The organism is Candidatus Uhrbacteria bacterium (genome assembly GCA_016187485.1).
In the GTDB taxonomy this organism is placed as follows: Bacteria; Patescibacteriota; Patescibacteriia; order UBA9934; family UBA10169; genus JACPJO01.
In genome coordinates this window covers 1-57,671 of sequence record JACPJO010000003.1, presented here as the reverse complement: position 1 = coordinate 57,671, position 57,671 = coordinate 1, and the positions used below count along the sequence as shown (strand labels likewise).

48 protein-coding genes and 4 tRNA genes (1 of these 52 running past the window's edge) are annotated in these 57,671 nt (G+C 57.1%); 7 read left to right on the top strand and 45 right to left on the bottom strand.

Annotated features, from left to right (window positions below):
• From HYW18_01165 to HYW18_01075, 19 genes are all read right to left on the bottom strand, one after another.
• Positions 1 to 525 carry the 5' portion of an ABC transporter ATP-binding protein gene (locus HYW18_01165; protein MBI2484743.1) on the bottom strand. 204 nt of this gene lie to the left of the window's left edge, so the window shows 525 of its 729 coding nt (coding positions 1-525); it begins with the start codon at positions 523 to 525; its stop codon lies off the left edge, out of view.
• Positions 522 to 1,253, bottom strand: coding sequence for an ABC transporter ATP-binding protein (locus HYW18_01160; protein MBI2484742.1), 732 nt, complete (start codon positions 1,251 to 1,253; stop codon positions 522 to 524). The genes HYW18_01165 and HYW18_01160 overlap by 4 nt, the downstream gene beginning before the upstream one ends.
• A 1-nt stretch (position 1,254) precedes the next feature.
• Entirely contained in the window at positions 1,255 to 2,100 is an 846-nt protein-coding gene (locus HYW18_01155) for a branched-chain amino acid ABC transporter permease (GenBank protein MBI2484741.1), read from the bottom strand.
• A 1-nt stretch (position 2,101) separates the two neighbouring features.
• Entirely contained in the window at positions 2,102 to 2,977 is an 876-nt protein-coding gene (locus tag HYW18_01150; GenBank protein MBI2484740.1) for a branched-chain amino acid ABC transporter permease, read from the bottom strand.
• Between the two features lie 51 nt (positions 2,978 to 3,028).
• Positions 3,029 to 4,192 carry an ABC transporter substrate-binding protein gene (locus tag HYW18_01145; GenBank protein ID MBI2484739.1) on the bottom strand — a complete coding sequence of 388 codons (1,164 nt, stop codon included), beginning with the start codon at positions 4,190 to 4,192 and terminating at the stop codon, positions 3,029 to 3,031.
• A 420-nt stretch (positions 4,193 to 4,612) separates the two neighbouring features.
• Positions 4,613 to 5,152 (bottom strand): non-canonical purine NTP pyrophosphatase, encoded by a 540-nt coding sequence (locus tag HYW18_01140; protein MBI2484738.1) that lies wholly within the window; start codon positions 5,150 to 5,152, stop codon positions 4,613 to 4,615.
• 58 nt (positions 5,153 to 5,210) lie between these two features.
• Positions 5,211 to 5,298: transfer RNA gene (locus HYW18_01135), tRNA-Ser, on the bottom strand.
• A 205-nt stretch (positions 5,299 to 5,503) separates the two neighbouring features.
• Positions 5,504 to 5,596 (bottom strand) — tRNA-Ser (locus HYW18_01130).
• On the bottom strand, positions 5,558 to 5,851 hold the full coding sequence (locus tag HYW18_01125) for a GIY-YIG nuclease family protein (protein MBI2484737.1): 294 nt from the start codon (positions 5,849 to 5,851) through the stop codon (positions 5,558 to 5,560). The genes HYW18_01130 and HYW18_01125 overlap by 39 nt, the downstream gene beginning before the upstream one ends.
• Before the next feature lie 110 nt (positions 5,852 to 5,961).
• The gene (locus HYW18_01120; GenBank protein ID MBI2484736.1) at positions 5,962 to 6,633 is read right to left on the bottom strand and encodes a ComF family protein; all 672 of its coding nucleotides are present in this window, start codon (positions 6,631 to 6,633) and stop codon (positions 5,962 to 5,964) included.
• Positions 6,634 to 6,639: 6 nt separating this feature from the next.
• Entirely contained in the window at positions 6,640 to 7,194 is a 555-nt protein-coding gene (locus tag HYW18_01115) for a hypothetical protein (GenBank protein MBI2484735.1), read from the bottom strand.
• Complete coding sequence (locus tag HYW18_01110; GenBank protein MBI2484734.1) at positions 7,191 to 9,167, bottom strand: DUF87 domain-containing protein; 1,977 nt, start codon at positions 9,165 to 9,167, stop codon at positions 7,191 to 7,193. The genes HYW18_01115 and HYW18_01110 overlap by 4 nt, the downstream gene beginning before the upstream one ends.
• Positions 9,168 to 9,169: 2 nt before the next feature.
• Positions 9,170 to 9,868: a hypothetical protein gene (locus tag HYW18_01105; protein ID MBI2484733.1), complete on the bottom strand. Its 699-nt coding sequence runs from the start codon at positions 9,866 to 9,868 to the stop codon at positions 9,170 to 9,172.
• On the bottom strand, positions 9,852 to 10,307 hold the full coding sequence (locus HYW18_01100; protein MBI2484732.1) for a PrgI family protein: 456 nt from the start codon (positions 10,305 to 10,307) through the stop codon (positions 9,852 to 9,854). Before HYW18_01100 ends, HYW18_01105 begins: the two co-directional genes overlap by 17 nt.
• 12 nt (positions 10,308 to 10,319) lie before the next feature.
• Complete coding sequence (locus tag HYW18_01095; GenBank protein MBI2484731.1) at positions 10,320 to 11,834, bottom strand: hypothetical protein; 1,515 nt, start codon at positions 11,832 to 11,834, stop codon at positions 10,320 to 10,322.
• 1 nt (position 11,835) lies between these two features.
• Entirely contained in the window at positions 11,836 to 14,607 is a 2,772-nt protein-coding gene (locus HYW18_01090) for a hypothetical protein (protein ID MBI2484730.1), read from the bottom strand.
• Between the two features lie 136 nt (positions 14,608 to 14,743).
• Positions 14,744 to 17,035, bottom strand: coding sequence for a peptidoglycan DD-metalloendopeptidase family protein (locus tag HYW18_01085; protein ID MBI2484729.1), 2,292 nt, complete (start codon positions 17,033 to 17,035; stop codon positions 14,744 to 14,746).
• 106 nt (positions 17,036 to 17,141) lie between these two features.
• On the bottom strand, positions 17,142 to 17,747 hold the full coding sequence (locus HYW18_01080; GenBank protein ID MBI2484728.1) for a hypothetical protein: 606 nt from the start codon (positions 17,745 to 17,747) through the stop codon (positions 17,142 to 17,144).
• Positions 17,748 to 18,122: 375 nt separating this feature from the next.
• On the bottom strand, positions 18,123 to 19,064 hold the full coding sequence (locus HYW18_01075; GenBank protein MBI2484727.1) for a hypothetical protein: 942 nt from the start codon (positions 19,062 to 19,064) through the stop codon (positions 18,123 to 18,125).
• 149 nt (positions 19,065 to 19,213) lie between these two features.
• Between HYW18_01075 and HYW18_01070 the strand changes: the two genes are divergently transcribed.
• A complete protein-coding gene (locus HYW18_01070) occupies positions 19,214 to 19,657 on the top strand; it encodes a hypothetical protein (protein ID MBI2484726.1) in 444 nt (147 codons plus the stop codon).
• Between the two features lie 109 nt (positions 19,658 to 19,766).
• Here the strand turns inward: HYW18_01070 and HYW18_01065 are convergent, their stop codons facing one another.
• The 4 genes from HYW18_01065 to HYW18_01050 are packed head-to-tail and all read right to left on the bottom strand — an operon-like array spanning position 19,767 to position 23,528.
• Positions 19,767 to 20,738 carry a succinylglutamate desuccinylase/aspartoacylase family protein gene (locus HYW18_01065; GenBank protein ID MBI2484725.1) on the bottom strand — a complete coding sequence of 324 codons (972 nt, stop codon included), beginning with the start codon at positions 20,736 to 20,738 and terminating at the stop codon, positions 19,767 to 19,769.
• 23 nt (positions 20,739 to 20,761) lie between these two features.
• Positions 20,762 to 21,289, bottom strand: a complete 528-nt coding sequence (locus HYW18_01060; GenBank protein ID MBI2484724.1) for a hypothetical protein — start codon at positions 21,287 to 21,289, stop codon at positions 20,762 to 20,764.
• A 15-nt stretch (positions 21,290 to 21,304) separates the two neighbouring features.
• Positions 21,305 to 22,120, bottom strand: coding sequence for a BtpA/SgcQ family protein (locus tag HYW18_01055; protein ID MBI2484723.1), 816 nt, complete (start codon positions 22,118 to 22,120; stop codon positions 21,305 to 21,307).
• Positions 22,121 to 22,166: 46 nt separating this feature from the next.
• Positions 22,167 to 23,528 (bottom strand): hypothetical protein, encoded by a 1,362-nt coding sequence (locus tag HYW18_01050; protein MBI2484722.1) that lies wholly within the window; start codon positions 23,526 to 23,528, stop codon positions 22,167 to 22,169.
• Positions 23,529 to 23,977: 449 nt separating this feature from the next.
• Here HYW18_01050 and trpS point away from each other — a divergent pair, with 449 nt between their 5' ends.
• From trpS to HYW18_01030, 4 genes are all read left to right on the top strand, one after another.
• Positions 23,978 to 25,021, top strand: coding sequence for a tryptophan--tRNA ligase (gene trpS, locus HYW18_01045; GenBank protein ID MBI2484721.1), 1,044 nt, complete (start codon positions 23,978 to 23,980; stop codon positions 25,019 to 25,021).
• Positions 25,021 to 25,950: a hypothetical protein gene (locus HYW18_01040; GenBank protein ID MBI2484720.1), complete on the top strand. Its 930-nt coding sequence runs from the start codon at positions 25,021 to 25,023 to the stop codon at positions 25,948 to 25,950. The genes trpS and HYW18_01040 overlap by 1 nt, the downstream gene beginning before the upstream one ends.
• Positions 25,951 to 26,129: 179 nt before the next feature.
• Positions 26,130 to 27,527 carry an aspartate aminotransferase family protein gene (locus tag HYW18_01035; GenBank protein MBI2484719.1) on the top strand — a complete coding sequence of 466 codons (1,398 nt, stop codon included), beginning with the start codon at positions 26,130 to 26,132 and terminating at the stop codon, positions 27,525 to 27,527.
• Between the two features lie 100 nt (positions 27,528 to 27,627).
• Positions 27,628 to 29,505: a S9 family peptidase gene (locus HYW18_01030; GenBank protein ID MBI2484718.1), complete on the top strand. Its 1,878-nt coding sequence runs from the start codon at positions 27,628 to 27,630 to the stop codon at positions 29,503 to 29,505.
• A gap of 106 nt (positions 29,506 to 29,611) precedes the next feature.
• Here the strand turns inward: HYW18_01030 and HYW18_01025 are convergent, their stop codons facing one another.
• Both HYW18_01025 and HYW18_01020 read right to left on the bottom strand, forming a co-directional pair.
• On the bottom strand, positions 29,612 to 30,508 hold the full coding sequence (locus HYW18_01025) for a hypothetical protein (protein MBI2484717.1): 897 nt from the start codon (positions 30,506 to 30,508) through the stop codon (positions 29,612 to 29,614).
• Positions 30,509 to 30,696: 188 nt separating this feature from the next.
• Positions 30,697 to 30,772 (bottom strand) — tRNA-Trp (locus HYW18_01020).
• 111 nt (positions 30,773 to 30,883) lie between these two features.
• On the opposite strand from HYW18_01020, the gene HYW18_01015 reads away from it, so the two are divergent.
• Both HYW18_01015 and HYW18_01010 read left to right on the top strand, forming a co-directional pair.
• On the top strand, positions 30,884 to 31,381 hold the full coding sequence (locus HYW18_01015) for a hypothetical protein (GenBank protein ID MBI2484716.1): 498 nt from the start codon (positions 30,884 to 30,886) through the stop codon (positions 31,379 to 31,381).
• 324 nt (positions 31,382 to 31,705) lie between these two features.
• Positions 31,706 to 32,347, top strand: a complete 642-nt coding sequence (locus tag HYW18_01010) for a hypothetical protein (GenBank protein MBI2484715.1) — start codon at positions 31,706 to 31,708, stop codon at positions 32,345 to 32,347.
• 110 nt (positions 32,348 to 32,457) lie between these two features.
• On the opposite strand, the gene HYW18_01005 is transcribed toward HYW18_01010, so the two are convergent.
• The 20 genes from HYW18_01005 to HYW18_00910 all read right to left on the bottom strand — a co-directional run bounded on the left by HYW18_01005 (position 32,458) and on the right by HYW18_00910 (position 57,578).
• Positions 32,458 to 42,066 carry a hypothetical protein gene (locus HYW18_01005; GenBank protein ID MBI2484714.1) on the bottom strand — a complete coding sequence of 3,203 codons (9,609 nt, stop codon included), beginning with the start codon at positions 42,064 to 42,066 and terminating at the stop codon, positions 32,458 to 32,460.
• A gap of 3 nt (positions 42,067 to 42,069) precedes the next feature.
• A complete protein-coding gene (locus HYW18_01000; GenBank protein ID MBI2484713.1) occupies positions 42,070 to 42,762 on the bottom strand; it encodes a hypothetical protein in 693 nt (230 codons plus the stop codon).
• Between the two features lie 12 nt (positions 42,763 to 42,774).
• Positions 42,775 to 43,530 (bottom strand): ribosomal RNA small subunit methyltransferase A, encoded by a 756-nt coding sequence (rsmA, locus tag HYW18_00995; GenBank protein MBI2484712.1) that lies wholly within the window; start codon positions 43,528 to 43,530, stop codon positions 42,775 to 42,777.
• Positions 43,527 to 44,138: a threonylcarbamoyl-AMP synthase gene (locus HYW18_00990; GenBank protein ID MBI2484711.1), complete on the bottom strand. Its 612-nt coding sequence runs from the start codon at positions 44,136 to 44,138 to the stop codon at positions 43,527 to 43,529. The genes rsmA and HYW18_00990 overlap by 4 nt, the downstream gene beginning before the upstream one ends.
• Entirely contained in the window at positions 44,135 to 45,085 is a 951-nt protein-coding gene (locus tag HYW18_00985) for an NAD-dependent epimerase/dehydratase family protein (protein ID MBI2484710.1), read from the bottom strand. Before HYW18_00985 ends, HYW18_00990 begins: the two co-directional genes overlap by 4 nt.
• A 7-nt stretch (positions 45,086 to 45,092) precedes the next feature.
• Positions 45,093 to 46,182, bottom strand: a protein-coding gene (gene prfB / locus HYW18_00980; protein ID MBI2484709.1) for a peptide chain release factor 2 whose coding sequence is annotated in 2 segments (ribosomal slippage) — positions 45,093 to 46,130 and positions 46,132 to 46,182 — 1,089 coding nt in all. Because the reading frame shifts where the segments join, the coding sequence is not laid out codon by codon here.
• 3 nt (positions 46,183 to 46,185) lie between these two features.
• Positions 46,186 to 46,512, bottom strand: a complete 327-nt coding sequence (locus HYW18_00975) for a DUF4870 domain-containing protein (protein MBI2484708.1) — start codon at positions 46,510 to 46,512, stop codon at positions 46,186 to 46,188.
• A gap of 72 nt (positions 46,513 to 46,584) precedes the next feature.
• Positions 46,585 to 48,225 (bottom strand): chaperonin GroEL, encoded by a 1,641-nt coding sequence (gene groL, locus HYW18_00970; GenBank protein MBI2484707.1) that lies wholly within the window; start codon positions 48,223 to 48,225, stop codon positions 46,585 to 46,587.
• 8 nt (positions 48,226 to 48,233) lie between these two features.
• Positions 48,234 to 48,524, bottom strand: a complete 291-nt coding sequence (locus HYW18_00965) for a co-chaperone GroES (protein ID MBI2484706.1) — start codon at positions 48,522 to 48,524, stop codon at positions 48,234 to 48,236.
• Positions 48,525 to 48,683: 159 nt separating this feature from the next.
• On the bottom strand, positions 48,684 to 50,147 hold the full coding sequence (locus HYW18_00960) for a hypothetical protein (GenBank protein ID MBI2484705.1): 1,464 nt from the start codon (positions 50,145 to 50,147) through the stop codon (positions 48,684 to 48,686).
• 164 nt (positions 50,148 to 50,311) lie between these two features.
• Complete coding sequence (locus HYW18_00955; GenBank protein MBI2484704.1) at positions 50,312 to 51,007, bottom strand: transposase; 696 nt, start codon at positions 51,005 to 51,007, stop codon at positions 50,312 to 50,314.
• 41 nt (positions 51,008 to 51,048) lie between these two features.
• Positions 51,049 to 52,350 (bottom strand): O-antigen ligase family protein, encoded by a 1,302-nt coding sequence (locus HYW18_00950; GenBank protein MBI2484703.1) that lies wholly within the window; start codon positions 52,348 to 52,350, stop codon positions 51,049 to 51,051.
• Entirely contained in the window at positions 52,337 to 53,197 is an 861-nt protein-coding gene (locus HYW18_00945) for a hypothetical protein (GenBank protein MBI2484702.1), read from the bottom strand. The genes HYW18_00950 and HYW18_00945 overlap by 14 nt, the downstream gene beginning before the upstream one ends.
• 2 nt (positions 53,198 to 53,199) lie before the next feature.
• Complete coding sequence (locus tag HYW18_00940; GenBank protein ID MBI2484701.1) at positions 53,200 to 53,937, bottom strand: membrane protein insertase YidC; 738 nt, start codon at positions 53,935 to 53,937, stop codon at positions 53,200 to 53,202.
• A 3-nt stretch (positions 53,938 to 53,940) separates the two neighbouring features.
• A complete protein-coding gene (nusA, locus tag HYW18_00935) occupies positions 53,941 to 55,206 on the bottom strand; it encodes a transcription termination/antitermination protein NusA (GenBank protein MBI2484700.1) in 1,266 nt (421 codons plus the stop codon).
• A 152-nt stretch (positions 55,207 to 55,358) separates the two neighbouring features.
• A complete protein-coding gene (locus HYW18_00930) occupies positions 55,359 to 56,420 on the bottom strand; it encodes a hypothetical protein (protein ID MBI2484699.1) in 1,062 nt (353 codons plus the stop codon).
• A gap of 34 nt (positions 56,421 to 56,454) precedes the next feature.
• Complete coding sequence (locus HYW18_00925; protein MBI2484698.1) at positions 56,455 to 56,805, bottom strand: YraN family protein; 351 nt, start codon at positions 56,803 to 56,805, stop codon at positions 56,455 to 56,457.
• Position 56,806: 1 nt separating this feature from the next.
• Positions 56,807 to 57,226, bottom strand: a complete 420-nt coding sequence (locus HYW18_00920; protein ID MBI2484697.1) for a hypothetical protein — start codon at positions 57,224 to 57,226, stop codon at positions 56,807 to 56,809.
• A gap of 13 nt (positions 57,227 to 57,239) precedes the next feature.
• A complete protein-coding gene (locus HYW18_00915; GenBank protein ID MBI2484696.1) occupies positions 57,240 to 57,485 on the bottom strand; it encodes a hypothetical protein in 246 nt (81 codons plus the stop codon).
• A gap of 6 nt (positions 57,486 to 57,491) precedes the next feature.
• A tRNA-Leu gene (locus HYW18_00910) sits at positions 57,492 to 57,578 on the bottom strand.
• Positions 57,579 to 57,671 lie beyond the last annotated feature (93 nt).

Here is a 57,671-nt window from a genome sequence, read left to right as displayed (position 1 = left end):
CTCGCGCACAATTTTTGGCGCAAGCCCCAGTGACGGTTCATCGAGCAGCAGAATTTTGGGGTCGGTCATAAGACCGCGCGCAATCGCCAGCATCTGCTGCTGCCCGCCAGAAAGCGTCCCCGCCACGGCACGCCGTTTTGCACGAAGAGCCGGAAACGTCTGCATGACCTCCTCGCTCCGCCGCTCGCGCTCCGTTTTGTCCGTCACAATCCATGCCCCAATATCCAAATTCTCCTCTACCGAGAGGTGGGCGAAAACCCGCCGTCCCTGCGGCACGAACGCAATCCCTTTGTGCACAACCTCGTGTGGGATGGGCCGAAGGGTGCTTCCCTGCCAGAGCATTCGGCCAGAGGACATCTGCACAAGGCCAAACATAGCTTTGAGCACCGTGGATTTCCCCGCGCCGTTTGGTCCAAGAAGCGCCACGGTTTCCCCCTCATCCACCTTAAGCGAGACATCATGAAGCGCACGCACACCCCCATAGTACACCGAGATTTTTTCCAATTGGAGAGTAGATCCGTTCATACGCCAAGATACGCTTCGCGTACATCCTTGCGGGCAAGGACCTCCGCCGGTTTCCCGCATGCAAGAAGTTTTCCGGCATCCATCACGAAAACTTCGTCGGAGAGCTCACGGATGATTTTCATGTTGTGTTCGATCAACACAACAGAACACCCTGACCCACGCATCTCCCTCATAACGTCACAGAGCATCTCGACCATTCCGGGAAAGAGTCCGGCAAAGGGTTCATCGAAAAGAATAATGCGAGCTCGTGCGCCAAGCACGCGGGCCACTTCCAAAAGTTTGCGCTGCCCATACGAAAGCTCTCCAGCTGGCGCATCGCGTTTTTCCCACAGACCGACGCGCAAAAGAAGTTCTTTCGCTCTGTCCTGCAGCCCACTCCCCTTTTGCTCAAAGATAGAGGCAAGAACGGTGCGTTTTGCCAAAACAAGAGTCAAATTTTCGTAGACGCTCATTTGTTCAAAGAGGCGAACGTGCTGGAAGGTACGCGCCACACCGAGTTCGCGCCCCGCGTGGGGCGCCAAGCGCTTGAGTTCTTTTCCACCAAAGATCACCGTACCTTCATCCCACGGCAAGACCCCAGAAAGAAGGTGCGTGAGCGTGGTCTTCCCTGACCCATTGGGCCCTACAATACTCGTGATCGCCCCCTTCCCTACTGAAACCGAAAGACGATCAACTGCATACACGCCGCCGAAATGTTTTGAGAGATTTTTTGTTTCGATCGCAAACATACTAGAGCTTGTACGCACCCATAAATCCTCGGGGGCGATAGAGCATAAGAAGCGTGAGGACGAGTCCGTAAAGCGCCAAACGCACTTGTCCGATCACGGACGGAGGGAATCCGAAAAATCGCAGAAGCTCCGGCAGAAGATTCAGCACTACTGCGCCAAGCACCGCGCCGGGAAGACTGGCAAGCCCCCCCACGACGACCATCGCCAACAAGAGGATCGCCACAGCGGGATGAAAAGCGGCCGGATCAACATAGGTAAGATACGTGGCGTAGATAGCGCCACCGAGGGCCATAAACATGGCAGAGATAACGAAGATCGCTAATTTGAAGTAGGCCGTCTTGATGCCAAAAGTCGCCGTCACAAGTTCATCCTCCCGAATGGCGCGCAAGATTCTCCCAAACGACGAACGCATAAGCAGATGAAGAAGTCCCCACACCACCACGATCGCTCCAAGCGTCCACAAGGCTACTTCACCGATGTCGCCAACGCGCGGCACGCCGGCAAATCCAAGCGATCCATTCGTCACGGATCGCCAGTTCACAAACGTCCGGTGCGCAATAGACGCAAATCCAAGCGAAGCGAGCATGTAGTAATCTTCCTTCAGGCGAGAGAGCACAAGTCCGATCCCCGCAGCGGGTACGGCCGTGACGATCATCGCAAGAAGAAGCGCAAAGAAAAACGGGATGTGATAGTCCTTCAGAAAAATAGCCGCGGCATAGGCCCCGATACCGTAAAAGGCCGGTGAGGCAAGCGAGAGGAAACCGTTAAACCCAACCACCGCGTTGAGCGCAAGTGCCAAAATGACGGAGATGCCAGAAAATATGAAAAGATGAAGTGCGTACTCCATATCAACGTGAGAGAATCCCCTGCGGCCGGATCAGTAAAAAGAGAATCAAAATCCCAAACGAGATCGCCTCTTTCCATTCGTTCGGCACAAACCACACACCAAAACTTTCCGCGAGTCCGAGGACAAGCGCTCCCATGACGGTTCCCCCAAGCCGGTACATCCCGCCCACCACGGCCACAATGAGAGTCTCAAGCAAGAGAGTGAACCCCATGGTGGGCTCAAGTCCCAGGTCGCCCGCCTTGAAAAGACCAGCGAGTCCCGCGGTAAAAGCCGCGAAAAGAATGACCACGAAAACGACACGATCTGTGTTAATGCCGATGATCTTTGAAACCTCTTCATCGTCGCTTACGGCGCGCACAGCTTTTCCAAAGGCCGTATAGCGAAGAAAAAGCGCGGTCCCAACAATAAGGAGCACGAAAATCAACATGAAGGTGATCTGCCACAGAGTGACAGCCGCACCGGCAAGAGAGACGACGCGGGAAAAGAACAGCGGGATGTGGAGCAAATAGTATTCACTGCCAAAGGCGATGGCAAGCATCGGGGGAACAAACGTGAAAACGCCAAGCGTAGCGATAAGAAGGACAAGCGAAGAAGCCGACCGGCGCCGCAAAGGTAAAATAACAAGCGCATAACTCAGCGCGCCAGAGATAACGGCGGCGGTAAGCGAAAGGAGTACCGTCCACCCAAACGGCAAACCGAGACGGACGAACGCAAACGCCGTGTAGGCACCGATGACCGCAAAGGCTCCATGAGCCAAATTGAAAAACTTCCCCGTACGGATGACGAGTCCAAACCCAATGGCGGAAATGCCATAAAGCGCGGCGGCCACAAGACCGTTTGCAAGGAGTTGGAAAAAGACAGCCATGGGCGAAATCATAACAAAACGCGCCCAATAACAAAACAGCCCTGTGGGCTGTTTTGTTTTTCCCTATTCGCTTACCTCGACGGAACTTCCCCCCCTCACTTCGCGGATCGCATACGAGCCGCTCGTCAAATCTCCTTTTTCGTCGAAAGCAATCTGGCCGGAGACGCCGTAGTAATTCACTTTGCGCATTGCTTGCTCAATCTTATCTGGATCCGTACCAACGGCCTTCAGCACTTCCGTGGCAACTTTCACCGCATCATAAGCCTGCGGGGCGCAGATCGGCACTTGCTCGCCGCCCGTCTTTCCAAGCAACCGACTCTTGAAATCTTCAGGGAAGTTCGCCACAGGCACGACATAGCGATAGGATCCCTTTCCGCTCACTTCTGTGTGCAGCTTCGGGTCGTCCCATGCATCCCCGCCGAGGAACTGTGTAGTAATCCCAAGCTCGTTCGCTTGCTTCAAGGCCGCGATGCTGCCCTCCGGATAGCCGGCAAAGTAAATGACATCAGGCGCGGAGTTCTTAATCTTGGTGAGCACAGTGCGGTAGTCACGCGAATCTTGCGGCGCTCCGTCCACGCTTACGATTTTTCCGCCAAGTTCTTCAAAGCGCCCCTTGAACACGTCCCGAAGTCCTGTTCCCCACGCTGTGTCGTGGAACAAAACAGCAACGTTCTGGGCTTTGAGTTTTTCGAAGGCATACTCTGCCGCCACCTTTCCTTGTCCCAAGTCAGACGGATAGTCGCGGAAGAAATACTTTCCGAGATCCGACAGAGACGGCGCGGACGAGCAGTACGAAAGTACTACCGTCTTGTTCTGCATGGCTGCCGGGCCAAAGGCCGACGTCTCGCTGGAGCACAAGCCACCGATGATGAGTGGTACCTTGTCCACGTTCATGAGCTTCGCCGCCGCGTTGGTCCCCGCGGTTGGGTTGCATTGACCGTCTTCATAAATGACCTCCAAGCGGTGTCCGTTCACTCCTCCGTCCTGGTTGACGTCCTCCACCGCCAGCTCTACGGCCGCGCGCGAGGCGAGCCCCAGCGACGCCGCATCCCCAGTGAGAGGGCCAATAAAGCCGAGCGTAATCGGCTCGGAAGCCTCGATATCCGCCCGTTCCTCCCCACCCTCCTCGTCCAATGGAGCTGCATTGTTGCCGTAGGCCGCGAAGCCTGCCCAGCCCACAATGACCCCAAGGATGAAACTCAACAGTACCTTGGTTGCTGATGACATATGCTTTGATTAATTTTCAAAGGATGAGGCCATTATAGCCACTTTCACCTTGGGCGCAAGGGGGTGCTACACAGAGAGCACAACCCTCCGCTATAATAGACCTTCATGAAAAAGTCCGCCTTAAAATCCGATCGGTTTAAGAAGGCCCGCGGGGGGCACTCCCGTCTCCTCGACATCCGTTGCGCCGCATGCGGTGAACGCGTGTGCCTGTACCAAAAGGACGGCACAGGAAGCCTTAAACGCTTGTATATAGATAGAATGCAGGGGTGGACAAAGTCCACGCAGAATTTGACATGCGTGGGATGCGCAAAACGTTTGGGAATTCTTACTATATACAAAAAAGAGCATCGCTCTGTTTACCGTCTGCTCCAGGGAGCAGTGGCGAAACACGTTACCCATTAAATAAAGAGGGGCTGGGTCTTACCCCTCTAAAAGAAATTCCTTTACTTGTGCAAGGGGTTTAATTTTGAGATACGTTGTCTGATAGTCCGCGTCGTCCATCTGCGCACGGGTGATGGTGTAGCCGTCTGGAATAAAAATCTTGTCCCAGCCAAAACTGTTTGCGCCAGCAGGCACCTGTGCGATTGATCCACGCAAGGACGTTTCAAAAAGACGCAGTCCTGTCCCGTTGAAGTACCCCATAACTGTGCGTGCGGTTGCGCCACGGGATTGGCCATGTATCATTCCACAGATGACTTCAAGTGGGACGTGGTCTACAAAAAACTTGATAAACGGGCCCGGGAGTCCACCGAGGGCGTCGAATTCTACAGAGTTGTCCTCTACGATTACTGGTCGTTGTAGTTGTGTGTATGCTTGTCGCGCCTTGTGTTCGACAATTTTTTGTAAATCAAGTGATTGGATTTCTTCAAGCGTAAGTTTTGTATGTTCAAGCGGCATACCCAAGTACCGCGCAAGATAATCCGCTTTGTCCTGATTTCCCGTAACGAAAGTGATAGACACAGGTAGTCCTTAAGACACTACTAGTAACGGCTGTCGAGACCACTCTGAATGTAAAACTTGGCGGAGAGGGTGAGATTCGAACTCACGAGACCTTTCGGTCTGCCGGTTTTCAAGACCGGTGCCTTCAACCACTCGGCCACCTCTCCGTGTAATATTATCTTGACCTTTGACTCGCTTTGCACTCTCGTTGGTCGGAGACCATGACCCATCGACGAGCTCAGGGTCATACTGAGTTTACAGAAGTATGAGCGGCTTAATGGCACTAACTCACGGCTCTTCGACAGGCTCAGGGCATTCGACTCGCTTCATTTTTCGCTGGTCGAAGACCATGAGCGAGCGAAGCGAGTCGAATGGCGGAGAGGGAGGGATTCGAACCCTCGATACACTTTTTGAGCGTATAACAGTTTAGCAAACTGCTCCCTTCAGCCGCTCGGGCACCTCTCCGTGTTTTGGATCATTAAAGAACTCTCTCAATTTCTCACGACCCACACCAGATTTGAGAAACAATTCCTGCTTTCTTGCCTCACGGTACGTATCGTACATCTGCGTGAGTACAACACGCCAAGGCCTACCATGCTTTGTGGATTGAACAAGGCCAGTATTATGCCTCTTGAGACGACCGTCCACGTTATCGTCACGAGAAGACCCCGTATAATGCCTGCCTGTTTTATCGCTTAATAGGACGTAGACGATGGGCATATAACTGCTCCCTTTCCGCCAGAGGCGGACCCGCCTTTGGCGGGCAGCCGCTCGGGCACCTCTCCACGCGCGGGCACTCTATCAGGATTTCGATAATGGATCAACGCTACCTAACTCCGTGCAATGGCGACACCCCAGACGGATGTAGCGCCGGCCTGTTTGAGGGCCGAGGCAGCAGCTTCCATCGTGGCGCCAGAGGTGTAAACATCATCACAGAGAATCACCCGGCCGGTGACGGGTTGTGCGGCCTCAAATACGCCAGAGAGGTCCCCTCTCTTTTTTTGTTCAGCGGAGCGGCGTGCTTGTTGCGTTGTCGCACGCGTGCGCGCAAGCGCCTGAACCACGGGAAGCCGCAGACGCGTCCCCACCTGTCGTGCCACCCACTCTGCTTGATTGAACCCGCGCCAGCGTTTGCGTTTTGCGTGGAGCGGAATAGGAACCACTACCCAGTCGTCACCGGCCAGCGCTCGATCCAGTGGGGCACGCGAAAAAAGTTGTGCCAGAGATTCTTCAACGGTGCGCGCAAACGAAAACTTCCAGCGCTCAATAAGACCGCGCACCACAGGATCCGCGTAGGATGCACAAAATAAAAGCCCGTCGAGGGCCCCTTTGCACGAACCACACCGCGCACCAATCGAGGAGTATGTGTTGCACACGGGGCACGCCAACCGCGGCGCATTTTCAAAAACCGTAGCAAAGCACGTCGGGCATACATCGGCTCCCTCCTTGCCACAGCGCACGCACAGACGCGGAAACAACCCCTCAAGAAACCATTGCCACATAGGAGTCTATTTGAGCCACGCCGCCACGGACACCAACCACTCCCCTTCTTCTTGTATAAGCGTAAGGCGCAGCGTCTCGTAGCGGGTCTCGCGTACGCGTTCTTCTCCCTGTGTTATTTGTCGTTGTAGACCAACATCCACCACCGCCCGTGCTTCATCCATCTCCACTGTTGCAATGGTAACGACGGACGACGTGATGCCCAGATACGCGCCCTCTGTGCCTGCCGCATGTATACGCGCTTCTTCTTTTGCCAAAAGAGACGCGGTCATGAGCGGAAAGAGATCACGCACGTTGGCAAAATCGCTCTCAGACGAAAAGCTTGTATAACGTTCGGCAAACATGCGCGCCACCGCCACCGCTCCCGCTTCTTCTTCGCTAGCGCTTTCACGCACCACAAGCGGCGCGACGAGAGATGTCTTTGTTGGCGTGGCTTGCTCTTCTGCCGCTGGCTGGTTTTGTACCGGCGTCACTATCTCTTCCTTGCGACGCAAAAGCCACCACAAAAGAAGCGCAAGCAAAAGAACCAGTAAGAGGACAGTGATTTTTGTTCGTCTGCTCATACAAGATTTTCGGGCGCCTCAAGCGCCGCCGCCGCTTGCGTGCGAATATCCGGCCTTCCTCCAGTCTCCGTTGGAGCGTTCTCTGCCGCCGCCTTTGCCCGCTCTTCCTCTATACGCAGCAGTTGTTCGGGGTTCGTTGTAATAATACGATCTTCGTTATACGAGGCAACGACTTTAATCGCCGCATGCTTGCTTCCCGCGAAAAGAATCCCCTCTCCCACGCCAGCCTCCAGAAGAAGATATTTTTCGTTGTCCGTTAAGTGAAAAGTCTCTTTCACTAATTCTACCCCCGCCGGGGATTGCTTCATAAGAAGTTGGAGCGACGAGTTCGTCACGATCGCCTGTCCGTAGGGCGAGCGCAAAAAGTCATTCACATCCTGTGTGATCGTCGTGACGCCCAAATAGTATTTGCGCGCACGCTTCACAAGTGCGAAAATGAATTTCGCCGAATCATCATGTTGCATGAGCCACCAGGCTTCATCGATCACCAATAGGCGCTTTTTGCGTTCCGACCTCACCACGTTCCAAATGTGGTTCACGATGGTATACACCGCCGTGGGGCGCAGTTCATCCTCCAAATCACGCACGGAATAGACCACCAACTGGTTGTTCATTTCCACTGTGGTTGGAGAATTGAGGAGTCCTGAGAAGGTGCCCGTTGCGTACTTTTCCAGCCGCTCCACCAAATTCCCCGCCCCCTCCATGCCCGCAAGTATATCAATCAAGTCCTGCATGATGGGCATTTCAAGCCCCGTAAGGTCTCGCGTCTCTGCCGTAATGTCTTTCTTGGCGTACGTTTCAATGAGCGCTCGATCCAAAATAGAATCTTCCTGCGGGGTAAAGCCAATCACCGAGCTCCCCCCGATCGGTTGACCAATCATGATACGGAGCAATCCCTTAAGCGTAATGACCGCCGAACGGATAATGTCGTCAACATCGGCCTCCTCTCCTTTGGGACGCGGGAGGTCAAAAGGATTGACTTTCGCCTCTGACGAAAGCGAGATGTTTACATATGTTCCGCCCACCGCTTCGGAGAGCGTTTTGTATTCCATCTCCGGGTCAATCACAATCACTTCCGTGCCAAGCATCAGCGAGCGGATGATCTCCAGTTTAATGGCATAACTTTTCCCCGCACCCGACGTAGCAAAGACCACAGAGTTCGCGTTTTGCAGGCTGAACCGATCGAAGATAATCAAACTGTTGTTGTGCCGATTTACGCCATAGAGAATACCGTTGTCGGAAGTGAGATCGGCAGAAATGAACGGGAATGAACTCGCGATAGGCGAGGTGTTCATGTTAAACGTAATGAGGAGTTCGTCATTGCCAAGCGGGAGCGTAGAGTTGAATCCCTGCTCGGACTGATAAAAACCTTTTTTGCTGAAGATGAGCTTCCCGCCAAACTCAGACTCAATCTCCCCGCTTAGCCGGTCCAGATCGTCTTCGGTCTTGGCATAGATAGTCAGATAGAAAGCAAACTGGAAAAAGTGCTCAATACCTTGTGTGAGGTCGTCGCGCAATTGTTCAATGTCGCGAAGTGCCGTTTCCTTAATAGGATCGCGCGGCTTGCCTTTTTCGTGATCGCCCGCAATTCCCGCTTCAAGCACGCCGACTTTCTTCTGCAATTGCTTGAGAATAATGGAGGCCTTCACGGGATAGAAGAACATGCCGACGTCAAACGTCTTGTTCATGTTGATGATAGACGCCGACCACCCCACCGACACGTACCGCGGATAATTGACAATGAAGATCGTGCGCACATACACGCCTGAAAGCAGAAGAAAGCGCGGGTTCACTTCAAACGCCGCGGGCGCAATGAGGTCGCGCACCGCCGCCGTGCCGCGCGCATAAATGCGCTCCTCTTCAATAAGTTGTGTCGTCTCCTGTTCTTGGATTTCTTTATCCGAAAGCGTCGGCGCCGCCTGTGGCGCGCTCGAAGTCGCATCGCGTTTTAATTGTGAAACGTCAAAAGCCATAACTAAAAGTTTTCTTCCACGCGCAGTTTAGAAATATCCGTCATACGCTCTTGCTCAAACACGTCAGGGTTGTACGCAATGTAGTAGAGTTCTATGAGTCCCTGTGTGTCCAGACGCGCGCTACTAAGCGACATGCTCTGCAGTGCCCCCTGGATAATAGAGACACGGCGATTGAGTTGCTCCAACCGGTCTGCAAATTGCTTGGCTTTGAGACGAAGTACGGTGGAGGGAGAGAGCGATTCCTTCAAGCGGCGGAAAAATCCCTTTCCTTTGTCCGTGTGTGGGTCATAAGGGACGACGACGTAAAAACGCTTCTCCATGATCTCGCCAAGACTCACCAGCTCGCGCACAAAGGCACGGTAATCGGTGATTTGATTGCGTAGCGCATCGTTTTGCGTCGTGCGCTCAGCACTCGCAAGCGTCTTCAGATAACGATCAATATTCATCTTGCGCGACTGGATGACGACTTGAATGGGGTATTCAAGCGCGTTCAAAAATGCCATATAGCTCTGGATAATCGCGGTCTGCTCGTCCTCGCTTTTGAGCGCAAAGTTAATGCTCGAGACCATAAGCACGGCACGCATCGTTCCGTCTTTCAGCACCACACTGTCTTCCCGAACCTCCGCGATATCAAGATACCGCTGGGTCGGCAATCCCGGCTTAGCCTTCTTTTGTTTTTGCGGATCATTTTTGCGAGCCATACACCGTATCTTCGTCAGGGTTGTACACACCACCCGTGTTTACAATAAGCGACAGGTCCGCGATACGCGAGCTATTGAGCGGCGCTTTTCGCGGAGTTTCCGGTAACGCGACAACTACTTCTGCGTGCATGCGCTCTTTCAGTTGGGCGTCTGTAAGGGATTTATCCCATACGCGACGCGCCGGACGGCGAAACGTCTGAATAACGTTCAAGATGAAAAAATGCACCGGTACGCCGTTTACTTTCATGAACGCAAGAAGTCCCGAAAACATAAGAAGGGGTACCGCTATCAAGAGGAATAAGGAGAAATCAAAGAGGCGATAAAAGAGCGTGGCTAAGAGTCCCGCCACAAGCAGGATGACAAACTGCCGAACCGTGATCGGTCCGATAATTTTATCCTCGGCATCTATGAATTGTGGAACAGTAAATTGGGACTGCACAGGTCGAGTATATCAAATCTTCAGTCTTCCGTTGAGGAGAACCAGCGCTTGAAACTCCCCAAGCGAGAGGGTATCCTCCCCTACTTTACGATGAACCGCCAGAATGTCTGCCACGGACTTGTGGTCACGCAGAGCCTGCGTGAGGAGGGAAATGTATTGGGCGGTAAGTGGACTCTTACGCCAAGCCTGAAGTCCCGCTAGACGTTTCCCGTAGGACTCTTCGCCGAGAAGTTCCAACATCTGAACAATGCGGTCGGAGGATTCTCTTTCATTTGCGCCCAACCGGCGGAAATCGGCTAGCCCCATCGTGGCAAGCTCTTCCAGTGGTCCGGACAAACGCCGAGGCGGGGCAACATCTTGCACGCGCCCGCGCGAAGCATGTGGCGGAGGCGACGAGGGAACGGGTGCGGGTAGAGACGAAGAATCTGGTTCCGGTATTTCCGGCTTGAGGTGTTTTTCCTGACGCGCGCGGATGTACGCATCACGTTGCTGGCGCAGCGTCTCGTGTGCAGACTGTTCAAGCCGGCTGTAAGCCCCCTCAATAATTTCTAAGGCTTGCGAGAGGCGGGTGCCAGAAAGTCCGAGACCACCAAAGACCGGTTCATCTTCAAGCGCACGCCGCGTTGCGTAGGCATCCCGCACATCTTTCAAACGCGTATCCGCAATGTGCGAAAACTGACGTGCCTCTTTTTCGGACAAGGCAAGCGCCTTTGCAACTTTCACAACCTCTGCCATCGCTTCGTCTATGTTGTGCAGAGGGGGGTGAGTCGGGATACGTCCTTTGTGCGCTTCCACTTCCGATTGATCTTCGGGTTTTATCGTTTCTGCCTCGAATTTTTTTTGCGGGGCGACAGGAGCGGATGCGGGTTGAGGAAGCGGGGGAAGACGCACAGGAACTTCCGGCTTGAGTGGTTTGGCGATCACGGTATTTTTTGCCTCTTCTTCTAATCCGCGCAGGAGTTCTTCAGACGCTGCAGCATCAAGCTCCAGCCCTCCCACTTTTCGTGCCCGTGTGAGCATGTCCATTACCTCTGCGCGCGGCTTGGAGCCGGCGACAAAATTTGCAAGCAGTGTACGAAAGCGGTCCTGCACGCGAGGTTCCGGCAGCTCCAAGTGAAACTTCTCTAGTTCACGCTCCACAAACATCATGGGAGTAAGCGGGACGGGAAGGTCCGGCACGGGAGCAGGGACGATCGGGGAGACTCCCGTTTCATTCATGGCAGAAGAAATCGCAGGGATCCACGGTGCAAGAGAACGTAGAAGTTTTTGCAGGACGTCGTGAGCCAAGACGCGCGCCTGCTCCGGTGGAAGCTTCAGCCGTTCCTCAAAACGCGCCGAAAGATTTTTCGGTTCCAACTTCCCCTCTACCATCAGACGCTGAATTGGCGCAAGCACCTCATACGCTTTCTCTTCCAAATGATGGTCGCGCATGATAGCGCGAATCACATCGATAGAGCTCTCATCGGCTAAGATGTCGTAGACCTCCGTTGGATACGCGGCAGATTGGGCGGGAGACACGTCCTCCATGTTAGGTACTATTGGGGTTGAGGCGGCGGAAATTATCCATGTTGCGCTTGATAGCGGCTAACTCTTTTTCTGTTGCATGCAGAGCATCAATCGCCGCGCGCTCTCCGTCCGAGAGCGAAATTCCTGCAAGTTGATTCTGGATAGCTATCTTGCTCACCAGTGTACGATCCTCCACCGTGCGCTCAAGTTCCATCGTACGATCGTCAAGAAGATCGCCGAGATTTTCAAAGACCTTCGCGTAGTCGTCTTTCTGCGTCGCGTCGGCAGAACGGTATGCCTGGCTTAGCTGATTAATGTCGATGTTGGCCGCGATTGCTTTCCCAAACCCGTTTTTCACCGTGATATCCCCGCCAAATTTAATGGCAAGTTCGGGACGTGCTTTGAGCGCTGACTTGAGTGCCGCGGCTCCTTCTGTCGAAACAGTGTTTGTTGTTTGGTTGTAGCCAAACGATTCGTGCAGTTTGCTGCTGTCGCCCGCGCTCATGAGCATCGCCTCGCGCATTTGACCTTTCGTTTTGCCTGCGACCGCCGGATCCGCCAGTGCCTCGGCAAGACCCGCCTGGAATGCGGAGGACTGTTCGGGGTGCTGCGCTAAACGCGAGAGCGCTTGCGGGGTTGCTGCGGCAAGCGCTGCTGCCGCTTTGGGATCGTTCAACAGACCAACATCAAGGCGCTGAATCTGGAAATTAGGCGATTCCACCAGACTGGTGAGCTTCCCAAGTGGCCGCGCATCATTCTTGTCTTGTCTCGCCAGTTCTGCCAAGTTTGCTTCCGTCTGTTTGGATTCCGGAAGCGCACGGGTTCCATCGTCCGAAATCTTTGTGGCATCAAGTGTTTTCCCGGATTCGGCTTCCTCCAAAGCCTTCTGGAGAGATTTCTTCACGCCGCCACGACCGCCCTTGATGCGATCGTACATAGAGATTTCTTTATTGGCTCCGCGGTCGTACCACTTCATCTCCTTGAGGCGAGATTGCACAGCACCGTCTTTATACGCGTCGGCGTCGAGTCCCAAGATCTCTGTCTCATCCAGTTCGCCAATCACCTTTTCGCGTTTCGCCGGATCGCCAATCAAGTCCGGCCGCTTCTTCAACGCATCCTTGTACTTCTTCTCCATGTCGTGGTCGCCATGAAGCATTTCCTCGCCTCCGGCTTTTTCAAACTCGCCCACCATCTTCTGGAGATCTTCCTGGTCGTACTCTTTACGCAGTTTGTCGTCCGTAAGCACGCGATAGCGCATAGCCTGCTGACGCGCCACGCCGTCTGGTGTCAGTGCTTTCGACTTCAAGTTCGCGTCAATTTCATCCTTTGTGTATTCCTTAACGTCCTCGCCCTCTTTCTTCACGCGCTCCGCAAGAGCGGTACGGCGGTTCTCCTCAAGCTCGGTGCCCGTACGCGTTGCCTTGCGTCCAAGAGCACGAAGCCCCAACGCCGCACCAAGAGCACCCGTTCCCTGAAGCGCGCCTCCAAGCCCACGAGCCGCTCCCGCCACAGCGCTTTGAACCGCTTGACCTCCACCTGTTTTTGCCAGAAACCCAAAACCTGCACCCCCAACAGCTGCGGCGCCACGCGCACCAAGCGCGCCCGCCTTGAGCGCGCCGCGTCCGGCCAACAAAGCAGCGCCCGCCGTCGCTCCCGCCCCAATGCCAAGCGCGCCGCGCACGCCGCCCGATACCAATTTGGATGCGGCGCCCGGAAGCGCGCCGGCAAAACTCGTGGCTGCTTCAAAACCCGCATACATCATGCCAATGCCGATAATGAAGCTTAAAAGTCGTCCAGGTTCGCCGATGCGGATCAAAAATTGGTTGCCGTTTGGACCGCTTGCATCAAAATCTGTCCGTGCGGATGTGCCCACGGGGAACTCTTCCGACGCTGCAATATTACCGCTTCCCGCTACCGAAAGCGTGAGCCATAAGAAGAAAATGAGCACGGGACCGACGGCCACAGAGCCTGTGAACTTCGCCCACCAGTCTTCATAGGGTTTCACCTTGCTACCAAAAAGTCCTTTAGCGCCACCAAAGAAAAATGCGAGCGGCGAGAGAACAACCAAAATCCAAAGCATTACGATGCGGTAGATAAGAACGACGGTAAGAATAATCATGGTGCCAAGCACAACAAGCATCATGATGAGCGCCAAAAATGCCGAAGCGAAAAGCCCAAAGGGATCCACTCCCTGCCCGTTTGGATCCTTTTCCAAGAGTTTGGCGATTTTGTCGGTATCAAAGCTGACAATATCCGGCAAACCAAAGAGTTGGATAATATTCCCACCGGCGATGTCTTTGACGGCGTTGGCGAACGTGAGCATGAACACCTGCCCAATATCAATAAGCAGGCTGCAAATAAGACGGCTGAAGTTGATAAGGATAGCGAAAAGGAGAAGCCGCGGAATCTGCTGCTGCCACTTCACCGACCATGATCCTACTTGCCCGCCAAATATCGTCACCATGGCGATAATGAGCAGTGCCACGATGAACCCCATGTTCATGATGTCGCGCACCACTCCCCACCCAGCGCCGATCACCTTACTCGACGCAAACCCGTCGTACTGCATGATAGGAACAATCACGAGCTCCATGAGTGTAGAGATGAGTTTCCCCATCGCGTTCACCACGTGAAGCATGAGCCCGCCGATCACAAGCAAAAAAGATTCGATGCCGTCGGGAATTTCCGTATCCGCCGCAAACGCAAATGCGGGGACGAGCAAAAAAAACAAAACAAGCGGCAAGATTTTTTTCCTTCCCAAAACCGAAATGGCGTGTTTGATCCACGCGCGCATATTCTGGTGTTCATTATAGCACCGCTGGGGAAAAAGCTTTCCACAACGATAGAGGGAACGGTCCCCGAAGTAATAGTCCTCCTAAATTTCGAAAGCCCCGCGAATGGCGGGGCAAGAGTGGTTGCGTCCGTTCCCCTTACGGAATCATGACGAAGTCTTCGCAACCACCGAGAAAGTTGTCGATGAGGGCGATCGAGACGGGGTTGCCGTCCACGAAGGCCGAGAGCGTGCCCGCCGTTGCGTAGGGCGCGGGCGGCACGCAGGCCCAGTTGAGGTAGTTCATGGGCGCATCGTAGAACTCGATGGAGAAGCGGAAAGTGTCGCCGCTTGCGACGCCGGGCAGAAGGAAGTAGAGGCTTCCGGCGTTCACCATCGTCATGAGTCCTGACGTCCAGAGGAGGCCGTAGGAGCCGTCCGCCAGAATGTACTCGCCCGAAAGAGAGATCTCGGTGTAGGGCGAAAGGAACGGCGGCGGCGTGTAGAAGATCTCGAGAATCGAGGTCCCCTCGATCACCGGCGGATCGTCGGGCGTGGGCGGCGGCGTTGGGTCGTCCTCGAGTTCCTCGGGCGGATCCGTGCTGTCGTCATCACTGGACGGCGTCGGCTCTTCGGTTACGTCGTCGTCAGGCACGTCCTCCGTTGCGTCGTCGTCTGCGGGCGGATGCTCCGGCTCCTCGTCGTGCGAGTCGTCATCATCGGCTGGAGGCGTTTCGTCATCGTCGTCAGGCACGGCATCGTCGTCGCCCGGAGGCGGGCACTCGCCCACACTCGCGTCGAACATGTCGCAGTCCTCGCCGTTTGGCACGCTGTCGCCGTCGGCATCCGGATCGCACGAGTCGCCGACACCATCCGCGTCCACGTCGCCCTGATCGGCGTTGTCGTGAAGCGGGCAGTTGTCGTCACAGTCCACCACGCCATCTCCATCGGCATCCATGAGGCAAGCAGGGTCTTCGGGAGGATCGTCTCCGCCCGTCCCGCCGTCTTCCACCCAGTCGGTGGAAATGGAGCCGCCACACTGCAGCACGCGCGTCCAGTCCACACACCCTTGATAGGCATCGCAGTCGCCCGTCGCGAGCACGATGCTTTCGAGCGTTCCGTCTGGCACGACGATGACGGGGAGCCGGGAGAGGCCCAGGACTTCCCACACCGAGGGGTCGTCGAAAGGCATGGCGACGCTCTCGATGATGACGTAGAGCTGATCGCTCGACGTTTCTCGTACGATCGTGCCGTCACGCAGATACGCAGGGCCGACACCGACCGGGTAGGAGAGGAGCGTGGCCGCGAGCACGGAGCCGGAGGGCGCCACCGAGACAATCCCCCACGAGTCAAGCACGGCCTCCGCCGGCTGGAAAGGAACGGGACGCCGGAAACGACCGGGGTTGTCCGCGCACTCGTAGGCCATCCACGCCATCCCGTTCGAATCTACGGCGGCGCGGTAGCACTCGGGAACCATGAGGGTCTCCCCCACGTCCCAGCACGCGAACTCACGCGGCGAGATCTGGACGACGTTCGAGAATTTCCAGTTGTAGCTCGAGAACACTTCTTCGTCCTCGATGAGGTGGAGCGTGCCCTGGTCCACCACGTAGATGTCGGGGCTGCCCGGTACTTGCACGAGCACCCCGTCGGGGTGCCAGCGCGGCGCGCGCAGCTGCGACTCGTAGTGATGTCCCGTCGTGAGGCCGCAGACAAGGTCTTCGACCGGCAGGCTGTAGGCCATGACTTCATCCGTCGTTACGTCACGCGTCTGGTACGCGAAGGGAATCGAGAGGAGGTCGTCGGCGCTTGCCGAGGGGTCGCCCTCCATGAGCCCCATGTGGACGTGGTCGCCCGTGCAGTTGCCAGTGCATCCTTCGATGCCGATGATCTGTCCCGCCTGCACGTGAGTGCCGTCGGCGACGAAAATCGCGTCGAGGTGGGCCAGACAGACGGAGCGGTTGATCGCATCGTCAAGTTCCACGCACACGTGCCGGCCGAACCCGTTCGTGGGGTCGTCGTGCACGTGTACCACACCCGGCACCGGCGAGAACACCGGTTCGTCCACCGTGTTGCTCGTGTCCCAGTCCACCCCCCACTTGGTGGAGGGGAACTGGTGCGTCGGCAGGTCGTTGGCACCTTGCGTGCACAGACGTGCGTCGCCTTCCTCGAAGGGAAGCGAGAGGAGCGGGAGTGGGTTCCCCCACTCGTCGGTGGGTCCGCCCTCGCCGCCGTCGTCGTTGCCGCCGGGCAGCGGCGGGGACTCGTCGTCCTCACCGTGGCCCGTGTCCTCGCCGCCCGTGTTGGCACCGTCCGGATGTTCCGCGCGCAGGGCGGCGATGTCGTCCGCGCTCTTCAGGTTGCAGCCGTTCTCGCAGAACAGGAAGAACGCCATGACGATCCAGAACACGCGGGGCAGGAAGCGGATGGAAGGAAAGAAAGGAACACGAAACATGGCTCTCTCCAGTGACAGAATCACCGTGAGACCGCCCAAGCAGAATTACTTGGGAGACCTCCCCTGCTATCCTAGGCAGGAAGCAAGGGAGATCTGGGAGAAAAATTTAGAGAAGCTGAAAGCGACTAAGCATCTCGCGTAGAATCTGCTGTGAGACAAGACTTGGATTCAGAACCGAGAGTTCGATGCGGAATCCCTCGGTTGGCTGCTCATCGAGCGTCGCAACAGCAAGCCAAGACCCATCTGGCAGATTCCACTCACGCAGAGTCGCCGGTCGTCCACTTACCGCGACCGCCGTACTGGCTGACGGACGCGCCGGAAGACCGTAGTCGAATTCCCCGCGCGGATAGATTGTGAACGCCGCTTGCCCCTCGACTACGGTAATGCGTCGAGCCTCCGGATAGGTTGCATGAGCCGTCTCGGTTATTTCCCACCCACGCGGACGTTCGAGGAAAAACTTGTCCGTGCCGTCGGTGTAGGGAACCCACTCGATCGATGCAGGATCGAACGTGGAACGTTCCGACGAAGGTAGTGAAGCCAAGATCCGATCAAGTTCATCGCCAGGCGGAAGCGGGGTCTCCCCCTCTCTCGATTCCGCCTGCGACGACGGTTGTGTGTTCGTACGGGCCCGAAGCTCGAAGAGTCCGTACAAAACGGCGGCCGCGAGGGTGAGGCCTAGGAGTAGATATCCAATACGTTCAGGGGACATCATATAGATGAGATGCTTGTCCCATAAGGGACTGTCCAAAAAGTCGTGTGGCCACATGTACATCCATAAGCATTCCACACGGACGCACACGAGCTCTATAGATTGTAGCACCTCCATCCTCGCGATTACCGACCGCCGGCGGTCCTCGATATATTTGTGGGCATATCGAGCGTGTTAACAGTGTCATTACGCCAGAAAAATGCGGTTTTGTCAATGGTTTTTTGGCTAAACTAAGCAGTTTCTGTCATTAGTTTCCAACAAGGGTTACGAAAACAACTCATTCTTGCGCAAAAGTGTTGTCAGGAGTTTCCGACAAAACGGGGCGCCTGTGTGTATAAAGTCGAAAGCGACGCTTTTGGCGTCGCAAGAAAAGTCGTGTCAGACGTTCTCGAGGAGCGTCGATCCGAAAAAATGAACGGAGAGGAACTGGAGCGCGTCGCCCCACAGTCGCCAGTACTTGGGGTAGCGCTTGAGCGTCATCATGGCGTAGCGCCAGTTGCTCCAGTTGAGGTCGTGCGCACATGCCTCGCGCGAAGAGCCTGCGCAGACAGTGGCCGCGTGAAGCACTTCAAGCGCCAGGTCGTGCACCACCGGCGCGCGCTCGTCGTCCCCTTCCGGAGCCCAACAGGCCAAAGCCTTGCCCTCAAGGAGCGCGAGGGCATGATTCGCCTCTTCCGAGATGAAGGGGAACACGAGCGGCGACAATTGAAACGGCCAGGCGTAGGGGAACCCTTCCTCGACCTCGATGAACACGTTCACGAGGGTAAGGAGGTCCTGGTGGCGCATCTCGGTCCGAACGGACTCGGACAGGCGCCAGAAGAGCATGGTCTCGAGAAGAGACTGCCGCGACGAGACGAGCACTCCCAGGCGCTGGAGCGTCTCGGTAACCTCGGCGGCCGCGTACGCGTGCCCCACGATTTCACGCAGAGCCACTGCGACAGCATCCGTCGAAGGCGGGCCGGCCTGCTCGACTGCCGCGCGACCGAGCTCACCCAACCGCCTCCACGCTTCATCGATCCGCGCCCGGCGGCGACGTCGCATGTCCTTCACCTTCTCCCAGAGCTGCCGGATGATCTCCGGGTCAGTGCGGGGCGGAGGCGCGAGCATGTTGGCCGACGTATCAACCTCGACCGGCGCCGACCCCCCTTCCCCCGTTTCGAGGGGGAAGATCTGGTCCACGTTGTCGAGCGTCTGATGAGCAGACTCAACCTGACTCTGCAGAGGGCGGATGTCGCCGTGAGCGAGAATAATCCGACCGTCTCCATCGTCCCCGTGCATCTGGTTGGCCGCGACCGATGCAGCAATACCGAGATCCGTCATGGCTTGGCACCTCCTAGGACTCGAGTATTCAAAACAAGCACCTTTCGCGCAAACATTTTTGTGGATAACTTGCCCGGCACGGAACGCTGAAAGAGGAAGATTGCTTGGTATCCGCGCTTCCTGTATCTTAAACACGGATCGAGGTGCACATGATTAAACAGCAATTGTGCCGGCTCCTTGTCGGTCGCTGTTGCGTTCCGGCAGACCAGATTCTTTCCCTTGCCATGTCCCTCGTTGGTAATGCAAGGGAGGAGATTCTGGTAACCATGGACCTTGCAGAGGAACTCACAAAGCCGCTCCCGACGGACTACTTCCACCTTCTCGGGAGTCGCATGAAGGAGGGAGTACGCCTTGTCCGCGCGGGCTTTGGTACGGAAGAGGATGCCCACGCGTTCGAGGAACGCGTGCCTGTCACGTTCGCGACGTATAAATTCTTCCGGGTGGCAAATGGCACCGTCTACCAGCGCATGATGCTCGCCGACCGTCAGAACCTCCTCTACGCGGTGGACACTCGGCATGGACGACGCTTTTTTTCTTCGAGCCGCAAGGGCGACGCACGTACATTTCTTCAATACTTCGAACGGCTTGGCTAGAGAACGCCGCCAGAGAAGTCCTACCCGCTGCACATCGGCGGGTTTTCGAAACGCTGTAAAAAGTCGAAACCTCGTCCGTGGACGAGGGAGAGAAAGAGATCATGGATCCCTAGAGTGCACGGGCGATGTAGACCATCGCCTTGTTGGGCTTCATCCGGTCGGGCTTCGTGGGAAAAACGATGAACCCGTCCGCCGGAATGAGGACGACCTCTCCATCATCCGTGTAGCGTCCGTAGCGCTCCCCCTTGCACACAGGGTGCCAGTTCTTGAGCATGCTCTTCTTCCCATGCTCGAACCCGAGGTCTGTGCTCCTGGCAACGAGGCAATGGGTCAGCGCGAACACGCGTTGATCGGGCATCGTAGGGCGCACGTACTTGACGCCCTTGAGGATGTGCCGTGCAAGACGGTCGTCGATCACCCCTGCCCCTTCCCCGCACAGGAGCCGCACGAGCACACGGATCGCCCGCGGGAGCTTGGATGCATCGCTCTGGAAGCCGGTCTCGTAGGTGATCGCCGTCCCGCCGTTGCGGTCCACGACCGCGTCGGTCGTCGAGAGCATCTGGCTTCCCGGATCGTCCGTGGGCAGGATGTTGTCGGGGTCCGTGAGGATGTGCCGGACCGGAATGAGGTCGCACAGCCGCCGGTGCTCGGGCGTCATCTTGCCGAAGCAGACGAAGGGTGAGGCTTTGGGGTTGCTCACGGCATGGATGTCGAAGAGGTAGTCCATCTGACAGAGGAGCGGGAAGAGTTCCCGCGCCCGCATGACATCGTGGAACGTGTTGGCCGGACTGTCCATGACCATCGGTTCGAAGCACCGGTTCAGGTCCTTCTCGATGGAGACACCGCGCACGCCGCGCAGAACCGCCTCTGGGTTGCCGATCCCGATGTAGAGATCGCCCAACATCCCATTGGCCTGGTACGAACCGCAGGGCGCGCCCTCGATGCCGAACTTCTTGAGCAGATGATGGACGACCCAGAGTCCCGTGTGCTCATCCCCATGCGTGCCGCCCAAGACCATGACCTTGGGCCCGCCGCTTGGGTTATTGCTGTGCACATGCCAGAAGTAAGCGGGAAGATTCATTGCAAAACCTCTATGGAAAATTGCTAAGGAACACCCTCACCGACCCACAAGAGAAGGCGGGGCAGGCCGGAAACGAGCGTCGATTCGATTTCCTCCACGGCTGCACGATACTCGGACGTGCTTGCGTACTCACCACGATCTTCTACATCTTGAATCTTGTCAATCAGCTCGGAGAAGAGATGCGTCTTCTCCCCATACGAAGGGAAGAGGTTGAGAACACTCGTCGGACTGTCTCGGAGAAGTTCCTGATCCATCACAATGACAGCATCTGCGCGCTCCATGTCCTCAAGCTCAAGCCGACGAGCAATGTGCCGGGACACATCAACTTCACGCTCGGCAAGAGCTTCCCGCGATCCTTCCCACGCCGACGGGTAATGCATCAGATTTGGATGGCGAGGCGGTTCGCCCATGTACCACTGCAGGCCACGGGACCCAACCTCTACATCCGGGTGGCCGTTCGCCACAAGAAGCTTGCGCGCCAGAAGCTCGGCAACCACAGAGCGATGGATGTTCCCCCTACAGACAAAGAGAATGAGCTTTTGCAAGTGCATCTCCTATCCTTTTGGCTAAGTATGCCACCGGATCTTTTGCATAAACCCCTGTACTCGTTCTGGATCGTAACGCACCTCTGGCCCGACAACATTTGGCCCACTCTTTTGGGGTCCTTTTACTTCTTTAAACGCCGTCCCAATAATACAACCCTGCATGTACGGAAGAAAAGCGCCGATATTTTCACTCGTCATGCCACTTCCTGTCAGTACTTCCATGTGACGTGGAGCGAGAGAGCGTGCAAGCTGGCAATCCTCCACCGACGGTGGATCGCCTGTCCAAGACCCCGTAAGAATGATGCCGTCAATCGGGTAAGAAACAGTGTCAGCGATGGATTCGGCAAGCGGGCGGGGTTGTGTCAATCGTGCATGCTTCACTTGCACGTCTACGTAAATCTTTACATGATCCGCGCCGATAGACGACCGGAATGACAGAACGTCTTCTGGATGTCCATCGAAGATCCCGTAGACCGTCTCAACTTGGTCGGCAAACACCGGAACGCGCACCATCACCCCGCCGAACTTTTGGCAAAGAGAAAGTGCCAGACGATAATCATTCCACAGAGCACTCACTCCCCATGGAAGCTTCACTTTCGGAAGAAGTCGCTCGACAAGTAAAGAAAAAGACTCTGCCTGTTCTTTGGGAAGTATTTCAAACTTTGGGTTGTCAAAATTATTCTCAAACATGATGGCATCTACTCCGCCATTTTGCAGGGCGTGGATATCAGCGAGAGCTCGATCAAAAAGAATCTTTTCACCTGGATAGGCCGGATCGCCATTCAGAGGGGAAAAGTGCACCATCCCAATAACTTGTGGTGACAAACAAGAATTCATAGTCAATTTGGAAAGGGCCCCCGTGGAGGCCCGAAAGAAAAGAACGTCAGTCTTGAATCGTCTGGCTCCGCTCGGCGTAACCGTCGACGAACTGCTTGACGCGCCCGCTTTGGAGCACATCGAGGCAGCGCTGGTAGCAAGTGGAGAGAGCATCCCTGGACGGCGGCCGTGTCTCGGACACAGGATCATCCGTGAGGCAGTCCACCAGGTAGAGGCTGAACGCCGCATTCATGGCGAGGAAGGGAACGAGGTCCCTTCCATCGTCCACGCCCGAGAGCGCGGTGCGGTTTGCCTCCATGATGCGCTCCACCGTATTCTCTACAAACACCGAGAGCGGGTTCTTGAAAGGAGCGGTGCCGAACATGCTCGGCGTGAGAATATGCGTACCGCAGTACTCCCCGTTCCTCACAATGGCCACCGCCGAAGCGATAGGCGAGAGCTCGTCGAGGACCGTGACACTACGCACGCGCTCGTGCACGGAGACTTCCTCGACGTCGATAACGCGTTCGAGTCCACACACGGCGGCAGCGTGCTTGAGGCGGAAGACCCCCTCGTCACCCAGAACCGCAAGGGCTTTGGCGACGATCTGCGGATGCATCTTCTCGCTCACGCCGACGATCTTGAAGAGTTCGATGTCCGGGTGGATCGGGGGCGTAAGCGGTCCCACGATGTGGTTCACCGTCTCCCGACGCGGCTCCGCGTGAGAGAGATCGTGAATCGTCTTCCACGCGTGGGCATCGGTGAAGTGGAAACCGAGCGCAGCGAGACGATTCTGCACCCCAACGTTCGGCAGGTCCACGCGGACGCCGAGGTGCTCGATAGCGTCCGTTGAGCCCACGGCAGACGTGTTGGCGTAGGAACCGTGCTTCGCCGTCTGGATGATGCGCAGAGTAGCCAGCACGAGAGTGGAGAGCGTAGAGCCATTGATCGTCTTGCGACGGAACGGCTCTCCGTTGAACTGAACACCGCGATCCCCTCCCATGCCGCAGTTCTCGAAGACACGGTCCCCGTATGCGGGGAAGCGCATGACATCCATCATGGTTGCCGCGACCATCCCGGCAATCTCAGAGGGCGTAAGATGCGCCCACGCCTCCTTCATGGCCAGACCCGAGAGCATCTCCCGCGCCGCCATGACGTTTCCGGTTTCGCCGAAATCGTCAAGTCCGGAGAGGTACAGGCGTTCGAGGTAGCCGTTGGAGGCCCGAAGGGCGTAGCACATCGCGACGAATGCCTCCTCCATGTTGAGGTGCCGGCCAAGCGTCGCGCGGATGAGGTCCGTGTAGCGATACTTGCCGATGGAGCGAAGCAGACGTTCCTGGACAGGAAGGAGCTGGGCGGGTTCGAACAGCGCCTCGCGCATGCGCAACTTCTTCGTGTAGGCAGGGGAGAGAGGGATCTTGCTGTGCATCGTCGTTCCTCCAGTGCGGGTACAAAAAGCCCCGTCCTTGCAAGCCACCATAGGTGACTTGAGAGGACGGGGATTCTTCCCGCGGTACCACCTCTCTGCCAAACAATACGCCTGGCGCTTTTACGCACTCCGTAGATATGCGTTCGCTCATGGTTACGGGAGCTTCCGGGATGTCACCAATGCAACACCCGCCTCACCGAGCCCAATTTCACGTACCGCTATGACGGGGCTTGCACTCTCCCCCGCTCGCTACCCAGGGAGCTTGTACGCTACTACTTCTCGGTTCAATGGCTTTGAAATAAGGAAAAGGACTGCAGACAACATACTATAGGCGAGTAACGCACGTCAAATAACGACAGCGAGGTTCGCTTAGTTGACAGGTATTTCGCTTGGCTCTAGGGTAAAGGCACCCCGCGGAACTTCCTCCCCGGGCGTACTCTGGAAACCTCATGTCCGCACAAATCGTCCTCTCCGGGATCCGCGCCACCGGGCGCTTGCACATCGGCAACTACCTGGGCGCCATCCGCTTCTTCGCGGAACTCGCAGAGAAGCCCGACTATCGGTGCTTCTTCTTCATCGCCAACCTCCACACGCTCACGACGCGCGAGGAGTCCGAGGCGATCGAGGCAGACATGCGCGAGATCGTCCGCTGGTACTTGGCCGCCGGGATCGACCCCGCGCGGCACGTCATCTACGCGCAGAGCTCGGTCCCCGAGATCACGGAGCTCACGTGGCTGCTCATGTGCCTGGTGGGCATGGGCGAGCTCGACCGGCTTCCCCACTTCAAGGAGAAGCGCGACGAGATGGCCGCGGGCGGCAATCCGCCCAACGCCGGCATCTACACCTACCCCGTCCTGATGGCGGCCGACATCCTGGCCCCCTCGGCGCACCTCGTGCCCGTGGGCGAGGACCAGCACCCGCACGTGGAGCTGGCGCGCACGCTTGCGCGCCGGTTCAACAAGATGGTGGGCGAGGAACTCTTCCCCGTCCCCGACCTGATGGATGGCCCCGGCGTGCGCGTCCCGGGCCTCAAGGGTACGGGCAAGATGGGAAAGAGCCATCCCGAGAGCACCATCAGTCTGGACGAGACGCCCGACGTGATCATGAAGCGGTGCCGGCGCGCCGACAAGAAGCTGCCGCCGACCCCGTCTCTGCCCGACCCGGTGGAGCCGCGCGTCGGCGCCAGTCCGGGAGAGCCCGAGATCTGCCGCGTCTTCCAGCTCCACACGCTCCTGCCGGGCGATGTCACGCGCGAGCTGCAACTCCGCAACGCCTGCAAGAGCGGAGACATCGAGTGCGGAGCGTGCAAGACGGACCTCGGCGATCGGATCGTCAACCTCCTCGCCCCCCTGCAGGAGCGCTACCGGGCCATCAAGGCCCAGGGCGACGACTATATCGAGGCCATCCTGCATGACGGCGGGCGGCGGGCGCGCGAGCACATCGCTCCCACGGTGGCGCGCGCAAAGCACCTCATGGGCGTACGGGGTGTCTGATGGACGAGTCCCACTGGCGAGAGTCATCCACTCCCGGCACGGTCGTTCTGGCCTGCGGGCATGAAGTCGCCGATCCGGCCAAGCCACACTACTGCACCTACATCGGCCTGCGTGTGATCCTTCCCGCAGCGGGCGAGCCGAACGTGGGCAGTGCCCACACGCGTGCAGCGATCAACCACGAGGAGGCAAACTTCATCGTGGTGCACCAGGCATGCGAACTCGCGCTTCTGCGCGTCATCCGTGAACTCGAGATGACGCGCGACGCGATCGAGAAGGACGACTCCGATGGCGCCCTGCCGCACATGCGCTGGGCCATCTCCTGGATGAAGTCAGCCATCGACTCCACCCGCCTCCTCTTCCGCATGGACAAAGATCTGTTCATGAAAAAAGGGGTCGGGTTCCGAGACGAGGTCGTCCCGGCAAGCGGTGCGGAATCCGCACAGGCGCGTGAGGTGGAACTCCTGGCCGGCATGCGGTCGGACTCGCCCTACATGACCATTCACGGTCGCACCTTCACGTTCCGGGGAACAATGAACGTCCCCGCAGGAATGCACGGGCGTTCGTCCCGCTGGTGGACGCTCAAGATGGAGGAGCGCGCCCGTACCCCGTCGGTCGTGTGTCGCTTCAAGGAAGCGCTCGTCCGGGCAGAGATCGCACTCGGAGACCTCATGAGCGACGCGCACAAGGGTCACCCCTTGCGTCGGCTTGCCCAGGCAATCTGGCGCTTCGAGAAAACGTACCTCGACTTCCGTCAGGTGCACCTCAAACTCGCCATCCACTTTCTGGGTCCGAACACCGCGGGCACCGCTGGATCAGACGGGGTCCCGTACCTCGACGCGATCCTGCGCACGGCACGCCTCTACCCGGAACTCTGGGCAATCATGAAGGACGTGAAATCCCCCAAGCCGGAAGGCGCGTGGGACCACTAGTTCAGTCGATCCTTTCTCTCTCACCAGGCCCCAAGGCCTGGTTTCGAATTGCTAGCTTTTAGAAAATCGCATTTCTCCCCTACAAACTGATCCACACTTAGTGTTGATCAGTCGCCGTTGACAAGGGAGCCGGCAAGTGTAGAGTAATGGCGGTAGTTCGCTACCGTGGAGAATTGACCATGACAGGAGAACCTGCCTGGCGCTGGCCCGAGAAGCCAGCAAATCTCGAGACAGTCCGTGAACTCGTCCAGACCATCGGCTCCCCCTACGAGACGACCCCGCCCCCCTTCTGCTATCCGGGCACCCCGTTGCGGCGGGAGCTCGCGGACCTCGCAGGCCCCCTGCTCGTCCGGCACTTGAACGCGATCGGCACGCACACGCACGGAGAAGCGCAGGGCGATAGCTGGTCGTTCGCCGAGGGCGAAGGCGGCTTCGAGCAGATCCAGCGTATGGAGGCCGAGGCTGTCTGGATGGTGGCCAGTGTGATGGGCGGAGTGCCCGCCACGGTGGACGGTTTCTTCTGCGGCGGCGGCACCGAAGCCAACCTGCAGGGGATGTGGATTGGACGGGAGTACCTGCAGAGCAAGATCGCGGATCCCTTCGAGGTTGGCACCGCCATCCTCGTGGCTCCGACGGCGCACTACTCCGTCTACAAGGGCGCCCAGCTCCTCGACATCGCCCGCGCGCACTGGGAGAAATGCCCGCGCTGTGGGCGGAAGCACTGCTTCGAGAGCAAGCCGCGCCACGGCCAGATCTTCCATGTGCGCTTGCGCGCTGACGGGGCGATGGACCCCGAGCACCTCATGGAGACCATCCGGTCTCTCGAGGGCGGCGGGTACCGACGCTTCCTCGTCGTCGCCACCGTGGGGGTTTGCCTCACCGGCGCCGTGGACCCTGTCGAGGAGATCGCACACCTGCTCCGGGAACGGGACAACTGCTACCTGCACGTGGATGCCTCCTTCGGCGGCTTCACGGTCCCTTTCATGGCGCCCGAGATCCGCTTCGGCTTCGACCTTCCCGCCGTGCGCTCCATCGCGGTGGACGCCGACAAGATGGGCGGCGTGCCCTACCCTGCCGGCATCTTCCTCTGCCGGAAGGGCCTTCAGGGACTCGTGACCCAAGACGTCGCGTACGTGAACGGACACGCGGACGACACTCTTCCCGGGTCGCGTTCGGCCGTCTCGCCCGTGCTCGCGTGGTACCTCATGCGCAGTCTCGGCGTGTCGGGCCAGCGCGCGTTCGTGAAGAAGTGCATCGGGGCGCGCGACCTTCTGCGCGGACTCCTCATGGATCGCTTCGACGGCGACGAACGCATCCGGTTCTGGCCGTACCACAAGGCCACGCCGTTCCTGCCGCTTGAGGTGAACATCGAGGATGGCGCCATCCCCGAGTACCTGCGCCAGGGAGACGGCCCGTTGGCCCCCTACCACCTGCGCAGCGACCACATCGAGCGACTCGATGGCAGCGGCCGCGACCCCAACGCGTGCCCAGCCACTGTCTACAAGCTCTGCCTCATGCCTCACACGATCCCTCACCTTGAACGGTTCGTGTGGGACCTCAAGAGAGCCATGAGCTAGGACAACAAGTTCCTTCTTCACACCCCGCCCATCCGCGGGGTTTCGACTTTACAAACCATCGTCACTTTGATGTCATTGGGCCGGACGAAAGGAATCCCCCATGCACATTACCCCCTTTGGCCTCTGGTCAAGCCCCCTCACGCCCGCCCTCGCGGCAAAGGCGTCAGCCTCGAAGGTCGAAATGCACTTCGACGGCGACCGCCTGTACTGGATCGAGAAGCGGCCGGTTGAGGAGGGCCGGTACGTCATCGTGCGGGAAGGCCCCGACGGAACGCCCGAAGACGTCCTCCCCGCCCCCTGGAGCGCGTTCGCGTCCGCACACTACGGCGGCGGCGCTATGGCCGTGGATGAGGGAGAGCTCTTTTTCCTCCACAAGAAGGATGGGCGCGTGTACAGCTACAACCCTCTGCGGGACGACACTCCGGTGCCCATCACCCAAGAGGCGCCTGACCACCTCTACGCCGACCTCACCCTGGATCGACCGCGCCGCCGGCTCATCGCTGTGCGCGAGAATCATGTGGGCGCCACAAAGAACGTGGACGCGACCACCGAAATCGTGACCATCAACCTCGCAGACGGCACGGTGACCCCTCTCGTTTCGGGCGCTGATTTCTATGCCGCGCCACGGCTCTCGCCCTCCGGCAAGGAGATCGCATGGATCCAGTGGCATCACCCCCATATGCCGTGGGGCGCCACCCAGCTCTGCCGGGGAAAGCTCCAGACGGACGGAACCATTCGTCAGAGCGGAATCATCGTGGATGGTGAGGGGCTGCACCCGGAGTCCATTCTGGAACCCTCGTGGTCGCCGGGAGGCATGCTCCACTTCATCTCAGACATCACGGGGTGGTGGAACATCTACGCCTGGAGCCGCGGAACCATCAAGAACCCCGCCGACCCCATCTGCGGTGAGCACACCAGGCCCCCGTGGGCCTTCGGCCTGTCGCACTACGGGTTCTGCAACGGCGTGATCTTCGCCGCCTGCCGTCGGAGTGAAGGCTGGGCGGTAGATTCCATCACGCCCCGCGCCCGCTACAGCACCAAAGCTTTGCCACTCTCCGAAGTCTCCGAGGTGCGGACGAGCAACACGCGTGTAGCCATTCTCGGGGGAAGTCCGACGCGTCCCCAGACCATCTACGTGGGCCCTCCGGGCGGTCCTCTCCACTCCATCGGAGAGACGGCTCCTGTTCCGGAGGCGTACCTCTCGACCCCGGAGGCCATCGAGTTCAAGACGACCGGTGACAATCGAGCTTTCGGCTTCTTCTACCCGCCGAAGAATCCGGAACATCAGGCGCCGGAAGGCACGCAGCCGCCGCTCATCGTGACCTCGCACGGAGGTCCCACAAGCGCGGCCAGCCTCTCCTTCAACGCCATCATCCAGTTCTGGACGAGCCGCGGTTTCGCCGTCCTCGATGTGGACTACCGCGGCAGTTCGAACCACGGACGGCAATACCGCGAACGCCTGAATGGCATGTGGGGCATCTACGATGTGGATGACTGCATCGCTGGCGCCCGGCACCTCATCGTCGAAGGACGCGTGGACAAGGATCGTGTCGCCATTCGCGGCCAGAGCGCGAGCGGGTTCACGGTGCTCGCCGCTCTCACGACGACCGATTTCTTCAAGGCCGGCGTCGTGCACTTCGGCATCTGCGACCTCACGACGCTGAACGACGACACGCACAAGTTCGAGGCGCGCTATCTGTTTGGCCTCGTGCCCGAGGATGAGTGGCGGACGCGTTCGCCCATCTACGCCGTGGACCACCTCCGCTGCCCCATGCTCATCTGCCAGGGACTCGAGGACACAGCCGTGCCGCCGAGTCAGGCCGAGAAGATGGTTGCGGCACTCGAACACAGAGGTGTCCCCTGCACGTACATCACCTTCGCCGAAGAAGGCCACGGCTTCGTGGACGCGAAGAACATCACGCGCGCTCTCGAAGAAGAGCTCGCGTTCTACTGCCGCGTCTTTGGCATCACGCCCTAAACGACGCAACGATCTTTTTCCCTAGACCTCCCGCCGGAGGTCTTTCGTATTTCAAAAAGCAAAAAGAAAGAGACCGGGACCGGTCTCAGAAGCGCCGCGACGAGAACTACTTCTCTGGCGGGCGCTCGAAAATGACGATAGCTCCAGCGGCAACACAGGCAAGGACGAGAGCCGCCGCCTTCTCGCCGGACCACTGTTGGTCTTTGGCCACGAGCCACGACAGTGGGAGGAAACCAAAGAGGTAGACAAGGAGTGGCCGCACTCCCTCTACCGCCTCGGAGACGAAGAACCCCGCTTTATCCTGCACCGTGTGCTGGATGGAGAGACCTATCGCTGTTGGAAAAATCCCGAGGTAGGCCAGCGCTACCCACTCCCCTGACGTGGGAAGGCGCGGCGGCATGACGTCGTGCAGACGAGGGAGGAGCGAGACGTTGTAAACGTCTGCCACGATCCATGCAAGCGCGAAGAGAATGGCCACGATGTTTCCGTGAACCAGCACTCCATCTTTAGAAAGGCCGACCTTCTGCCGTCCGTGTGCGCGAGAGATTTCCGACGCTGTCCCCATGATGACGTTCGCAAAGGCAAACACGAGTACTGCATCCACGACCATGAACGCGCGATTCACAGGCCCCACGCCGAACTTCTCTACCCACAGACAACCGAGGATCACGAGGAACGCGAGTGCGGAGTGCACCGGCTTCTGTGGCTTCTTCTGAAGAACGAAGAACTCTCCCACGATGTTGCACGGTCCCGTCAACAGATCAGCAACAAGGAAGACGATGATGGCCTCTGCAGGCCCTTGATAGACCTGCAAACCGAGGAAGAAACCCACGGCATAGGCCAGGGCGGCCACCCACGACTGCCACGTCCTGCAGGCATCAAAGAGGTGCCGGAAGACGTCTCCGTGGAACAACCGCGTGATCACCACGGAACTCGCCAGAGCAAAGACGCTGAAGACCAGGAACGCGACCGGCGTGGAGAGCCCATGCACCTGGGTGTTCATGACACGGTAGGCAGAGGCGAAGAGGGATACGCTCAGCAATGAGTAGGCGCCGTACCTTAGGGAGGAAAACACGAGGGACTCCGTTCTGTAAAGGTTCGCAGGGTAGACAGTAGGGAGAAATACTCTGGCCGTCAACTTTTTAAAAAAGGAAAACCGGTCAGGAGGACCGGTGGTAAAGAAGAGAAGATTGGCACGGGCGACAGGACTTGAACCCGCAACATGCGGATTTGGAATCCGCTGCTCTACCAATTGAGCTACGCCCGCGCGCGAGTGCCCTTCTTTTACCAGACTCCAAAAAAGCCGTCAAGTGGTTGACAAATGGGCCTATATTTGGGAAGGTTGGCGTGGTTTTCTCAACCCTGTCCGGAGACTGCCGTGCCGCGCATTCCTTTCTCGGAACTTCCCATCCATGGCATCGGCTTGTGCTGGGGTCCCAACAAGGGTCCCAACAAGGCCGACTCCACCTACGTTCTCGACGCCGTCGAGGTCATGCGTTTCATCTCCTGGGTCGAGCCCAAGATCCGCGGGCTCATCGGAACGCGCGCCGTGGTCGCGCTTGGCGCCCACGAGATCGCCAACGACCAGCTCTCCCTTCTCGAACCCGACGCGTGGCTCGATCTGGGCCGCGGCCTTTCCATCTCGCAGGTCAAGCTCGGTTGGGGAGCCCCGTGCGATGGCGGCAGGAACCAGGAGGGCTTCACGATCACGAGCGAGCGTGTCGCGCTCGTCTACATCGGGCGAGGAGACAACAACAGCCCGGCGCTCTGCGTCGAGTACGGCGTGGAACATCCGGAGACCGAGGAGATCCAGCGCCGACACGAGGCCTTCTCGCTCGCCACCTGGTGGGACGAGACCTGCGAAGCCGCCGCGTAGCGCGTCGGCTCTGCCCCTGTTCCTTCTTCGCAGCGACCCCCACGGGTCGCTTTCAAATTGCCGGTGCCTGGCACCGGGATGTGGATAAGTAGAAAAACCTCACGTAAGTGCCGATCGGCACTTGTGTGAAGTTCGTAAGCTGGAATGTGGCTAAGGTGAGGGAAAAATGACAAAAAGAGTAAAAAATGTGTTCGGCAGAGAAGTGTTTATTCGCTAAGTTTAGGCGAAAAGATAGTAAATAGGCATTGACAAAAATGCCTATTTATAGTACTTATAGATTAGGTTCCACCCATATGTCTTGGGTGGGCAACGGAGGAGGCGGTCATGACCCGCATCTTCGCAGCGCAGTTCCTTTCCCTTCTGGCCCTCATGATGTTCGTGGGATGCACTCCCGGCACGCCGGTCGAGTCGCCCACGGGCGACGACGATCCGGTCGCGGACGACGACGGCAACGGCGACGACGACACTGTCGAGTACGGGAGTGCTTACATCGATGCCCCCGCACCCATCACCGGCGTCCACGTCACGCTCACGCCCACCGACACGGCGCGGACCTTCGACGTGCAGACCTGCGACACGGTCTGCAACCTCGTCGAGATTCCGGTCGGCGTCTACCGTGGCGTAGGGACGCGCGAGAACACTGTGTGGTGCGATTTCGAGATCGAGATCGCGACCGACGCTTTGGCCGGACACACGCTGGTGGGTGGATACGGGTCGGAGACGACCTTCACCTACGAGAAGTGCCTCGACATGGAGCGCACCACCTGCAACGGAACCCGCACCATCAGCACGGCTGATGCGGGCGACGAGGTGGTGATGACCATCGAAGGACACGGCCAGTACGCTGTCGACGGCGACCAGATCCATGTGATCGGCGGCTCTGCGCACGGAACGGTTCTCCCGGACCTGAGCAGGATCGACATGATCGGTGGTGACGGCACCAACTTCTTCTTCTTCAAGCTCTAGCAGGCCGCAAGGCCAGCACGAGCTCTACCCAGGACACTGTCCTGGGTTTCGCATTTTAAAGGCGGGGCTATCATGCCCCGCCTCTCTTCCACTTTGCAACTCTGCAACTTCTAGTCCGGTTCCACTCTCACTTCCCCATCAAAGTATATCCAGGGATCAACCGCACTCGGAGAAACAATAGCATCACAGTTAAAGTTACTCGAATATTGGTCACAAATTATGTTACATTCGTTGTAACTCCCTTGCCCCGTCCCATCGTAACAATTCAAGTCTGCAAGACCGTCTTCGTCCCCGCACTCGCCGGTGCACCAGCCCCAGTTATCCTTCACATGCACTCGCGGGATAAATATGCACTGCGTGCCGTCGGTACAACCGTCGCTTAGGTCCTCCGTGCTGTCACAGTTTGGTAATGTAATCAGCATGGAGTCAAAGCACACGTAGTCGTGGCTGAACGTGAAGTACCCCTCGGTGCAGGCATCGGACGTCTCGCCCCAGTTCGCGGCACCTTCTGGCCGAGCGCAGTACGACACGGTCTCGCTGTCATCCAACAGCCCGCGGTGATTTTTGTAGTAGTTGCTGCTTGACTGTGATCCCGACGGAATACTCCCGTCTCCCCAATTCACAATCACGTTCCTCACGGGCATCTGGTTCGGGTTCGCCTCTACAAAGAATTGTGCCGACACATGCGCGCGTCCTTCGGTGCCAAGAATGACCCCTGTGTTTACGCCATTCACCGTCACCGTATCATTGTCCGCCTCTCGGCATCCGCTGGCAAAACAATCATCAAGCCCGCGTACGATGGGCGGCTCGCCCCCGTCGTTTGGCCCGTCACCGTAAGGATCTGGCGCAGCCGACACGTCATCCGTCTCGGTTGCATACGTATCGGTGACATCTGTGTACTTGCCTGTGTCGTCCCCCGAACCAGGATCGTAGCGCCAGTATGCCAACACCTTTGCAAAGAATTGGCTCAAGCGGTTCACGAACGAGTCGGCACTGTCGAGCACTTCCGGTTGAACTTCCACCTGCGGCGTCGCTCCAAGTACGTCGCTGCAGTACCCCTGATCATCGTTACCACTCGTGATTTCTATACAAGCTCGCGAGTAACAGCTGGCATCCCCCGCGCAGTACATACCCGAAAGCGATCCACTGCCCGTACAAACACCCTGCGTGAAAACAGTTTCATCCAGCTGCGCTTCCGTATAACCCGTTCCGGCGGCGGAACAATCCGTCGTGGTAGTGGGAAGAGGATCCTCACAGATAAATGTGTTGAGGCTCGAACTGCTTTCCGCCTCACAATCCCCAAGGTCAAGCTCAATGTCGGGATCGGCATCCGTATTGAACTGGCATCCGTCTTGGTGGTCATTGCAACTCACCACGCACACCACGGGATCCAGGTCACACGTCGCGACTGCGGGCGGATTGCACTCTGCGGAGAGATCCATTTGGTTTTCCGGCGTTCCCGCCGTTGGCGTGCACGGCTGCGCGCCCGTTGGCGTCACCGGCACGCTGGCAGAAATATATTCGTAGGCACGCGCATCCACATCAGCCGGCGGCGGATAGGACGGTGGAGTCGCGCACGACCCATCTCCAGCCGGTGTGTACAGTAAGTCGCCGTTCCGGCACGCAGCAATAGGTACGGGGAATTGGTCGGGGAACAATTCATTGTTGCCATTTTGTGTCTTGAACGACCCATCCGCCGCTTGCACCAAACGCGCCTGCTCCACCTGCCCGCCATTTTCCGTTGGTCCCACTGCCGATGTATAGGCAATCTGCTCGTCAACCGGGATCGCGTCGCTATCTTGGATGGCAAAGAGTGGCGCGGGGCCTTCTTCCCACAGACGGTTCGTCCACGCTTTGTTGCCATCCGTCGAAATAACCGACGGCGCCTGGCTCACTTTCGCCACTTCACGGCATGCGTAGTAATACGCGTCGCTGTTGGCCATGAAATAACCTTCCGCATTGCTGATGAAGCCTATCGGCGTAAGCCGCTCGTAACTTGCATCCTCCACATCCACGCCCCGTCGTGTACAAGTTTTGTAGCGGTCCACCCATGTGCCATAGCCGGAGTCATCAGACAGGTTCCCCACCGCAAAGAAATCGGTGTCCCACGGAGGCCCGGCAATGGAGGCAGCGGTTCCTTGCGTCACACCCGTCGGTACGGCACATTTCGCCGTACTTTCATCCGGATCGGTCACCGTATTGTCACGAGCCCCATAGGGCACGCAGAAATACGGGCAGTCGTTGTCTGACGCGCTCGCTTGCGCTACGCAATTATCCGGCTGGCCAAGTTCGGCGTCGTTGCAAAACCCGACGACAGCGAAATATCCTTGCGGACAGTGCGCGTTGTCCTGACATCCATCATATTGGTTGGCCACACACTCCGGCCCGTTTCCGCTGCGCTTTGTTTCCGCACAACCCGGGAGAATGCTGTTGGACGTGAGGTTCTGCGGAGAGGTCGAGCCCGTGGGGAATAAGTCCACATACAACCCAACGTCCGAACAATAGAAGGTGTCGTCGAGTGGGAAGCCCGCTTCGGTGTAGCTGTTGTAAATATCCGTTGAGCTTGAAAGTTGGTCCACGGGATACCACGACAAGCACACGCCGTTGTTCGACGGATTTCCCCACTGATTGATGGACGAGTCGCGCTCCAAACAGTAGCCGGGGAGGCCAAGCATGGTCTCCACTGACGTACGCTTCAAACAGCGGCCGATCTGGAGAGTATCGCTGGTGTTGCTGTCGCACTCTATATCCGTGTCACAGGCTTGCCCGTCTAAGTCGCCACCCTGACAAATACCCGTAAGGAAATCCGAGGATGTTTGACTGTAATACCGGTACTCCACTCCATTAGCGAACCCGACTTTCTGATAGGTGCAGAGACAGTTTCCACCGTTTGGCGCGCACACCTCCACTCCCGTGAATCCAGGAATCTTCGTGTAGGGCGTCCAATCTTCCGCATCAACAAGTCCTGCAGGCGTTGTGGGAAGGTTATTTGGCGTCTGATCGGTGACCGGATCGCGCCATGTGGTGACAACCGCGTGTGGATAGGGAGCGTTCTGCTCGGGATACCCGCGGCATTGCGTGCTCTCGGAGCCCGGGTCGTTGTGCACAAAAGCCGTTCCGCTTGGCGCAATCAAACACTGACCCGCATAGCAGTTCCCCGTAAACGTCTCTGGAGCGACCACACAAGAATTATCCACGCTCCCCGGCACGTCGGTGCCACACAACGTTGTTTCATCTTCGGGCACGCAGGATCCCGTAAGCGGGCTTGTGCACTGGCCGTTAAAGCACACGGGGTAAACGAGGGAAGTGCACGGATTGTTGTCGTCACAGCTCGAGGTAAGAAGCGTGGCGCGACATTGGCCAATCAAACAGGTATCGTCCTCGGGGCATTGGTCAGAAGAAGCGCAGGCTGAACCGGTTGTAAGGCACTGCCCAATACGGCACGCTTCGCCCTGCCCCGTGTCCGCTTCGCAGAGCCCCGCGGCAAAAGCGAGCCGCATGTCATCGGGCGCCACTTCGCACGTCTCGTCTGCATCACAATCTTCATCCACTGTCGCCTCGGTACACGACTGCAAAATATCTCCGTTGCCGTTTGCGTCCACGCACCAGCGTTGGGGATTGATATTCACTTGATCCAAGTCTGCCGCCGAGAGGGCGTAGGGGATGCTGTACCCGGAATAATCAGTCCCCCACCAACTGACATCGCGCGCCACATAACGTTCGGGCGTAAGAGTGACCGGCGTCGTTTCTTTCGTTTCACTGCAGAACGTGTTGGAACCGGATGTCGTATATTCCGTGCATGTGGCCACACCGTCGCAGACCTCCTTGAACCGCCCTGTGCGCTCGTCCCATACCGTATGCGACGACTGACAGGCAAGCCACTCGGCACACTCACGGTCGCGGCGGACATTGCGGATATCGTTTACGTCGTTCACGTTAAGCGTAGGGGCTCCGGCATCGTAGGGGGGGATGGGTTCCGTGGCAGTGGCGGCAAAATTCTGTCTACATGTTCCCTCAAGCGACTCCCCCGTCGAATCTGTCACGACAGGGCAATCACGGTCTTCTATACAGGAACCCGTGTAGATAAACCCGCTAGCCGCCTGCGCATAGGCCGCCTCCACTGTGGCCCCCGTCTCGGAGGGCGTGTAGCGACAACGCTGATGACAGAGATTCCACTCAAGGCCGGAGGGCGATGTGATGCGGCCCACGTCGGAATCTGTAGCGGCGCCCAAACAAGAAATCGGTGACTGGAGAGATTGCGCCGCATCGCCAAACAGAATGTCGGCGTAGCCGGAAGCCAGATAGCTTGCACTTGCGTTCCACAACAGCTCAGGCTGGACCGTGTCAAAGAAGAGTGCGCACCCTTCATCCAAACTCACCTGCCCGTTGCATCGCTGCCCCGTTCCCGCCGTACCGTCTTCGATCTTTTCGTTCTTGATGAACACGTATGACACGTCTTGGAGGGGATCTTCAAACTCACTGCACCGGTCATACTGGTCGGCACATGCGCCCACCCATCCATCGTATGCCGTGTCTCCGTTACGCCAGACGCCAAACTCTATGCCCGTAATAAGATAGGCAGTGGCAAGTTCTGTGGCAGCATCGAACTGGCTGTTGCTGTTGAGGTCGTCGTAATAACACGGCTCATTGCCGCCTGTGCGGAACCACCCGCGGTACAGCTGATTCTCGATGGACACTTGCGTGCGGAACTCACACACCTGGTTGCCGGGGTCCTTAAAGTAGAAGGTGCCGTCTTCATTGGTGTCCCACGCCTCACAGAAGAGCGCCTCGCCAGAACAGAGCGTCTCATCGTAGCGGTCCGGATCATCCACAAGATAGGCCGGCGCAAAACCGGTTACGCGCGACTTGTCTTGGCGGTACGCGGGAAGCCCCACTTCGGTGCAACCCGCGGCGGCTGCTTGACAGGACGTCGTTCCGTTGTCTACCAGGAAAATATCCAGGTCATTGGCAACCACGCGCGCTTCGGGGCCAAGAGAGATGTTGGCGGGAAGCGGATTGGGAAGCGCTCCGTCGTAATCGAACGTGCAAGAATCTCGTGCTATGCCAATCGTGCACATCGTCTCCCCGTTCATTTCGCACGACACGGCAGAACCCGTGACACAACTACTGCAATCTATGGGAAGCGGGGAACCAATCGTGCAGTTTTTGACAGGGTTGTTAGAACAGACCCCCGCATAACCGGCGGGAAGCGCGCATGTGGCGTTGAAAGTCTGTCCAAAAGAAACGTCTGAGTTTTGCGTGTCGTAATAGGCACGACATCCGATCACCTCTTCTTGGCAGAGGCGGGTGAACTGGTAGAGGTTGGACTCCACCGCTGCGCGATCTGCATACGTCTGACATCCAAGATAGTACCCCGGGGACGGCGCGCCGCTTGGCGTCGCGTCGCAAAGTGCCGGCGTCTCCCACGAGTCCTTTATGAGAGCGAGATTCTGCTCGGTCTCCTTAAGCTCGATGTAGTCAATATAGTAATCCGCTGGGCCACCGCCGGTCGGCACAAGCCGCAGCTGCGCGGTGTCGTCAAATCCATCATGGATGGTTGCATCAAAAGGCCCCACGCTGTAGCGGCTCCACTCGGGCGTAAGCGTCACGATATTCCCAAGCCCATTGATATTTCCATTCCCGTGGTCTTCCACAAATTGTGCTTCAAGCGTCCCTGTACCCTTCGCGTAGAACTCTAAAATATAGGTCTTCCCCGGCGTAAGGTCACCCACCAAAGCGCCGCAATCATCCACGTCATCCTCGGCCGTTCCCGTCACGGTACAGCTTGATCCGCCTGGCCCGGTAAGCGTGCAGAACACGCCCTCCGCACATTGCGGGTTGCCTCCACCGCCCTCCACAAGCGAGAGCGTGGCAAGAATATCGCTTCCCGTCACATGAACGGAGTGCCCGCTTGTGGCCAGGGATACGGCCGAGATCGTTACATTGGCGCTGCCCTCGTATTCGGTGAGGGCCCCATCTTCCACCGTATCGGTAAATACCGTGGCGGCGTTGCGCGCTGAAGACCCTGTGTAAAGACGGCAGCCAGCTGCAGATGCAGAACATGCAACGTTTTCGGAAGGAAGCGCGAACAAACGGCAACTTCCCCCGCCCGTCCAAAGCCCGCCTGCATATTCGCAATTTTCCTGTCCATCATCCACACCATCCGGTGCATAGATCGCCTCGCCAGTAACTTGGTTTACCCGAACCAAGTCCTCCCCCGCACCAGCGATAGTGTCTTTGCGATACGGCGTACACGCGGCCGAAACTGTGGCGGTCTTGGAGTACAAACGATAGTGGATGCCGCCCGTTGCGTCGTAGAATTCACGACAGTCCGGATTGGTGAAAATATCGTCATGCTCATTGCAATCCGTGTACGTATCCACTTCCACAACGGCGCGCGGCAAGTCGGCGCACGCCACGTCGCTCTCAGAAATCACGGTAGAGTTCGTACAAGGCGCGGCACCAAGATTGTACTCAAGCGACACGGTATCCGATCCCTCCACGTACTTCGTGTTCGTGTTCCCAAGATTCGACTCGATCAACTGCCACGTGCGCAGTTGGTAACCCGTATTGTCACTCCCCTCCCATGTGTAGAACGTTGCCCCAGCGTCTTGAGTGGGCAGTGCGCACGCGCGAAGCTCCTTGTAATACTCAATCCCTTCCCCGCCTGCTGCCACCACATCCAAATTCGTATAGGCATCGCACCCCACATCGTTTACCGAACAAATATCCGCCGAGCTTGCAATCAGACGAATGGGGTAGGCTGATGATTCTGCCGATGTCGGTTCCTGTTTATACGTGGCGTACCCGACACAGGCCGCAGGACACACGTCAGCCGCACTCGTAATAGCCGGCACGCTCAACCCGCCGTCTGCAGGCGTATAGAGTTCGCATCCGACGTCCTGCGCATTGCATTGCTGCGTATAGTTGTCACATTGCGCAGGGTCTGTGGCCGCGCCGGTACAACCAAGCCAATCCGGCGCCACACGCACATACGTTCGCGCCGGGCTTGCGCTTCCGTACCCTTCCTGGAAAGTCGTTGCGAGTGTGCCAAGCTCAAGCTGGAACGCGTCGAGATATATTTCGCTCGGATTGAAAATAGAGCTTACGGTGTCGAGCACCTGGACAGTGGCAAGCGTGGCAAAGGAAGGAGTCGTAAATGTGCACGTGAAACGCTCGAAGTCCTCGCCGGCGCTCGGTTGCCCGATAATCAAATTCGGCGCGCTCGAGAGCGCACAGTTTCCAAGCACGCTTGTGCCGGCCAAGTTCACGCTCGCAGGCGCTCCAGGACCTGGCGCTGGATTGAGTTCTACAACGATAATCGCGGAATTACTCGCATCCAGCGACTTCGCATAATACGAGAGTGTATAAAAACGGCTTGGCGAGAGAAGAATGTTCTCCTGCGTCACACTGATCGGACCCGTGACGGGCGAGATGGCGACTTGGCCATTGAACGCGTTGGTGGTGCTTACCGTAAAATCGTCGGCTCCTCCGTTCCACACGTCAGGCGCCAGATCTGTGTTGGCGTCCGTTTCAAACCCCGGGTTACCAAGAAGGTTGAGCGTCACGCCCAGAGCTGGAATCAACTCGGTACATCCCGCGGCCGTTTCCGTACAAAGTCCTACGTCGCCATCAAAGTAGGCTCGATCTTGGTAGGCGTACGATGTATACGAACGCGCCGGCTGCGGCCCCGCTCCATCCGAGTCGTACGTATAGCTGACCGGTGCATTGAGCGAGCCCGTGCCAATATCGTCGTCACGATTTGCGGCACCCGTAAGCGCATAGATCTCTCCGGTGGGTAAAAATTCGTAGGTGTCGTCCGCCGTCTCTTCGGTGCCGTGATCGTCGTAATACCTGTTTGCGCGGTACCACTGGCACCCGGCATTGTCCGCCGTACACCCTTGCGCATTTACGGTGGGGAGCAGTGCGGAGAGCGTTTCGTTTGTGCGCTCATTGCTAAACGCCAAGCAGCCGGCGTATTCGGCCGGGCAGCTGTCACCGCGGAATTGCCACACGTTTTCTTCCTGCGTGCAGTAGCCGTAACCACCGATACATTGCCCATTGGCGTCGTGCGCAATACACGTGGGCGAGTCCACGCAGACGCTTTGGCGCACATTTACCATGCTCGAGGCCGGTAATTCACCCGGCACAAACGCGCGGCATTCAGCGTTGGGCACCTTGAGCACCCAGTTGGGGTCAATCAAGTGGCACCATTTGTGCGAACTATCCGCCTCGCCTTGGTCGTTACAGTTGTAAAAGCCGTCCACGACCTCTTGAAGCGTGACAGGGCTGGCTTGGTCATTGAAGGGTGAGTTGGCAGCGAGTTCCCATCCGATGGGGAGAATACGCGCTTTGCGGAGCTTCACCATGTTGCCGTAGCAATACCCATACGTATGACAGAACGGGTCTTGGTTGCGTGCGTCATCGTCGGAAGGAATAAGCGGCCAATCGCCGTTCAAGAGCCCCTCGTCTACCGCCTCTTGCACGGTAAACGGATCACCGGTGCGTGCGCGTGTGATGGCGTTGGCAAACTGCTGGTCCATCACGCAGTTATACTGTCCGCGAAGATCTGCCCCAGGACACACCACGAATTCGTCCATGGGGTTATAGGTATCAAGGGAGAGGATGGGAACAGACGTGATGCCTCGGAAGGTTTGCCGGGCTTGCTCGCGGCCGCCGATATTGGCAATCTGCGGGTTGAAAGGATCAATGGACGCTTGCCTGGGCTTAAAGAGACCGGAATAAATATTGCTCGCCAGGTTCGACAACAACGTATTGACGAATATGCTTCCCATCTGCAGGAATATCGCCTCAATCGCATCCTTGTCTTGGCCGATAATCGTTCCTTTCTGCAACGTTTCTTGATTTTGTATCTCCACGACATTCGCTTCTGTCTGGCGTTGGATGAGAGACGCGGGCGTCTGCCGTTGGCCCGTAATGAAATCCACAACATCTTTATAGCCTCCACTCTCTCGATCCGATGCCGAGAGAAGATATTTTTCCGTAAACACTTGCTGGTTGATGCGCGCGTACAGTGTCACGGTAGAGATAAGCTCGTTTTGATTGGGGTTGTAGGCTTGAGCAAATTCCCGCAAAATGCGCTGGCTCCCTCCCTCCGTGTCCGTAAATGTGCCGATCACCGCTTGCCAGTTACTGACGAAATCTTGAAATTCACAACGCGGCTCAAACTGATTCTTCGTAAACTGCGCTTTGATACCAAGCTGGATGCCCAGTTTGATGTACGGATTTCTCGGCGCACACAGACCGAAGTCCATGTTCGTGGCCTTGTTCAAAATATCGTTGAGCGATTGGATCGTCTCGCCGGCAATATCAAGCCCTACATCTTTAAAATATTCTTCCGGCGTGCGGAACTCCACAAGTGCCGTCTGCCCCGTCGCGGCCGAAGAAAGCGCCACGGCGGCGTCGTAGGCTAAACGGTTCACCACAAAACTCAAGAGATTCAGGAGAATCTGGCGAGCCACCACCGCAATCTGCGGCACCACGACGCGATCCACCGTCTCTTCAATCGTGCTCGCTGCCGCTTCGGCTGGCTGTCCGCCGGCAGCAGCGATGTCCGCCGACTTGAGCGACTGCGCCGCAACAATGGCGGTATTAAGCGCCGCGGCCTGTACAAGAGCCGCGGGGAGGAAAAAGAGGAGAAGCGCAAAAGCGGCAATCCATCGCCGTGCGCGCATCCGGTTGTACATCTGTGCCTCCATAGATTATGGCGCGCTCTCCCCCACGTCGGATTCTGCGGGAAGCTGACCTAAGATTTGTTCAAGCGCCGCCGCGGAATTCGGATCGCTTGCGGTAGAAAGAAACAGAGCGCGCACTTCTGTGTCGGAAAGGCCATCAATAATATCCGCCGAGATTCCGGTCTGTGTAAGCACGCGGCGCAAATCACTTGCGGAGAGGCGAGCCACTTTTGCTTCAAGCGCCTCGGTGCTCGTGATCTCTGTGAAGTCGAGAGGGTTGTCCTCGCGGGGAAGTTTAAGCGACGGCCCCTCCCCCTCTTCGGTAACGCTCGCAAACGCCCGCGCGCAGTTCTGCCCTTCTGGACATGTCGGATCTTTCCCGAGCCGCACTTCTTGCGCGTCGTCTACACCATCGGAGTCGGTATCGGAAAGGTACGGGCTTGTCTTGTACACCGCCAGCTCTTCGTAGTCATTTATACCGTCCTCGTCCGTGTCACGTTTTTTCTGCTCTTCAATTTCTTGCGCCTCTTGCTCGGCCAGCGAAAGGTAGCGCGGGCCACTGTAATTGATCTGTGCCAGAAACGGTTTTTTCAAGTTGAAGAAAAACCCACGCGTTCCGTAGACAACGCCGAGCACGCCTGTGAGAAAAAATAAAACAACCGCCACCTTCGCCTCAAGCGGAAAGGCTGAAAAACGCTCTGTGTGTGGACGATGCCACATAGGCCAGGGAAATTATAGCATGTTGTGTGCCCGAATAGCGATCCAATCGTCCACAGAAAGTTCCTGCGCGCGGGCTGTCTCTGGCAAACTGCGGGAGGCGAGAAATTTCTTTGTTTTTTCACGAGCAAACAAGGGCTCCATATTACGATGAAGCTGTTTTCTGGGATGGACAAAACCCTTTTTTGCCAGTGCGATGACCGATTCCGGATCGACAACACGCGGGTGCCAGTCCATACGCACGACAAGCGAGTCCACTTTTGGCGGCGGGGAAAACGCGCCGGGCGGCACGCGTGTCACCCGACGCGCATCGGCATACATCTGGCAGGCAACCGAGAGAAGACTCATGTGTGGAGGCTGTGCCAGAATGCGCTCCCCCACCTCGCGTTGGACCATCACCACAAAGCGCGTGGGCGGCTCAGGAAGAGTGAAGAACTTTTCCAGCACCGCGGAAGCGATATTGTAGGGAAGATTAGCAACGAGCTTATAGCTTGTCGCCGGAAGCTTGCAGAGAGGAACGGAGAGAATATCGCCCTCGATAAGATTAAGACTTTTGCCAAAACGCTCCCGGAGAGCATCAATGAGATCGCGGTCAATTTCCACTGCCGTGACGCGAGCCCCGGCGGAGAGAAGTGCTTGCGTCAAAACCCCCTCGCCGGGGCCGATTTCCAGCACCTCTTCGCCCGGAGTAATTTCGGCAGATGAGATGATTTTTTTGATCACGGACTGATCACGTAAAAAATGCTGGCCAAATTGTTTCTTCGCTCTCATAAGAATGAGGAGCTAAGCTCCTGACCAGTCAGGAGCTTAGCTCCTAACTTACCTTGACGCAGGATGACAATTTTCCCCTCCACAATACGCACAATCGTCGAGGGTTTGCGCTGGCGAAGCTTTCCCGCGTCTACAACAGCATCCAAAGAGAAAGAAAGGTCGTGCGGAGAAAATACCGGCGGCTCGCCCGCACGATTGGCTGAGGTCGAGACGATGGGAACTTTTAAACGGCGCGAAAGGGCGCGGGCAACCGCGTGCCTGCTTACCCGGATAGCAATGGTTCCGTCCTTCGCCACCACGCCCTTTGCCAGCCCCACATTCTTCTTTGCCGGTACGACAAGCGTGAGTGGCCCTGGCCAATACTTTTTTGCGAGTGCACTCTCCATTGATCCCAACACGGCATACCTCTCTGCCATCACACGCGAACTCGCAATAAGCGGCAGCGTTTTTTGTTCCGCACGGCCCTTCAGGTGAAACACGCGGCGGACCGCTGCAGCGTTCGTTGCATCGACGGCGAGCGCATAGGACGTTTCGGTGGGAATCAAGGCGACTCCTCCAGCACGGAGAACACGAAGCGCTTCACGGAGTGTGCGCGCGGTCGGGCTCATGCAGACTTCTTTTGTAATTTTCTCGTGTCGAAGAATCGCACGCACTGGGCCAATCCCTCACGCAGTCCTACCTTCGGCGTCCACCCCAACTCTTGCCGCGCGCGTTTGTTATTCATGCACGAACGCTGCTTTTCCCCTGCGATGGCCTGCCGATACTCTGGCTTGTGCGGATACTTTACAAGGCGCGCTAAAAGATCAAAGATCTGATGCACGCTTGCTTCTTGGCAGCTCGAAATGTTGACAATACCCACGTAAGACGACCGCGCTGCCGCGAGCGCTGCCGCCGCCACATCCGTCACATAAACAAAGTCGCGCGTCTTGTCTCCTTTGCCGGTGATAAAGGGACGCTTGCCGGCACGCATTGTTTCAATAAAATTTGGCACCACTCCCCCCTCGCCGGGAGTATGGGCGCGCTGTCGCGGGCCGTAGACATTGGAAAGCCGCAGAGCCACATAGGGAATCTTAAACACGCTCCAATAATGCTCAAGGTATAACTCAATGGCACGCTTGGAAACGCCGTAGGGAGATTCCGGATAAATGCCGTCTTCTTCGCTCGCCCGCTTAAGCGAAGCGGGGTACATAATACCGCCCGAGGACGTGACAACAATTTTTTTCACGCCCGCTTCCCGCGCCGCTTCAAGCATATTGAGCGTTCCAAGAATGTTCACCGTCGCGTCATGAATCGGCCGTTCAATAGACGCGCGCACGCTCAAGTGCGCCGCCAAATGGAAAATAACGTCAGGTTTTACCTTCTTCACCAACGTCCGAAACGCAGGCGACGTCACAGAAAGCTTCGTGAAAGATACATTAGGATTGAGATTTTCTTTATGGCCCGTGGAAAGATCGTCCACCACAAACACTTTCACGCGGCGCGCCACGAGAGCATCCACAATGTGTGAGCCGATAAACCCGGCGCCACCGGTGACAAGAGCGGTTTTGTAGGTCATAGGGAAATTAGTGGCTAAGGTGGACTTGCGAGCGAAGGTAGGCCTGGACGAATATATCAAGGTCGCCATTCAATACGTCTTCTGCCTCTTGCGTCTCCGCTTCCGTGCGGTGATCCTTCACAAGCTTGTAGGGATGAAGCACGTACGAGCGGATCTGGTTTCCCCACTCGGCGCTTTGCACATCCCCGCGGATATCGGAGACTTGCCGTTCGCGTTTTTTCTGTTCGATTTGGTAGAGACGCGAAGCAAGAATTTTCATGGCCGTCTCTCTGTTTTGTTGTTGCGATCGCTCGTTCTGACAGCTTACCACAACACCTGTGGGGATATGCACAACGCGTACAGCGGAGTACGTCGTCTGCACGCTTTGCCCCCCATGACCGGAAGAGAGAAACGTGTCCACGCGAATATCTTTGGGATCAATCACGATGTCGGGAACTTCGTCAAATTCCGGGATGACATTCACAAGCGCAAAGGTCGTATGGCGCATTTTTTCGGCATCAAACGGCGAAATACGCACCAGCCGATGCACGCCGGCTTCCGAACGAAGCGTCCCGTATGCATACTCTCCTTCCATGCGAAGCGTGACAGACTTGTACCCGGCTTCTTCCGCCGGGGATTCGGAGAGCATTGTCACCCGCCACCCCTTCGATTCGGCAAACCGCATGTACATACGAAGCAGCATGCCGGTCCAATCATTCGCCTCCGTGCCGCCCGAACCCGCATGAATGTCCACAATGGCGTTATGAGAATCGTAAGGACCAGAAAAAAGTGTACGAAATTCTAACGCATCAAGAATCTTGCCGATTGACGCCACCTCCCCCTCAAGTTCTTGCAGAGCTCCCTCGCCCGCTAAAGCGCTGTATCCCTCCGTGTCCGCGATCCTCTTGTTCACGTCCTCCATTTGTTCAATAGTCCGACGAAGACTCGCAGACTCTTGACCGAGAGTACGCGCGCGGTTTTTATCCTTCCAAAAATCTGCGGCACTCATAGTCGCCTCGATCTCAGTAAGCCGCGTTTTGGCGCCATCTACGTCAAAGAAGCCGCCACAGGGTGGCGGCACGGTCCTTCTGGACGGAAATGTCGGTTACGATAGACACAAATTATAATTTCACCTGTTTGGCAAATTTGCCGAGATACGGCATCTCCCACATATTCCCCGCCATCGCATTCATGATCCCCATAACCACAAGTATAAGAAGAGCGATGCTTCCGACAAACCAGATAATCTGTCCCAGCACGGGGATAATGTTGCCGATCCAGAGAATAATCCACGCGATGAATACCACAAGGCCTTGCTTGCCGTGGTGCTGCGCAAATGGAGAATCTTTTTTGAGAATGAGGGGGACGAGGCAGAGAATACCCACGTAGCCAATGGCCGCGATGAGTTTGTTTTCTTCGGCGTCTTTCTGAAAGTTTGGTGTTTCCATACTTGAGAATTGTACGCTTTACCCTATTTTGCGTCAAAGGCGGGGCATAGTAGCCCCGCCTATCTTTTCTCTTTAATACATCCCCATGCCTCCGCCACCCATGCCTCCGCCCATTCCCGCGGCTGCCGTGGCATGATCATCTTTTTTCGGGATGTCTGTCACAGACGCTTCGGTTGTGAGGACCATGATCGCAATCGAGGCTGCATTCTGAAGCGCCGAGCGCGTCACTTTGGCTGGGTCGATGACCCCGCTTTCCACCAAATCTTCATACGTGTCCGTCGCAGCATTGTAACCGAATCCGTCCTTCCCCTCTTTCACACGGTTCACAATCACGGACCCGTCCTTGCCGGCATTGTGCGCGATGATGCGCATCGGCTCTTCGATGGCGCGACGGAGAATCTCCATTCCCACGCGCTCATCACCGTGAAGCGCGATACTCTCAAGCATCTTGGCCGCACGAATAAGTGCAACGCCGCCGCCGGGCACAATCCCCTCCTCCACCGCTGCCTTCGTGGCCGAGACCGCGTCTTCAATGCGATGTTTCTTTTCTTTCATCTCCACCTCGCTTGCCGCCCCCACTTTGATGACCGCAACGCCGCCGGCGAGCTTTGCTAAGCGTTCTTGCAGCTTCTCTTTGTCGTAATCCGAATCGGTGCGCTCAATCTCTTTTTTGATCTGCGCAATGCGCCCATCAATATCCGCGCGATGTCCTTTGCCGTCCACAATAACCGTGGTGTCTTTCGTCGCCGTCACTTTGCGCGCGCGACCGAGATCGGAAACCGTGGCGCTATCCAACTTAAGGCCGACTTCCTCTGAAATCACCTTTCCACCAGTAAGCACCGCGATGTCTTGCAACATGGCTTTGCGGCGGTCACCGAATCCTGGCGCTTTGATGGCAAGCGCCGAGAATGTGCCGCGCAGTTTGTTCACCACGAGAGTTGCAAGCGCTTGCCCATCCACGTCTTCCGCAATAATCACAATCTCCTTGCGCCCCGCCTGCGCTACTTTTTCAAGTACGGGAATCAAATCCTCGACCGAGCTTATTTTTTTGTCCGTAATCAAAATGTAGGGATCCTCGTATTCCGCCTCCATACGATCGGCGTTCGTCACCATGTACGAAGAGACATAGCCTTTGTCGAACTGCATGCCCTCCACCGTCTCCACCTCAATACCGAGCGACGGTCCCTCTTCCACAGAAATCACCCCGTTTTCCCCGACCTTCTTCATGGCCTCCGCAATCACCTTTCCGATTTCCGGATCGTTCGCCGAAATGGAAGCGATCTGTTGAATAGCATCGCCGCCCACAGGTTTGGAAATATTCTTGAGCTCATGCACCATCTCTTCCACGCCCTTCTCAATCCCCCGGCGCAGCACCTGCGGATTGATGCCCGCGGTCACATTTTTGAGACCCTCGGCAATGAGCGCTTGCGCCAACACGGTTGCCGTCGTTGTGCCGTCGCCCGCAGCGTCGTTGGTTTTCGTCGCCACTTCCTTCACCAACTCTGCCCCAAGATTTTCGTTCTTGTCTTCGAGTTCGATTTCCTTCGCTACCGTGACGCCGTCCTTTGTGACCGTTGGGGCGCCGTATCCACGCTCGAGCACAACATTGCGTCCACGAGGACCCAATGTGACCTTCACGGCATTGGCAAGTTTATCTACACCGCGCTTGAGCGCCGCGCGCGCATCTTCGTTAAAAAGAATTTGTTTTGACATAGAAAGAGTTATTCAAGGATGGCCACAATGTCGTCGTTGCGAATCACCAAATATTCTTCCTCCTTCACTTTCACTGGATCGGGAGAATATTTTTTAAAGACAACTTTGTCTCCGACGGACACATCCATCGGTGCGCGTTCGCCATTTTCCAAACGCTTGCCGGGACCCACGGCAACGACCTCACCTTGTTCCGGACGGTCCTTGTCCACGGTGTCGGGGAGGATGATGCCGGAAGCCGTTACCTCTTCGGAGGAAAGGGGCTTCACAAGAATATGGTCATTAAGAGGACGTAACTTCATAAATAATGAGGAGGGTTAATTAGCACTCAACAAGCTAGAGTGCTTGCGAGCGCCATTTTGGTACAAGAAAAGGGGCCTGTCAAGCCCTGGAGAAGACGAAATCCAGCCGTGGGCTGGATTGAGAAGATTCTCCTTCGCTCTTGCGAGCTCGTGTCCTCGTTACTTCTTGCGCAGACGCTCGATCGTGAAAGCGATGCCAGCTGCGCGCGGAAGACCTTCGGCGATCTCGGTGCCACCGGCGAAGTCGAGCGCCGTGGAGCCCGCGATGTCAAGATGGATGAACTCCCCCGGCCAGTCCTTGGGGTGGAAGGCCGCGAGGAACATCGCCCCCAGGCTCGGCCCGCCCTCCTTCTTCTTGCCCGTGTTCCTCAGGTCGGCCACGGGGTCGAGGAGAAGGTTCGCGTAGTAGGGGTCCATCGGCATGGGCCAGACGCGGTCGGCAGCGCGCTCGCCCGCTTCCTTGAGTTCGGTCATCCGCTCCCAGTAGTTGTCGTTCACGAACATGGCCGAGAAGGGCTGGCCGAGCGCCGTGACCGCCGCTCCCGTGAGCGTCGCCATGGTCTGCAGACTCGCGATGTCAGAAAAGTTCGCGTGCGCCCACTCGATGGCGTCGGCCAAGACCAGCCGGCCCTCGGCATCGGGATGCGTCACGCGCACCCGCTTGCCGCCAAAGGAGGTGAGGATCTCGTCCATGAGGTAGGCGTTGCCGTCGGTGCGGTTCTCGGCCAGCACGAGGATGACCTCAAGCGTGCGCGTGAGCTCGTCGGGATGCTGTCCGAAGTACAGCGCCACGCCGAGGCAGCCGAGCGCGCCCATCTTGTCGCCGCCCATGCCCGCCATGTGTTCGCCCTTGGAGACCTGCCCGCCGTCGTCGAAGACCAGGCCCTTGCCGATGATCACGTCGCGCGTCGTGGTCTCCCCCGTCGTGGGATGCACGGTGAGACGCAGCACCTGGCCCGAACGGCCGGAACCGCGGCAGACGGCATTGATCAAGCCCATCTCCTCGGTCCCCACGTACTCGACCATTTCGGGAAACTCCCTCCCCTTCCAGAGCCGCTCGACGAGTTCGGCGAAGCCGTCCGTCGAGAGCCCCTCATCGGTGGGGGTGACGGTGGCCAGGCACCGCTGCAGGTTGCCGAGCCGCGCGATCTCCACGCCGCGTTCGGCCTTCGTCACGAAGGCTTCACCGTCCACCATGATCCGAACCGTCGTGAGGCCGCGGTAGATCTCCATGTCAGTCTGGAAATAGTTGGCTTCCTGCAGGGCGTAGACGATGCCCATCGCCGCCGCTTCCGGATTGGCGTTCACATCCACGGCGACGACAAGACCCTTGGGCGACAGGGTATCCACCATCTTGCGCACACCAGTCCCGTACAGGCGGGCCGTGTCAGCAGGCGAGAGCCCCAGGTGATCCTGCTTCACGAAGAAGTTGAACGAGTCCGTGAGCGAGGAGTCGGGACGCAGAACGCGGTTGAGCGCCGCAGACGCACCGAAGCAAAGCGACAGCCGGTAGAACCCGCTCGAGGACTGATCCTGCCAGGGACACACCTCGATGTCATGACCTTCGAGGACATACACGGCGTAGTTCGTGATGTCTTCGAGATCAATCGGCTTGCGAGACATGGGAACTCCTCCTCTGCCGCAAGAGGGTTGGTTGAAGGTACGGCGGCAGAAGATGCCACCCTAGCAGAATGGGAGGAAAATTGGAATCCCTAGCTTAGGGAATCTATGTTTCCTCGGAGCTAAGCTCCGAGGAGGGTATTGATTTTATTGGGTTCCCTCGGAGCTTAACTCCAAAGAATTCCGGGAGAGAGGTGCGCGATTTCTCTTTGTGACCAGCCACGTAAGAATGTACTGTACTCGCCAGGGTCAGGAAATAACGAGTGAACCAGCTGTTCGTTGAGAACTGGTAACTCCTGGTCACGCCCCATGTAAAAATGGTGACTCGACCAAGAATACTGATCGAGGAGATGAAGAGCTCTATCCCAATCAAGAACTTCCCCTTCTCTCCACAGGTGACTAGAGCCATCAAGCCCATTTAAATGAATATAGCGAATGACATGTATCAACTGAGCATCGCTTTGTATCTGTACTGCATGGAACGGCCCCTCAAATAAACTCCCCGTCCTCTTATACAAGCCATTGAAATAATTTGTGTATCCAGTACCAACGCGATGCATAAACTCTGAAACACCTCCATCTCGTTCTTGTCGAATAAGCATGTGGAAGTGGTTGGACATAAGCTCAAAGGATAGAATAGAAGCAAGGGGGTCTCGATCAATGCCAAAAACTTCTGCTCCGGCGAGTTGCAGGGTTCGCTCGACTTTGTCCCCTCCCTTGCGATCATAGGATCTATCATTGAACAAATAGAGAGATTCATAGAATCTTTCAAAATCCAGAGGGGATAGAAAAATTTGCCTTTTATCGACTCCACGATTGTAGATATGGTAGTACTCTCCGCTTGCAAATTCTGTCGTACGCATATGCCGTTTCTCGGAGCTTAGCTCCGAGGAAGGTATTGATTTTATTGAGTTCCCTCGGAGCTAAGCTCCGAATGACATGATAGTCTCACTGTCATGGCCATGACGAAGGCGGAGAGCACAAGACCGCTCCAAGAGCTCCAAAGATAATGGTCAAAGAAACCCACGACAAGAAGAACATTACCCATCGCGAGAGCCACGGCGGCAGGAATACGCGGGAGTGCGGCGTAGTTCAAACGATCCATCGAGGCAATCCAAAGCAGCAGCAGGAGAGCGATGGGAACGCCAAGCTCCGCCAGAATGAGCAGATAGGTGTTGTGAACTGGAGCCAAAGCGTACAGGGGACGCGTGGGGTCAATCTGTGTGAGCGTCAAAGGATAGTGGCCCAGGCCTACCCCGCGCCACCAACGCGCAGGATCCTGGTTCATAATGCTCCGCCAATCGGCAAGCCCACCAACACGCTCTTCAAGCGACCGCCCTTCCAGACGCGCGGTCGGATCAAAACGTGTGGCAAAGGGTTGGGAAAAAATGGAGACCGTAAAAAAGATGACGAGAAGAGCCGCGAGGCCGAACGGAATCACACGCCGGAGAGCCGAACGGTGATGCGTGAAAAGAATCCAACAGAGGATCGCGGCAGAGAGGACGAGTGCCAACCATGCAGAACGTGAATACGTGAGGAGGAGAGTGACAAAAAGGAGGAGGCCAATTGCACCAAGAGCGACACGAAAACGTTTCGCTTGCCAAAAAACAAAACCACAGGCGAAAAGAGCTACGGCAAGATAACCGCCAAAAATATTCGGGTGAGGAAATGCTCCCGCCGCACGAAGCCATCGGAGAGAGAAACTTTCAATGACCGCCTCCCCCGCCAGAGCGGCATCTCGCGCCGGAAGCCCCAACCATGAGGCGCCGGGCGAGCTCCCCATGATCGCTTGAAACACACCGAGCACCCCAGGAATCACCAGCCCCAAAACAAACACGAGGGCGGCGCGGCGAACCGGCACAGTCTCGGAAACAAGAAGGACGAAAAGGAGAAACGCCGAGGCAATATGAAGCCATGTTGTGAAACCAAGAAGGATGGAGGAAGAGAAACCCGTCGAAACAAGAAGTGTCAATACCACGACCCAGCCAAGAAAGACGGGCAGCCGTGCCCTCTCTGCTACACGGACAAACGGGTGAAGAACAAAGGCAAGCCATACGAGTCCCTCCACCGCGTAGACGCGGAGCAATCCTGCATCTCCCTCTGCGCCAAGAAACGGCTCCACCCCCACCAGCAAGTGTGTTTGCCACGGTAAGAGAAACAGGATTGCCAAAAGCAAGACGCCCTGCGCTTGTTCAAATATTTTCATAATCAAATGGCGGAAGCCCAAGCGCTTCACAGAGTGCACGATGCGCCTCGCGGAAGTGAAGACGTCGGTCGCCTACATGGAATTTTAGCATGTCGCGCGAGAGAATCACACGCGTATCTGTGTTGGCGATGCGCTTGATCTCGCTTGGCATCAGTACCCACTCAAATTTTTCACAAATGCGCTCGATGGAAGAAACGGATGCGGGAGATTCTTTTTCGCCAAGAGAAAGATCCAGTTGCTCTTTAATACGTAGCGGGTCGTGGAGCGGGATAAGAGCATGGAGCCAATACCACAAATAGGGGTCACCACCTGACAAGCGGAGCGAGCCGAGATGCGTAGCCTTCTCGCTCAAGAAAAAACTCAAGCACACGGGATTCTGTTTCGTCTCCTCCGGGCGTAGTCGCAAAAGAGCAAGGGGCAATGTGGCAAGCAGGCGTGTCGTCCAGAGCCATCCGTGCCGGACAACAAGAAGAAGGTCAAGATCGCTTTCGGGGCGTGTATGTGACCACGCAAGGGTGTTGCACGCAAAAATTGCCCGGAGGGTGGGGAGGAGTCGCAAAAAACGCACGACGCGATTCAAACGCCGCAATTTCTGGACACTGTCGCGTGCACGTTCCTCTCGCAGCGTAAACAACGACTCGTACCCTGCAAGAGCAAAAAGACCGTCTTGAGTAATAATGTCTCCGTGCTGGCAGAGCTCCCCTAATTCCCTCCTCACGACAAGAAACGCCGGGGTGGATGCATCCCCCGTCCACGGATCCATCCACTTCCACACTTCAAACGCTGTGGGCGCATACTCCTGCGTGGCAAACCATGCCAACGTTCGAAGGAGGGCGTCGCGAAGCATAGCTAGGAGGTCGATTGGGCAGGCGCCGCGTGAGGAAGAGAACGGAACACGAGGTATTGCTGGAGAATAGAAAGCAGCGTCACGACCAACCAGTACAGCGCCAGACCGCCCGGAAGCGACGCGCCAATCACCACGGTCATAACCGGCATGATATAGAGCATGGATTTGTTCATGGACGCAGCAAGGTCTTCATCTTTCGCCGCCTCGGTTCCGCGCACGATTGCCGGTGGCCGCCGTATCTGGAGCATCTTTGCCTGCACGTACTGCGACGCACCGGCTAAGAGTGCCAGCACGATATTCGCCCGAGCCAAGTTGATGAAGCCCAGAGAAATTTCGTTGATGGTTCCGGGGTCAGCAACAAAATCATAAAGCTGGTACGTATCGCCATTGTTGAGTCCCACCAACAGCACACGGTACAGCGCAATGAGAATCGGTAGTTGGATTAATAGAGGGAGGCAGGAAGAAGCGGGGTTCACTTTTTCTTCTTTGTAGAGTTTCATCATGCCAGCGGCTAGACGCTCTTTGTCCTGTCCGCACTCCTTTCGGAGTGCATCAATTTTCGGCTGAAGCGCCTGAAGCATGCGCTGGCTCTTGAGTGCCTTGCCTGTAAGCGGCCAGAGCACTCCTTTGATTATGAGGGTGAGAACGATGATTGCAATGCCAATATCGTGCAGCGGAATGACGTTGTAAAGCCAGACAAGCAAGTTGTACATCGGCTCAGCAAGGTACGTCTGGAACATAGATTAGGCGTTTTCTGTTGAGGGAACATCTGCAACAGGCGCCGCATCCGCGGGTACCTCTTCTGGCGCATCTGGCTTCCCGCCCGTTTCTCCTTGCACGGTGATGCGCATAGAAACCAACCGCGAGGCAAGACGCACGTTTTGGCCGCCCTTCCCCACCGCAAGTGAGAGCTGGTCATCGGGAACCGTCACGATTGCCAATTTTTCTTCCCCATCATTTGTTGTCTCTTTAATCTCCACCGAGGAAACACGCGCGGGTGAGAGAGCGTTTGCCACATATTCATGAGCATCCCCACTCCATTGGATGATGTCAATCTTCTCGCCGCCAAGCTCGGCAATAATCGTTTGAATACGGGTGCCACGTTGACCGATACAGGCGCCAATGGGGTCAATGGAGTCGTCGCTGGTGGCAACCGCCACTTTGGTGCGTCCGCCAGGTTCGCGCGCCATACCCTTAATCTCCACAGCACCATCCGCCGCTTCAGGAATTTCGTTTTGGAATAAACACTTTACAAGGGCCGAGTCTGTACGCGAGAGCAATATCTCGGGACCCTTCGAGGTCAGTGACACAGAGCGGACGTAAAACTTCATGCGTGAACCGGAGTTGTAGCGCTCGCCGGGAGTTTGGTCCTCTGGGCGAAGAATCCCCGTCGCGCGATTCAAGTCCACCAGAATCACTCGGCCTTCACGGCGCTGAATGGTACCGACCACGCATGTGTGCTCAAACTCCTTGAATTCGCCGTAGACGATCTCCCGCTCCGCTTCGCGCAGTTTCTGCATGACCACTTGCTTGGCCGTCATGGCCGCCATGCGTCCGAATTCGCCCGGCACCGGCAATTCCATGCGCAAGATCTCGCCAAGCTCTGCGTCGGGGTCCACCAACTTTGCCTGGGACAACATGATCTCCGTTTTTTCGTTGAACGTCGGGCCCTCCGCAAGTACCGGGCCGTCAAACTCTGGCGGGATCACCTCACCACGCGCCTGCATCTGTGCCACAAGAGCATTGCGCTCTTCCTGTTTGGCGCGACGCGCTTCCTCCACACGTACGACTTCCTCAAGATCTACGTCCGACACGACGGTCTTCACATCGTGGGCGCGAATTTTCCCGGTCGCCACATCAAACTCCACTTCGATGTTTTGCGTTTTGTCGCCGAAGTCTTTCCGGTACGCCGCGGCAAGCGCTGCCTGGATGGTCTCGAGCACCGCTTCGTAACTTAGTCCCTTCTCCTCACAAATCTGTCGTATGGCTTGTTCAATGTCGTTTGGCATAATAATAGGAAATGGTTGGTGGAGATTCCCTCTTGTTAAAACAAACCCCCGTCAATATGACAGGGTTTTCATAGTGTCAAGATAGCACAGGAAAAAAGTGGCGTCAATGCGAAACCGGCCTTGGATGGCCGGGAGAAAGAAGGAACGCTGATTTACTGAGTAGCTTCCGGCGCGGGCAGGCGCGTCACGTTCTTGATCGGCACGCCAACAGCGCGAAGCGCGTCGATGAGCGCGGCCTCGAAGCCATCCCCGGCCAGGAGGTACATGCTCTGTGCCGGGTCGTCTTCACGGCAGGAGAGGGCGAGGGCGGCATCCGGCAGTTCGAAGAGGAACGTCACCTCGTCGCCGCCAGAAGAGCTGCCAGCGTCAGTCCGCCGCCTCGTGGAGGGGGGAAGCTGATTGCGCAGGTAGTGCGTGACGGGCTCGGTGAGTTCGATATCGCCCAGCATGAGAGTGACGAAGAACCCAGCCGGGTCACGGTGCACACTGCAGCCGAAGCGCTGGTCGAGATCCCGGAGGTACACGTGGAAGTGGTAGGAACCATGTCCAAAGCGCTCCGTGCTCCCCAGGATCATCCTCGCTCCCGTAGTGCTGAACTCCTCGCGAGTACTGCGCTCGCGGTCCTTGTTGAGGACCTGCGCGTAGTACCGGCAGAGGGTTGCATGCCCCAGCCTCCGCTGCCCGAACGTGTCAGTTTCCCTCATCCGCGCGATGTTGAAGTCCCCAACGAAGAGATTGTCGCTCAAGGGAAGCAGGCCGCCCTGACTCCATTCGTGCGTGTCGGTGTGAGCTTCGAACCGCTGCTCGAACAGCAAGTAGTCCTCGCGCAGGAGGCGGCAGGAGGCGGGGATGATCGTGTCGTGAAGGCGCCGGAGCTCCTTCCTGTTCCCGCGTGCGGCATACATGAGGAGCAGGTAGGCTCCCAGCATGCCCCAGCGAGCGAGGTCGGTGAAGTGGTTGATGGAAGGTTCGCGTTCGTGTCGCATGGGTTTCACCCCAAGGTCTGGAACAACAGTCGCCATTTGGCCCATGCGCGTGCATGGCCGCGCGGATTGACCCTTACCGCGCGGAACCATTCCCGTACGCTCGTGCGTACTTGTCGCGGGTGTATGTTCCGCCAGCCCACCGCTCGTGCGATGTTTTCTCCCACCATTGGGAGGCCGGCTTTCTTCAGGCTCGTGCCCGCTTCCGCTGACGAGGCAGAAGAGCGTCATCGTGGCACAAAAACACCGGCGCGTCAATGCCGGATCAGATACCGTCGAGGTGTTCAATTTCCAAGCGACCTCCCTCTTCAACCATCGCCACAACGTCGTAGCGGTGCGGCGCGTCCTCTTTTTTCTGCTCGCACAAATACGCCTCGGCGGCAATTTGCAATCGGTGCAATTTGTTCGGGTGAACCGACTCTTCTGGATACCCGGCTTCGAGCGACTGTCGCCACTTCACTTCCACAAACACAATTTCCTCCCCCGCCTTCGCAATGAGATCCACTTCCCCAAATCGTGTCGTGTATTGCCTCGCTAAAATTTCGTAGCCTTTCCTCTCAAGGTACTCGGCCGCAAGACGCTCCGCTCGGTTCCCGAGCACGCGACGCGGGTCCATACTATCGACCAGCGCGTGGAAGATACTTCAGCTTACCAAGTTCCTCTGAACGTCCCCTGCGCATTGCGGGTATGACGCGCTTCGCTTCATAGACAATATGCGCTGCCCACACAAGCGCGCCTACAAAAATCAGGAGAAGCCACCATCGCCACTGGAAGACTGTTACTTGCTCGTAAGCAAAGAACAGCCACAGGAGTCCAAGAAGACCCACAGACTGGGTGAGCGCAATAACGCGTTCTCGCGTGTGTTTCTGGTACCGGTCGGCAGCCCTTTTACGACGCAGATGGATGCGCAAGGCCACGCTCAACAGAAAGAGCACCAAAAAAGAGATGAGGAGCGCCCATGTGCTCGTGGGGAGAAGCGCTGAGGGTTTGCGGGCAAACCAGAAGGAGAGGTCGAATAAGGGGCGGAGATCAAACATAGTGAGAAGAATTTTACTTCCGAACAAAAATACCGGCAAGAGCCGTCAAAATTTCTGAAATAACATTCGTGGCAATAAGCATGCCAAGAAAGGCGAACCCAACTCCCAGTAATTTATAAAATGTCGTCGTGCCCCCTGGGCCAAATTTTCGTTCGGCCCAATCACTCTTCCCTAAAAACTCTTGGATGTCATAGGTCTTCCAGACCATAAAAAATCCAAACACCATGACAGCTAACCCAAGAAGGATACGAAGAATCATAGAGCATGGTGCGGACGAGAGGACTCGAACCTCCAAGCCATTGCTGGCACTAGCCCCTCAAGCTAGCGCGTATACCAATTCCGCCACGTCCGCAGGCGAGGGGGAGAGTATCGTACATTTGCTATTGCGTCAACCAGAAAAAGCGGCTATCTTGGGGGCGCATGGATGCTTAGCTCAGTTGGTTAG

Bases quoted from the DNA above. Each gene is read 5' to 3' on its own strand.
- HYW18_00990 (MBI2484711.1), bottom strand. From the start codon at position 44,138: ATGAGCCCGACCGCGCGCACACTCCGTGAAGCGCTTCGTGTTCTCCGT.
- trpS (MBI2484721.1), top strand. From the start codon at position 23,978: ATGTCCGCACAAATCGTCCTCTCCGGGATCCGCGCCACCGGGCGCTTG.
- HYW18_00945 (MBI2484702.1), bottom strand. From the start codon at position 53,197: ATGCTTCGCGACGCCCTCCTTCGAACGTTGGCATGGTTTGCCACGCAG.
- HYW18_01095 (MBI2484731.1), bottom strand. From the start codon at position 11,834: ATGGAGGACGTGTCTCCCGCCCAATCTGCCGCGTATCCAACGGAGGTC.
- groL (MBI2484707.1), bottom strand. From the start codon at position 48,225: ATGTCAAAACAAATTCTTTTTAACGAAGATGCGCGCGCGGCGCTCAAG.
- HYW18_00955 (MBI2484704.1), bottom strand. From the start codon at position 51,007: ATGCGTACGACAGAATTTGCAAGCGGAGAGTACTACCATATCTACAAT.
- HYW18_01030 (MBI2484718.1), top strand. From the start codon at position 27,628: ATGCACATTACCCCCTTTGGCCTCTGGTCAAGCCCCCTCACGCCCGCC.
- HYW18_01150 (MBI2484740.1), bottom strand. From the start codon at position 2,977: ATGATTTCGCCCATGGCTGTCTTTTTCCAACTCCTTGCAAACGGTCTT.
- HYW18_01090 (MBI2484730.1), bottom strand. From the start codon at position 14,607: ATGCGCGCGTGGATCAAACACGCCATTTCGGTTTTGGGAAGGAAAAAA.
- HYW18_01025 (MBI2484717.1), bottom strand. From the start codon at position 30,508: ATGAACACCCAGGTGCATGGGCTCTCCACGCCGGTCGCGTTCCTGGTC.
- HYW18_01160 (MBI2484742.1), bottom strand. From the start codon at position 1,253: ATGTTTGCGATCGAAACAAAAAATCTCTCAAAACATTTCGGCGGCGTG.
- HYW18_01075 (MBI2484727.1), bottom strand. From the start codon at position 19,064: ATGACGGATCTCGGTATTGCTGCATCGGTCGCGGCCAACCAGATGCAC.
- HYW18_01080 (MBI2484728.1), bottom strand. From the start codon at position 17,747: ATGATGTCCCCTGAACGTATTGGATATCTACTCCTAGGCCTCACCCTC.
- HYW18_01070 (MBI2484726.1), top strand. From the start codon at position 19,214: ATGATTAAACAGCAATTGTGCCGGCTCCTTGTCGGTCGCTGTTGCGTT.
- HYW18_01120 (MBI2484736.1), bottom strand. From the start codon at position 6,633: ATGTGGCAATGGTTTCTTGAGGGGTTGTTTCCGCGTCTGTGCGTGCGC.
- HYW18_01115 (MBI2484735.1), bottom strand. From the start codon at position 7,194: ATGAGCAGACGAACAAAAATCACTGTCCTCTTACTGGTTCTTTTGCTT.
- HYW18_00950 (MBI2484703.1), bottom strand. From the start codon at position 52,350: ATGAAAATATTTGAACAAGCGCAGGGCGTCTTGCTTTTGGCAATCCTG.
- HYW18_00965 (MBI2484706.1), bottom strand. From the start codon at position 48,524: ATGAAGTTACGTCCTCTTAATGACCATATTCTTGTGAAGCCCCTTTCC.
- HYW18_01050 (MBI2484722.1), bottom strand. From the start codon at position 23,528: ATGCACAGCAAGATCCCTCTCTCCCCTGCCTACACGAAGAAGTTGCGC.
- HYW18_01105 (MBI2484733.1), bottom strand. From the start codon at position 9,868: ATGGCTCGCAAAAATGATCCGCAAAAACAAAAGAAGGCTAAGCCGGGA.
- nusA (MBI2484700.1), bottom strand. From the start codon at position 55,206: ATGCCAAACGACATTGAACAAGCCATACGACAGATTTGTGAGGAGAAG.
- HYW18_01060 (MBI2484724.1), bottom strand. From the start codon at position 21,289: ATGCACTTGCAAAAGCTCATTCTCTTTGTCTGTAGGGGGAACATCCAT.
- HYW18_01005 (MBI2484714.1), bottom strand. From the start codon at position 42,066: ATGGAGGCACAGATGTACAACCGGATGCGCGCACGGCGATGGATTGCC.
- HYW18_00920 (MBI2484697.1), bottom strand. From the start codon at position 57,226: ATGTTTGATCTCCGCCCCTTATTCGACCTCTCCTTCTGGTTTGCCCGC.
- HYW18_01085 (MBI2484729.1), bottom strand. From the start codon at position 17,035: ATGTTTCGTGTTCCTTTCTTTCCTTCCATCCGCTTCCTGCCCCGCGTG.
- rsmA (MBI2484712.1), bottom strand. From the start codon at position 43,530: ATGAGAGCGAAGAAACAATTTGGCCAGCATTTTTTACGTGATCAGTCC.
- HYW18_01035 (MBI2484719.1), top strand. From the start codon at position 26,130: ATGACAGGAGAACCTGCCTGGCGCTGGCCCGAGAAGCCAGCAAATCTC.
- HYW18_01065 (MBI2484725.1), bottom strand. From the start codon at position 20,738: ATGAATCTTCCCGCTTACTTCTGGCATGTGCACAGCAATAACCCAAGC.
- HYW18_00930 (MBI2484699.1), bottom strand. From the start codon at position 56,420: ATGACGCTCTTCTGCCTCGTCAGCGGAAGCGGGCACGAGCCTGAAGAA.
- HYW18_01110 (MBI2484734.1), bottom strand. From the start codon at position 9,167: ATGGCTTTTGACGTTTCACAATTAAAACGCGATGCGACTTCGAGCGCG.
- HYW18_01145 (MBI2484739.1), bottom strand. From the start codon at position 4,192: ATGTCATCAGCAACCAAGGTACTGTTGAGTTTCATCCTTGGGGTCATT.
- HYW18_01040 (MBI2484720.1), top strand. From the start codon at position 25,021: ATGGACGAGTCCCACTGGCGAGAGTCATCCACTCCCGGCACGGTCGTT.
- HYW18_00915 (MBI2484696.1), bottom strand. From the start codon at position 57,485: ATGATTCTTCGTATCCTTCTTGGGTTAGCTGTCATGGTGTTTGGATTT.
- HYW18_00960 (MBI2484705.1), bottom strand. From the start codon at position 50,147: ATGTCTCGCAAGCCGATTGATCTCGAAGACATCACGAACTACGCCGTG.
- HYW18_01010 (MBI2484715.1), top strand. From the start codon at position 31,706: ATGACCCGCATCTTCGCAGCGCAGTTCCTTTCCCTTCTGGCCCTCATG.
- HYW18_01000 (MBI2484713.1), bottom strand. From the start codon at position 42,762: ATGTGGCATCGTCCACACACAGAGCGTTTTTCAGCCTTTCCGCTTGAG.
- HYW18_00940 (MBI2484701.1), bottom strand. From the start codon at position 53,937: ATGTTCCAGACGTACCTTGCTGAGCCGATGTACAACTTGCTTGTCTGG.
- HYW18_00975 (MBI2484708.1), bottom strand. From the start codon at position 46,512: ATGGAAACACCAAACTTTCAGAAAGACGCCGAAGAAAACAAACTCATC.
- HYW18_01055 (MBI2484723.1), bottom strand. From the start codon at position 22,120: ATGAATTCTTGTTTGTCACCACAAGTTATTGGGATGGTGCACTTTTCC.
- HYW18_01125 (MBI2484737.1), bottom strand. From the start codon at position 5,851: ATGCCCATCGTCTACGTCCTATTAAGCGATAAAACAGGCAGGCATTAT.
- HYW18_00985 (MBI2484710.1), bottom strand. From the start codon at position 45,085: ATGACCTACAAAACCGCTCTTGTCACCGGTGGCGCCGGGTTTATCGGC.
- HYW18_00925 (MBI2484698.1), bottom strand. From the start codon at position 56,805: ATGGACCCGCGTCGCGTGCTCGGGAACCGAGCGGAGCGTCTTGCGGCC.
- HYW18_01155 (MBI2484741.1), bottom strand. From the start codon at position 2,100: ATGGAGTACGCACTTCATCTTTTCATATTTTCTGGCATCTCCGTCATT.